Here is a 55,479-nt window from a genome sequence, read left to right as displayed (position 1 = left end):
TGAGCTAATCGCCCGATCCTGTCCGAAGCCGCCTTCGGGTAAGCCGCAAAGACGAACGTCATTCTAACATCAATCCGCCGAAATTCCACAATCAGCGTGCAGGCACTCCGAAAACCTTTGAGTTGTCCGGTATATTCCGTGTGACTACCGCACCTGCACCGATCACGCAATCCGATCCGACATGGATGCCTGGCAGTAGAACCGCGCCTGCACCAACGAGGGTCCTCGTCCCCACAGTAGAGGCGCCGCTCAAAAGAACGCCGGGAGCTATATGCGTATGGGCACCAACACTGACATCGTGAGCTACGACGCACCCTACGTTCAAGATGACGTTCACTCCAACCCGCGCCTGAGCGTTGACCACAACATTCTGCATGACCTGACTGCCTGCGCCAATCGCACTGTATCGACTCACACATGCCGAAGGGTGGATCAGTGTGATGAACTCGAGCTCCTTCACCCATGAGTGCCAGCAGTTCGCCCTTGCCTGAACGTCGCCGATGGCACAGACGGCCTGCTTACAGATGGACGAATCCGGGATTCGAATCACAGGCAATCCAGTTGGGATATGAGGGCCTTCGGCAAAATCGTCTTGGAAGGCTGCAATTGTATACCCAGCAGCAACCACCACATCGGCGACTTCCCTCGAATAGCCCCCTGCGCCGAATATCACAACATCCACGATGCGACTTCCCTTCGCCGTCCGATTTTGGCCTCGATACATTGCACCCAACGATTACCAACTTGCCATACATCCAGATGCCTCGGCAAGGCCGATATGGCTCTTTTGCGCTCGATGGTTCTTGTGAAGCCTTGAGGCTATACTGATTTCGCACCAACCGTCACGACCGGAAGACCTGTAGATCGATGCCCCAAGGACCTCAAGCAGCGCAAAAGTCAGCGTATTTCGGCAGGCGCATATCGCTACTGACGAAGCACGAGAAGCAGCGAGTCATCGCCCCCGTGCTCGAGGCATCGTTGGGCTGCGAGGTTCACACCGTGTCAGATTTCGACACGGATCGACTAGGCACTTTCACCCGAGAAATCGCCCGCGAAGGCACTCAGCTGGAGGTTGCCCGCAAGAAGGCGCGCATCGGGATGGAGATCGCCGACTTGCCTGTCGGTCTGGCCAGCGAGGGATCCTTCGGACCCGATCCGATGGTTGGTCTGATCCCGTGGAACATCGAGTTCGTCCTCTTTCTCGATGACGAACGCGGCCTGGAGATAGTCGGGGTCGCTCAGGGGAAGTCCAACTTCGCCCACCTCGTCATATCGCACCCGGATGAGCTGGAAGAGTTCAAGGCGCGCGTGGGCTTCCCAGCACACCAGCTAGTCGTCAGGCCCGACAGCGAGAGCGACGCTCGCATCCTCAAGGGAATCAGCACCGAACCGGAGCTTTCCAAAGCCCTTCGGTGGGCCTTCTCCTTGTCCTCGGAAGGAAAAGTCCATGTCGAGACCGATCTTCGGGCGCACACCAACCCGACGCGCATGGCCGTAATCAAATCAGCCGCCGAGGACCTTGCGACCAAGCTGGTCACCCCCTGTCCTGCGTGTGCGACGCCCGGCTACGCCGTGACTACTCGCTCTGGGCGTCTCCCCTGCGCCGATTGCGGCGGACTTACCGATGAGCCAAGTACAGAGACACGTACCTGTGCAAAATGCGCATTCGCCGAGACGACCGATCTGCCGAAGGGAAAAATGGCTGATCCCGGTCGGTGCAGACACTGTAACCCGTAGCGAGGCCTGGCTGCCACACGCTCACATCGAAGCGCGAATCGCCCCTATGAGCTGAGAAACACTCGTGGCCGGAGTAGCTGCGATATCCTCCCCGGCCCGGCGATTAATCTCGCACCCCATGGTCGCCGCGTCGACAGTGGGCAACCCGGCGGCCATGAGGGCAGCAACGATTCCGGTCAGCGTATCACCGGTTCCGCCGATAGCCTCTAGCGACGGCACTGAGGGTTCGCTGACTTGCGCGACCACACGGCCTTCTCGGCAGATATGATCTACCGCACCTTTGATGATGAGGGTTCGGGCTGAACCTCCGGACTCCCATGCACGCCCAGCCAGCTGCTTCGGATTGAAATCTTGACCGCCGAAGATGAACTTCGATGAGTAAGCAGGATGCTGTGTGTCAGGGTCAGCGAGAAACCCTATCTCCCCGACATCGGGGGTCATCAACTCGAAGCGCTGGGCTACTCCCGCCGCCTTGGCCGCATACATCCCGCCAGCATCGGCCACCAAGGTCGCCTGGGGGCGGATCTGGTCGATCTGTGAAACGGCATCGAACATCAGCGAGACCAGCGGCTTCATGTAGTGGAAGACCACGATATCGGGTTCTATCCGGGAGATGACTTCAGCGAGCATACCGAATGCCTGGATTGTGCCGTCTCCGCGGCCGATATCCGGGCACAGGAGAACATGGGGAGGCGGAGCCTGGTTGGCCTTGGCCACAATTGCAGCGGTTGCGATGAGGGCAAATGCCCCTTGCATACAGGGGTACTCCCGGTCCGCTATACGAACTCCACCACTTTCGAAGGAGGCGGAGCCAACGATAGGGCTCCCTGAGATGGCAGGATAGGTCGCAACAACAAGGGTCCTCATCATCGCTTGGCCCCGAGTAGATGGCACGCCTCAACGAATGCCGAATCCAGCATCAGGCCACAGATTGTGGCCCCGAGCTCTCGTGGCCGAGGCGCCTGATCTAGCCTCAGTCCGACCAGTTCGATGTTCAGGAATGGAATATCCGGGCAACCACCACCGCTGATGTTGACGATCAAACCATCATCCTTCTTGACGGTGAGCTTCATATTGCCGACTCTAACCATGAGCCAAGAACCGTAGTCGACTGTGGTTGCTACGTTTACGAGCCTCTCACCACCATCTGCGCTCACGGTCCATGCTCGCACCCTCACCTCGCCCGCAATGAGATGCGTTATCCCCTGAGAGATCTCCTCAGCGGGCAACTCGAGTGCAAGGTCGCATCCCACCCTGAGATCGAAGGGTGGTGCAACCATGGCCACTTTCAGCCCGTGATCGATAAGAACCGATTCGGCAGCCATGGCTTCAGCGATCTCGTCGAAAAGCAGGAGCCCGAGTGCTTGACTAGCCTCGCTTGAAGGCGCTGCACCTGTCGAAGCGGATCTCATGCCCTCGTTGCTTTTATGCTATAGCCCTCAGCCGACTCATCGACTGTCACGTCGTAGCCACTGTCTCTCAGCATGGCAACAACGTTGGCTTTAGCTGTACCTGAGTCTGCCAGCACGGTGAGATTATCGGGTCCGGAATCTAGCGCTTTCTTGGTTTCCACCAACGGCATCGGGCACGATAATCCCCTTACATCAACCTCTATCATCGCAATCATCCTCTCGCGATAGCGCCGCTACGCCTGGCCAGAAGCGCAATTGCGGCCAATATGACGACCATCACCCCGATGGCGGGCCACGCAAGCGGGGCAAGTCCCGCCGCACTCGAGGTCAACTGGGCCCAGTGGGCGAAACCTGCACCAGCCAACATGCCGACCACTGCAGTAAAGCCGTCGAAATCACCTTCAGCGCCAACTATGATCTGCCTGAAAGGGCAACCACCGAGCATCATGGCTGCGACCGAAGCAACCGTCATCGCCACAAAATTCCCGAGGATATCCATGTGGGCAACCGGCTGATTCTCAAAACCGAGTCGGAACTGCCCGAGGGCAACGTTGGCGACTGCAGCACCGATTAGTAGACCGGCAACACCGAAAAGCTGATCGTAGCGTCTGACAAGGATCGCATCGCGTATCCCGCCAATTGAGCAAAAACGTGTTCTCTGGGCCACAACGCCTATCAGAAGGCCTGCTACAAGTGCGATGGCGAGCGGAGCACGTCTCCCACCCGGCTGCGGCCTTGCGTTGCTAACCGACTCAGCGCTGGCGAGAACCTCACCGGTGGCAGCGACAACGGAACCTTCGGCTGTGACGATTGCGCCCTTAGGCCTGAGAACATTCGCGATCACACCGTCTTCCTTGACGAAGACCGCAGGCGGAGAGTCTCCGGTTGCGAATGCGCCCTGAGTGGTCTGGGTGGTAAAGGTTGGTCGTGAATCGAATGCGGCTAGGCCGGCAAAGACCAGAAGGATTATCGCAAGTGCGGGAAGTGCCCAACCGAGAACCCCCGAGACTTTCTTGGATCTACCCAACGAGTACCCCCGCTTGAGGATCATGATTCCAACAACAACCCCAGCAACGATCCCAAGGATTCCCCAAATGGCGTTCAGGTCACCACCGGCGAGACGCAACCATGCACGAACAGTGCATCCCAGAAAGATAAGTGCGGAAACCATGAAGATGAAGCCCAAAACGAACCGAAGTAGAGTTCCGCTTCCTCCGCGCGGACGGAATTCCCGTGTCAATGCCGCTGCCGCAACTGCACCTAAGATGATGCCAATGATCTCAGGGCGAATGTAGGCGGTTCCAGCTTGCCCAGTGGCTACACCGGCGAAGAATCCGGTGATATCACGAAGAAAGCATGCAACACATACACCCATGTTCCCCGGATTACCCTGACTGACCAACCACGATGCGACAACGCCGATGAATATGCCCGCTCCGCCCACAAACCAAGCAGTTACCCCAATCCCTGCCTTCCGTCTCATACCCGCCTCCAGATCTGATTCGCTATGCTATTTGTGGTCATTATACATCATATAATTTCGAGTAGAACAACTGTCTTTTTCCTTTCAGAATTCGCAATCCGCTGCAAACAATGTCACAATCGCGTGGCAATAATTCGCAGCACAGTGTGCATCTGAAAGAGGAGCCATGGATCTCATAACCATCATATTGTTCATTATCGGACTGGTCCTTCTCGTCGTTGGCGCAGAGCTATTGGTCCGTGGAGCTGCAAAGCTTGCGTCCCGGCTGGGCATTTCTGCACTAGTCGTTGGATTGACCGTCGTGGCGTTTGGAACCAGCTCCCCCGAGCTTGCGGTCAGTATTCAGGCGGGTCTCGCCGGTCAAGCTGACATAGCCCTCGGAAACGTCGTCGGCAGCAACATATTCAACGTCCTGTTCATTCTGGGTGTTGCCGCACTGATCGTGCCCCTGACCATCTCGCATCAGATTGTCAGACTGGAAATTCCGATCATGATGGCAGTCTCTATGTTGCTATTAGTAGTGGCTTTTGATGGCAAAGTGAGTGTGTTCGATGGGCTAATTCTATTCGCCGGAGTGGTTGCGTACACCGTTTTCGCGATCAAGAGCAGCCCTGCAGACACGCCAGCGACTGAGGAGCAGTACGAGAATGAGTATGGAGTCAAACCGGGGCAGCGATTGAGCATTCTAGACAAGCTTGCGGTCCAGCTTGCCCTCATCGTTGGAGGGCTTACGCTTCTGGTCGTTGGCTCTAATTGGCTTGTCGATGGAGCAGTCGCCTTCGCTCAGCTCCTGGGTGTCAGTGAGCTTGTGATCGGATTGACCATCGTGGCAGCTGGAACCTCACTTCCGGAGGTTGCAACTTCAGTTATCGCTGCCATCCGGAAGGAACGAGACATTGCCGTTGGTAATGTGATCGGGAGCTGCATCTTCAACATCCTGTGCATTCTTGGTCTTGCTTCCTTGGTAACGCCGGGTGGCTTGTCGGTATCCCCTCAGATTCTGGCATTCGACATCCCACTGATGGTGGCAGTATCAATCGCATGTCTGCCGTTGTTCGCATTCAGCCATCAGATCACAAGAGCGAACGGCGCACTCTTCCTAGCTGCATATGTGTCGTATGTCGCCTACCAGATTCTTATGGCCACAAGCCATCCATCACTGCCAGTCTTCGTGCAAACGATGCAGGGCATTATCCTTCCGATTGCCGTCGCGGCCCTTATAGCCATTATGGTAGTCGGCAAGAACCATCCGGCCGGAAGAGGAAATGGCAGTACTGCCTAGGAATTGCTGGCGGCCCTCAAGTCTAACTGAGGGTCAGCGTAGTAAGGCGCGTACCTGTTCGACCATTCCCAGCCCAAGAGATTGGTCAACAAAGTACATCGCCACGACAAGGACGGCAAAGAGCAGAACCACAGCGAGAACCACTGAAAGCAGTTGTCCGAGAATCCTAGCGTACCGCTGGGCCGTTCCCTCGGCCGGTATACCAGCAGCGGATGTATACCGAGCCGGAGCTCCGACATCCACAGTGGTTCTGGCACCGGAGTCAGGCTGCCTGCTAGCCTTTCGGCCACGATCAGTCGGGACGTCCTGATAGTATCCGGCATAGCTGTACGGTCCATAGTGTCCACCATAGTAGCCGTATCCGCCACCCTGCTCCCCTTGCTGAAGACCCCAGACCACAGAGCCAAGAATCCGCGCGCCTACCATCTCCAATAGCTCGCGGCCTTTGGTTGCAGTTTCACGGGTCGAAGAGCCCGCTTTAGTCACCATCAGAACACCGTCTACCCATCGGGCGACTGCACTGGGGTCTGCTACGGCAAGCAGTGGCGGGGCATCCAATATCACCCAATCAGCCCACTCCTCCAGGCTCTCGATGAGCTCCTTCATCTTGTTGGATCCAAGGAGTTCACTGGGATTAGGAGGCATCTTTCCGCTTGTCATAACTAGAAGTCTCTCGTCACCCGGACGCTGCAAGGCGGCCTTCATGGTCTGCGAGCCGCGGAGCACGTCGGACAGGCCGATTATGTTTTGAATGCCAAAGAACGTCTCTGTGGTTGGCCTTCGAAAGTCGCAGCTAACTAGAACAACCCGTTTGCCTGCCTGCGCCAACGAGGCTGCAAGATTGGCTGCGACTGTGGACTTGCCTTCAGCTGGTGCAGCACTGGTGATCAGTAGAGTCTTGATGTTGTGCGGTGGCTTGTCGGTATCCCCTCAGATTCTGGCATTCGACATCCCACTGATGGTGGCAGTATCAATCGCATGTCTGCCGTTGTTCGCATTCAGCCATCAGATCACAAGAGCGAACGGCGCACTCTTCCTAGCTGCATATGTGTCGTATGTCGCCTACCAGATTCTTATGGCCACAAGCCATCCATCACTGCCAGTCTTCGTGCAAACGATGCAGGGCATTATCCTTCCGATTGCCGTCGCGGCCCTTATAGCCATTATGGTAGTCGGCAAGAACCATCCGGCCGGAAGAGGAAATGGCAGTACTGCCTAGGAATTGCTGGCGGCCCTCAAGTCTAACTGAGGGTCAGCGTAGTAAGGCGCGTACCTGTTCGACCATTCCCAGCCCAAGAGATTGGTCAACAAAGTACATCGCCACGACAAGGACGGCAAAGAGCAGAACCACAGCGAGAACCACTGAAAGCAGTTGTCCGAGAATCCTAGCGTACCGCTGGGCCGTTCCCTCGGCCGGTATACCAGCAGCGGATGTATACCGAGCCGGAGCTCCGACATCCACAGTGGTTCTGGCACCGGAGTCAGGCTGCCTGCTAGCCTTTCGGCCACGATCAGTCGGGACGTCCTGATAGTATCCGGCATAGCTGTACGGTCCATAGTGTCCACCATAGTAGCCGTATCCGCCACCCTGCTCCCCTTGCTGAAGACCCCAGACCACAGAGCCAAGAATCCGCGCGCCTACCATCTCCAATAGCTCGCGGCCTTTGGTTGCAGTTTCACGGGTCGAAGAGCCCGCTTTAGTCACCATCAGAACACCGTCTACCCATCGGGCGACTGCACTGGGGTCTGCTACGGCAAGCAGTGGCGGGGCATCCAATATCACCCAATCAGCCCACTCCTCCAGGCTCTCGATGAGCTCCTTCATCTTGTTGGATCCAAGGAGTTCACTGGGATTAGGAGGCATCTTTCCGCTTGTCATAACTAGAAGTCTCTCGTCACCCGGACGCTGCAAGGCGGCCTTCATGGTCTGCGAGCCGCGGAGCACGTCGGACAGGCCGATTATGTTTTGAATGCCAAAGAACGTCTCTGTGGTTGGCCTTCGAAAGTCGCAGCTAACTAGAACAACCCGTTTGCCTGCCTGCGCCAACGAGGCTGCAAGATTGGCTGCGACTGTGGACTTGCCTTCAGCTGGTGCAGCACTGGTGATCAGTAGAGTCTTGATGTTGTGCTCAAAGTTGATGAAGTCCAACGAGTTTCTGAGGACGCGATATGCCTCGGCAGCAGGTGATCCGGGGTTCTCAATAATCGTGAGTTTCCGCTTTTCGTCTTTTTCCAACTTCTCGAGAGGTATCAGCCCAAGGACAGGTGCACCAAGAGCTCCCTCGACTTCCTCTGTCGACTTGAGTGTGTTATCCAGATACTCATTGAGAAGCGCCAACCCAATCCCAAGGACCAGACCAAGAGACAATCCAAGCAACGCATTGCGAAGCGGGTTCGGTGAAACGGGCTGAGGATTGTATACCGCCTCACTAACAATACGGGCAGCACCTGTTTCAAGTTGCTCCTGGATGAGGAGAGTCTCTCGCTTCTCCGCAAGTGTAGTGTAGGCACCGATAGCTATCTGAAGTTCGGCGGCCAATTCTTCTTGTCTGCCCTCAGCCTGGATTCGCCTGCCGAGGGTGAGTATCCTGTCCTCAGCCTCGGTGAGTCGAGCATCGACCTCGTCAGCAGCTGCAGCGATACTCTCCCGCCTGTGATCACGGGACCAGACAACGAACTCATCGGCGAGCCTATTGGCTATGTCGGCAGCCATCCGAGGATCCGTGTACCTTACGCTGACCTGAATGATGTTGGTCTGACCGACGGTAGAAACTGTCACGTTCTGAGCAAGGGCATCAGCCGTCATACCAAGACTCAGGGCCCGAATCGTATTCTCCAGCAGGGGTCTCATCTGAAGTAGTTGGACCTGTGTCTGCATCCCTCGCTCTGGTTGCCCCGTGAACTCGGTAATGGCTGTGCCCAGAAGAGCTGCTCCCGCATCTCTGTCGGTAATGAGAACCCGTGTTTCCCCTACGAATTGAGGGGCCTGAATAAAGCTGACCGCCAAGGCGGTAACCAGTGCAATTATAGCAACCCGCACAATCACGGACCTGCGGGATTTTATGATCTTTAGGTAGTCCCTAAGTTCCACTGATTGATTACTTCAGCTCGAACCGAGTGATGAACCAGTACTTCCGTCCACTGTCATCCTTCGAGACAAGAACGAAGCGAGCAGGCTTGCGGTCAAGAGAGCCGCCGAGTAGCGTAACGTGGACTGTCGCTGTGCCCGATCCTCGCGTGACGCCGTCTACTCGTGCAGTTGTGAACCCCCCTTGAAGCAGACCCCTATTGATGAGGTCCTGGTTTGCAGCAGTTTCTTGCTGTTGAGAAATGGTACGGACGACGCCAGAATCGATGGTCCGCGGGCGCGGTGTCGATTCAGCACCCCCGGCTGCAGCAATGCTGAGAAAATACCACAGTCCGTCGGTGCGGCCAAGAACCATCGTGCCTGACAATGAGCCGCCAGCACGGTATCTGACTGTAACAGGGACGGTAGCCCTGTTTGGACCGATTGCTGCAGATCCGAGAGCGAGTGCTGTGATATCACCGTTCACCAGTCGATTGATTTGAGACTGAGACTGTAGTTGTTCTCTGTACATAGCCGCTTGGGCGGTGCTGATTGGGAATACGACGGCAGCTTCGGCATCCCGATCTGCGGGAGGAGCGGCTGGTGCAGATGGGGGTGCCGGAGTGGGATCAGGCGTCGGGGTGGGATCCATGGACACCGGTGGGGTCGCTTCATCAGAAGGCGTAGGGGTGGTTTCATCCGCTGGTGGAACTGGTTCCGGTTGCGGCGCAGGGGTAACAGGCGCTTCAGCGACAGGTTGGTCGGCAATTCCGAGAATCCTTGCCACCTCAGAGACGCCACCTACCCATGTGACAGCCAGAGCCAACGCGACCACGGAGAGCAGCACTAAAGCCAGCCCGATGACCACTCCTTTTCTTGACCCTGTTCCTGACGCTCTTGACTCTTCCATCATCCGCTCCCTCAAGCCAGCATATCACCTGATGATTATCGTGCATGAAACCAAATAATGCCAGACTGTCTTCATCGCAACGGCGTAGGCGGCAACATTCCGATCAATGTATTCCAAGTTGTAACACCTATGGCACCCGTGCCGCCGACTACGAACGAGTGATTGATCGCGAAATCAAAGGACCGAAGATAGTCTCCCACCTGAGTGGAGAGGAAATTGGGCTGGGTGAGCAACAGGGGGCCGCCATGGGCGCCGGACAGGGCAGCGCTTGCCAAGGCATCGGGGAAGGTGGCCCCCGATGCGATCGATAGGTTCCGGGGCTGGGTCCAGCCGGCGGCGACTGAGTCCTCGGCGATAATCAATGATGTCTCGAATCGATTTATCCCTGCAGCACGACTCATCGATCCGCCAGCTGCGAACAAGGCCGCGTCGGCCGCGCTAGCGCTGACCGCACCTACCCCACCTGCAACGTAGACATCCATCCTTCCGCCAACGGGTCTTAGAGACCTGATCGCCTCAGCGCTGGCTGGGTGAAGTGCTGCGCGTGGAGTGAGGATAATCGGAGTTCTGGTGAGAAATGCCGGGCCAGACAGCGACAGGGCATCAGGGAAGGTCTCACCCGATGCAAGGAATATCGTTCGCGGCCTCACGCCGGTAACCTGGCGGACCTTGTGTGCTACCTCGGCTGCGGTGGCATAGCGATTAGCGCCATGAATGCGCTCTATGACGAGTTGTGGAAATCTTGCTCGAAGGGCTGTGACGACTGCGGGAGATACCGGGCCACTACCCCCGATAATGTATACCTTTGTTACTCTGAGACGGGCAAGTTCGTTGGCGGTGGCAACCGGCAAAATCGACGGCTCTGTCAGTAGAACTGGTGCGTTCAGTGCGCCGGCCAACGATGCAGCCGCCAAGCCATCGGGAAAATCCCTACCAGAAGTCAACAAAGCGGTGCGGGAGCCCGCGGGATATGCGCGCCTCGAAAGCTCGGCGGCAGTCGCAAACCTGTCAGCACCCGCAACTCGTGTGGCCGACGGTGGTGCCGGTACTGGGTCGATATCGACAGTGATGTCCGCTCGACCATATCCATTGAAGCGCAATACCTCAAGATGCCAAACTTGTGAAGTCCCGGCGGGAGTATCAAGGATGATGCTCTCGTTGGAAGTTGGTCCATTGCTGAATTCTTGGGGTACGACGGTGAGAGGCCGAAGACTCGTAGTGCCAGGAGCGTAGAGATAGAGATCGAAATCGCTATCCGAGGGTCCTGCTAGACCAATCTCGACCCTCCTGTTCGCAGGCAATGTGATTCTGAATACCTTGTTGGCTCCCCATACGTTGGGGATGTCGGTCGAAATCGTACTGGGGGCTGGTAGGGGGAGAGCAGAGGGAATGTCGACCCTAGCATTGGCGGTCGCCGGAAGCAGATTCCATTTCAGCCGATAGTCTCCCGCACCAGCGAATGCATTCACTTCGATGAAGTATGTTCCTCCCAAGCCTGAGGGGATGTCATACGCGATCTTTTTGGGATATCCACCCTCCGTGGCGTGGGCGACTGCGATCGCATCGGGAAGCATGGTCAGACCTGGAGAGTAAAGATAAAGGTCGAACACAGCGTTGCTACCTGGACCGGGCGTCAGTTCAAGTTCGAGGCGTTGACCTGGCGTAACTTCAATCCTATAGAGATCGAATCCACCAGCAACCAGAGTGCCGCTTGCGGGAGATGGTGGCAGGGGGGTCGCAGCGGTAGAGTCCAGCGCCAGACCCGAAACATTGGGTGCCAGGGTTGCAGTGTGCTCAGTTTGACCGAGCCCTTTGAGTAGTACCGGATTCACTGTGGTGGGTGATGGCGTGTATGCGTGGAGTGGTGTGGTGGAAATGAGTAGAGCGGAAATAGCGACAATAAGTAACCTTGACTTGTGAATTCTCATATTTGACTCCCGTGGCCCCTTGATTCCGTTAATAGGAACTATACCACAAAACAAACTCCATCTAACGATATGCCTCCAGTTTGGCGAGCCAACGCTGATACTCATCTGGACTAAGATCAGTATCTACTTCGCTATGGGGTATACCGACGATGCCTAGTGTCCTTGCGACTTCCCTCCCCAGCCCCTCAATAATTGGAACCCTGTCTGCAGCCTCAAGATACTCCACACCTTTGAGCATGGCAGTGATTTGCTGAGCGTCCAGAGGCATAGGGCCTTGCGGGAATGTGAACATCTGCTCGCCATCGAACACATCGATCTGGGTCGTGAGGTGAACTGTCAGTTTCCCTTCGGCGGTCAGCGCCCCTAGGTCCTGAGAATCAAGCACTACATGCGCAGGGTGGGGCGAGTCCGACGAAATACTCTCGGCTAGCCCGGCCGGTCCCTCGAACGGATAGACATCCCGCAAGAGATTGAGTCCTGTACCCGGGATGGTCACGGTGGACATGGGGTCTAGGCTCTGAATCTCCATGGTTCCGCTCTGGAATTGATGGCGATCTATGGTTCTTGGGAGAACAATATCGTCCTCTCCGGGCAAGGCCAGGATCAGCAAAACATCCGATTCTGCGGGCTCATTGGCGATTCGTCCGCCGAGGATGGTGACGGCTACCCCAGCACCAACAATCAGGACTACAGCGATCGTCGCCCCCATGTGAAGCCAGTTGGTCTTTTTTGAAGGACCTCGCACCATCTACACCTGTTCCAATGGTGGGCCCGGCAGGATTCGAACCTGCAACCAAGGGATTATGAGTCCCCTGCTCCACCATTGAGCTACGGGCCCGTGTGTTGGTCATTACCGGTGTTCAAGCCTGGACATTATACCAGCACTCCAAAGGGTATTCCGAGTGAACTCACAAGCTCTGAACAGTGGGTTCGCTGTCGACATCACCCATGAGAGATTTTCACTTTGGTGGTTGATACGCCGCGGATGGTTACCGTATAATCCACATTCGTTCGATTGGTATTCCTCGGTAGCTCAATGGTAGAGCATCCGGCTGTTAACCGGAGGGTTGTAGGTTCGAATCCTACCCGGGGAGCCACACCATCGGACTTCATCGCTCATGTCGAGAGCAACATCGTACCGACGTTTACTCCAAGTAGTCCTTGAGTTTGTTCGATCTACTCGGATGCCGGAGCTTGCACAAGGTCTTCGACTCAATCTGTCTGATTCGTTCCCTAGTGACGCTGAACTCGCGACCAACCTCTTCAAGGGTGCGCGGGTGTCCGTCGAGCAAGCCGAAGCGCAGTTCGATGACTTTGCGCTCGCGCTCCGATAGTCCATCGAGTACTCGTGAAAGCTGCTCCTGTAGCATCGTAAAACTTGCAGCGTCAGGGGGAACAACAGCCTCTCTGTCCTCGACGAAGTCGCCGAGCTGACTGTCCTGCTCCTCTCCAATAGGCGTCTCGAGGGAAACCGGCTCCTGGCTGATCTTCAATATCTCACGGACGCGCTCGGGCGGCATATCCATCTGAAGGCCGATCTCCTCAGGGGTGGGTTCGCGCTCAAGCTCTTGCAGGAGACCTCTCTGTACACGGATCAACTTGTTGATGGTTTCGACCATGTGTACGGGAATCCGAATAGTCCGAGCCTGATCAGCGATCGCCCGAGTGATGGCCTGACGAATCCACCAAGTGGCATATGTGGAGAACTTGAATCCCTTCGTATAGTCGAATTTCTCTACAGCACGGATAAGTCCAAGGTTTCCTTCTTGAATTAGGTCGAGGAAGAGCATTCCGCGCCCGACATATCTCTTTGCGATTGAGACAACCAATCTTAGGTTGGCCTCAACAAGCTGCTGTTTAGCATTGATCCCAACCTGCTCAATTCGACGAAGGCGCCTAAGTTCTGCCCGGTTGAGTTGTGTACCTGACTCTTCGGCGGCATCGAGATTGGCCGTAGCCTCGAGGCCAGCCTCGATCTTCATTGCAAGATCAATCTCCTGAGCGGCAGTGAGCAGCGGAACCTTGCCGATCTCTTTCAAGTACATCCTGACGGGATCACCAGTCACAGGAGGTAGTGGCGCGTTGTCCGAACGCCGCTTAGCCTTGCCCTTACCAGCCTTTGTCGGCTTCAGAACAGGGATGCTGATGTGTTCTTTTTCTTCTAGGGTGAGATCATCGTCCCCCGAGTCATGGTCATGAATCAGTGAGCCATCCGGGACAACATCAGGTGAATCTTCTCCGACATCGATTCCGAGAGCCATGAAGTGGGCATAGACCTGGTCTTGCTGTTCGGGGCTAAGGTCCAAGTCCGCCAGCCTATCGATTATCAAATCTGGCTCAAGGCTACCCTTCGCCTTTCCTGCTTTGGCGAGAGCCGCCACCTCAGGACGAGATAGCAAGTCATTATCTGGTGAGTCCTCTTTCTTTGCGCGAGTGCGCTTAACCGACTTCTTGGGCTCCGCAGTTAGAGGTGCAGCAGTGTCGGTGAAACTCCCTTTGGCTTTGCGGGACTTCTTTGATTCGGTCACTCTGGCCTCATTCTTTCCGGTCGGATTCCAGATACTCTTCTGTGCGCAATCTCTCGTATTCCTTCTGCAACGCAGTGATCTCTACGAACAAATCGTCAATTAGCTGTCTGTGCTTTAGCGAATCCAAGGTTCGCATCTTTGCCTGCATCTCAATAATTTGACGTTCGAGATCGAATTCCTTGAGTCGTGTCAAAAGCTGCTCATGGGCGCTCACAGGATTCTCATGAATTTCGGACATCACAATCGCTTCCGCGGCGAACGCCGTGAGCATCGGATCTACGGCGGATAACCGAGGGGCAAGGTCTTGGGCGCTCTCATCTCCAGAATCCAAGATTATATCAATTAATGCCGCTGCCCGCGAGTCGATGAGTCGAATAGTCCCCAAAGAATCTCGAGTGCACTCGCGAAGCTCTGGGTGACGGATAAGAAGTCCGACCAACTCTTGCTCCGCCAGTGTCTGAACACTAGGGGGACCAGACTCTATGGGTGAAGAATGTGATGCCTCATCTGCGGTATGCGAAGGGGCAGTATATGCGGGCTTTGCCCTACTGACCGCGCTATCTATAGTGACATACTTGGTCTGCAGTCTATCTGCAACATAGTTCATGTAATCCTGAGCAAGCAAAGAGCCCTTGATGGTGGCAAGCACCGAGGCGACCTCCGAGAGCGCAGCAGACCTTCCCGCAGGTGTAGTGGTGTCGTTGGACGCAAGGCGTCGATCGATGACGAACTGAATCAAGGGAGGGGCCTCAGCTAGAAGGGCGCGCATGGCCTCGGGACCCGCGGCGGAGACATAATCTGCGGGATCCTTTCCCTCAGGGACAGTTGCAACGCCGAATTGAACCGGTTGGCGTCCATCCTGGGGAGCCGTCGTCAAATGAATGAACTCCATCGCTTTTTCGGCGGCTCGAAGACCGGCTTCGTCTGCGTCAAATAGAAACACGATTTTGCTGGCGAATCGGGAAATCAGTTTGATGTGTGGCTGAGTCAGTGCGGTCCCCAAAGTACCGACCACATTGGTCAGCCCCGCGATGTGCATCGCTATCACATCGGTATAACCCTCCACAATGATGGCTGTGTCCTCTTGCACCATTGGGCTCTTGGCCTTCTCTATGCCGTACAGATGTCGTGATTTGTGGAAAGCCACTGTCTCCCCGGTGTTGACGTACTTTGGATGGTCGTCGCCCAAGGACCTAGCACCGAAAGCAACCACTTTTCCAGCCAAGTCCCTGATCGGGAAGATCACCCTCTGCCAGAAACGGTCTCTTACAGAGCCAGCCTCTGATCGAACAGCAAGGTTAGCTAGGATGAGTTCATCATGGGTGAACCCTTGAGCTCGCAAGTGGTCTCGCAATGAAGTACGCCCTGCCGCCCAACCGATCTGAAAGCACTTGGCGATTTCTATGCCGAACCCGCGGCCAGCAAGGTACTTCCGGGCGGCAGCTGCATCAGAGTCTGCAGAAGTGAGCAGTGTTTGATGGTAGAAGGTTGCGGCTGCAGCATTGGCGGCTAGAATCCGACCGCGAGGACCTTTGGCGAATCCAGCGTCGGTCTCTGTCAGAGTGATGTTGGCTCTGTCGGCAAGGAACCTGACGGCTTCAGGAAACTCCAGAGTGTCTCTTCTGATAACGAATCCAAAGACGTCTCCCCCGGCACCGCAGCCAAAACAGTGCCACAGTCCCGTAGTTTGATCCACTTTGAACGAAGGGGTTTTCTCGGAGTGGAATGGGCAATTTCCCCAGTGGAGTCGGCCTTTGCGCTTCAAAACGACAGATTCAGAGATCAGGCTCACCACATCGGTGGCATCCCGGACCGTCGCAATGTCTTCGTCGGATATGCGACCCATTGGGTCATCTCCTTTGCTGGCGGGCCGGGGCACATCTCGCGACAAAGTGCCGCGACAAACGTGGGGACCCAACACAATCTAGGGCTCCCGGCTGCTGGATGCAACCGGGAGCCACTAGAAATCGTTCAACGTACGCCGAGTGCCTGGACTAGACTACTGCAGGATGCCGCCACCCATGGAGATGAAAAGCGGCACGAATACCAAACTGACGATTGCCATGAGCTTGATGAGGATGTTCATAGAGGGTCCACTGGTGTCCTTGAAGGGATCACCGACGGTATCTCCAACCACGGCGGCTTTGTGAGCCTCAGAGCCCTTGCCACCATGCTGACCGCCCTCGATGTACTTCTTGGCATTGTCCCAAGCACCTCCGGCGTTAGCCATGAAGATAGCGAGGAGGAAGCCGGTGACCAGCGAACCGGCCAGCAATCCGGTCAGCATGTCGACGCTTAATGCGCCGACAACAAGCGGTGCAGCAACTGCGATGACACCGGGTACAACCATCTCGCGCAGGGATGCCTTGGTCGAAATGTCTACGCAAGCTGCGTAGTCCGGACGACCGGTTCCCTCCATGATGCCGGGGATCTCACGGAACTGACGGCGAACTTCAGCAATCATCGAGAACGCCGCACGTCCAACAGCACCCATGGTCAGCGCACCGAAGAGGAACGGCAGCATACCGCCGATGAACAGTCCTACGATGACGAAGGGGTTGTCGAGTCCCATGTTCAGCTCAATGCCTGCAGCGGCGAGCTGGGTGCGGAAAGCAACGAACAAAGCAAGCGCCGTGAGTCCCGCCGATCCGATCGCGAAGCCCTTCGCGATAGCGGCAGTGGTGTTGCCCACGCTGTCCAGACCGTCCGTGATCTTGCGGATGGGAGCACCCATCTTGGCCATTTCGGCGATTCCACCGGCGTTGTCAGCGACAGGGCCGTAGGCGTCGACGCCGACAGTGATTGCGATGATCGAAAGCATTCCCAGGGCTGCGAGACCGATACCGTAGATTCCGCCGCCAACAACTACTCCAGCAACCTCGGCGCCGGGGTATGCAGCGTTTCCAGCGACGAATGAGATCAGGATGGCTGCCGAGACGACCAGGATCGGTGCGACAGTCGACATCATGCCCGTACCGATACCCGAGATGATGTTGGTGGCGGTCCCTGTCTCAGATGCCTTTGCGATAGCCTTAGTGGGAGCGAAATGATCGGAGCAGAAGTACTCGGTGATCTTGCCGATGGCGATTCCAGCTACCAAGCCAGCGAGAACCGCACCGAAGAACCAGAAACGGGCAGGGTCAGAGCCCTCACGGGTGGACCAGTGCCAGAACAGGTAACCCATGACTCCGATCTGGAGGGTCGCCGCTACGTATGTGCCCATATTGAGGGCACTGTGGAGGTTCGCACCTTCCTTCACTCTCACTGCGAAGAGTCCAATCACCGAAGTGACGATACCGAAAGCAGCGATGAGGATCGGCGCAAGCGCACCGTACATGAAGTCGATAGAGGTGAAACCGTACGTGATTCCCCATAGCGATATCGCAAGAACGACCGGGGCGATGATCGAACCAACGAACGACTCGAACAGGTCAGCACCCATGCCTGCAACATCTCCGACGTTGTCTCCGACGTTGTCAGCGATGACAGCGGGGTTGCGTGGATCATCTTCGGGGATTCCAGCTTCAACCTTGCCTACCAGGTCAGCACCGACGTCAGCGGCCTTCGTGTAAATTCCGCCACCGACACGTGCAAAGAGCGCGATTGAGCTTGCGCCCATTGCGAATCCATTGACTACCTCAGGCTGAGGCTCTGAGCCGCCGAGGATCAAGAAGAGGATCCAGAGACTGACACCACCGAGGCCGAAGGACGCCACTGTCAGACCCATGGTCAAGCCAGAGCGGAACGCAACCTGCAACGCCTTGTGGACGCCTACGGTAGCCGCCTGGGCGGTTCTGCAGTTAGCACGAGTCGCCACGTACATGCCGATGTATCCGGCGGCGGCTGACAGAAAGGCTCCTGTGAGGAATGCTAGGGCCGTAAGGGGTGGCATCGCGGGCACGATAACGATGATGATGGCCACGATGACGGCGAAGATCGCGAGAACCCGGTACTCCCGTAGAAGGAAGGCAAGGGCACCCTCTTGTGTCGCCTTGGAGATCTCCTGCATCTTCTCGTTACCTGGATCCTGCTTGAGCACCCATGATGCGAGAAACAGGGCGACCGCAATGCCGAAAAGTGCGGCACCGGGCGCTAGCCAACCAATCCATGCTTCCATTTAGATGGATCTCCTTCCCCAACAACGACGTGGATTACATTGGGAGTGATTCTATTGGAACATCAACGGTTGGGCAACACCGTTCGGACCGACCCGATCTAAAACATCCAGCTTCGCGGCATGAAGATCGTTTCAAACTGCCGCAAGGCGAAGCGATCGGTCATACCTGAGACATAATCGACTACAGCCTGAGGGAGATCCTCCGGATTCACTGGACGATGTTCGGCAGGTAGCGCCTCTGGGTTCTGCATGTAGTGCCCAAAGAGCGATTTAACGATGCCGTGGGCCTTCGGTTCCTCGACCTTGGCAACGCTGGAGAAGTACACGTTGTCGAACAGCCAATGCCTCAGCTCGAGCATCGCTTCCCAGACTAGCGGCGTCATGGTGATTTCCGAGGCACCGTCACTTGCATCCATCAGGGCATTCACCAGGGTAGTGATCCGAGTGTCGTGTCTATGGCCGAGCACTTCAGTCAGGTGAGCCGGCAGATCACTTTCATCGATCACATTGCCTCGGATAGCATCGTCGATATCGTGGTTGATGTAAGCGATTCGATCCGCGATAGCCACTATCTGCCCTTCCATGGTGGATGCTTTGAGGGAACCGCTATGGTTGGCGATCCCGTCTCGGACCTCCCAGGTCAGATTGAGTCCCTTGCCGCCGAACTCAAGGTGCTCTACTACGCGCAGCGACTGGAAATTGTGCCTGAAGCTCCGTGGTGCGCCGGGAAATTCTGGACCGAGGGCGTGCAGGCACTCGGTCAGGGCATCCTCGCCGATGTGCCCGAACGGCGTGTGCCCCAGATCGTGGGCAAGAGCAACCGCCTCTGCGAGGTCCTCGTTCAAGCGTAAAGCGCGGGCAATGGAGCGGGATATCTGCGCAACCTCGAGTGTGTGGGTTAAGCGAGTGCGATAGTGGTCCCCCTCGGGCGAGAGGAAGACCTGCGTCTTGTGCGAGAGTCTCCTGAATGCTTTGCAGTGAAGGATCCTATCGCGGTCGCGCTGGAACTCGGTTCTATACAGATCCGGTGAAGCCTCTACTGCGCGACCCTTCGTCTCGGAGGATAAAGTGGCATGAACCTGCAAGCGCAGGCGTTCTTCGGACTCGTACTGTTCTCTTGTGATCAAGCTCATCGGCCGAAGCCTACCTCACTACTATCGCAACCGAGAGGAACACAACGGCTCCCCAGACCCACGGATATCGCCAACCCATCCTTCGCGCCAACCATACGCCGAGAGATGCAGGGAACACTGCCAGCAATGCGAGCAGGGCAAAGTGCGGCGCGCCTTCGGCGACCAATGCCACCATCTCGCTCAAACGGACCCCGTAACCTGCGGAGTATATGGCCGCTGCGGAGCGGTAAAGCGCCGCGACCGTCACTCCAAGCGCAGCCGCGACGGCGACATCAGTCAAGAACTTGCGGTGCGTGCGCGAATGCACCTGAATCAGGGGTGAACCTGGCTCTTGGAATAGCTTGGTCCTACTCATTCTGGCTCCGCACCCACTCGTTATTCGGCTGCCAAAAGGCAGTCTCTGTGCCCTACTGATTATCAGTTGTCAGAAGAACGCGCTTTATCGGAAAGCCGTGCCTGAGCAGCGGCTAGGCGAGCCAATGGAATGCGATACGGAGAGCATGACACATAGTCCAATCCGAGGCCATAGAAGACGTGGACGCTCTTCGGGTCACCGCCATGCTCACCGCATACGCCGATCTTGATCTGGGGATTGACGGCCCGGCCTCCCTCACAGCCCATCTCGACCAGGCGTGCTACGCCCTCGTCGACAGTCTCGAACGGGTTGGTCGGAAGAACCTTGCGATCGAGGTACTTGGGCAGGAACTTCGATTCGATGTCATCACGCGAGAATCCGAAAGCTGTTTGCGTCAGATCATTGGTGCCGAAGGAGAAGAAGTCGGCATGTTTGCCGATCTCCTGAGACATCACAGCAGCGCGGGGTAGCTCGATCATGGTGCCGATCGGGATGTCGACAGCTACTCCGAACTCAGCGCTCACCTTATCGATCACCGCGACGGTCTCCTGGCGAAGGATTGACAGCTCTGCCTCGAGAGATACCAGCGGTATCATGATCTCAGGGCGCGGATCCTTGCCTGCAGCTTTGAGCTGGCAAGCAGCCGCTGTGATAGCCCTGACCTGCATCGCGTAGAGTTCGGGGAACATGATGCCAAGCCGGCATCCGCGAAGCCCGAGCATCGGATTCATCTCCGACATAGAATCGATCTGGGCAAGCAGCCTACGCATCTCGGCGATCTCACTCTGGGGTGCACCCTTGTTCTCGGCGCGCACGATTTCGACTTCGAGCTCCCTAGGCGAGTCAAGGAACTCGTGCAGCGGAGGATCCAGCAGGCGAACTGTGACAGGCAATCCGTCCATCGCATCGAAGATGCCGAGGAAATCCTCGACCTGCGCCGCAAGGAGATCCGAAAGCGCCTCTTCGCGCACAGCACGACTGTCGGCGAGTATGAAACGCTGCAGGATGCTCTTGCGCTCGCCGAGAAACATGTGCTCGGTACGGCACAAACCGATACCGGCGGCGCCGAATTCGCGTCCAAGCGCAGCGTCTTCGGGCATGTCTGCATTTGCGCGGACGCCTGTGACTCGGAACTCATCGGCCCATGAGAGGACCGTGTGAAAATCACCGCTGACCTCAGGCTCAACCAAAGGCACAGCTCCGAGCACGACGATGCCAGTGGTGCCATCGAGCGAGATGATATCCCCCTTCTTGAGCACGACATCGGACTCGAAGACCTCGGCGATCCCACGCTCGGCATCTATCCGCAGACCCTCGGCACCGCAAACGCAAGGTTTGCCCATGCCGCGGGCGACCACAGCTGCGTGCGAGGTCTTTCCGCCATGTGAAGTCAGGATTCCCTGCGCAGCGATCATGCCGTGCAGGTCATCAGGGGTGGTCTCCCACCGGACGAGGATGACCTTCTTGCCCTCGTTGGCGGCTTCTACAGCGTCATCTGCCGAGAAGACAACCTCGCCGACTGCCGCTCCGGGCGAGGCGTTGAGGCCCTTCACAAGTGCGTCGTACTCGACACCCTGGTCGAACTGAGGGTGAAGGAGTTGGTCGAGTTGCGCCGGATCGATACGCAAGATCGCCTCTTCTTTGGAGATCAATCCCTCCTCGACCATGTCGACGGCGATCTTGAGGGCCGCGCGTGCCGTACGCTTGCCGACGCGGGTCTGGAGCATCCACAGCTTGCCCTGCTCGATGGTGAATTCAATGTCACACATGTCGCGATAGTGCTTCTCAAGGGTGTCGAAGACATCCCACAGCTGCTTGCCGGCCTCAGGCAACTCCAGTGGAAGGTTGGCCAGAGGGTCGGTCACCCGGATACCCGCAACAACATCCTCGCCTTGCGCGTTGATGAGGAAGTCACCGTAGTACTCGTTGGTGCCATCGGCCGGGTTACGCGTGAAAGCCACTCCCGTGGCACTGGTCTGCCCCTTGTTGCCGAAGACCATCGCTTGCACGTTGACTGCGGTTCCAAGGTCATCACTGATGCGCTCCATGCGTCGATAATCGATGGCCCGACGGTTGTTCCAGCTCTTGAAGACAGCCTCGATAGCAAGGTGCAGCTGGACGTCCACATCCTGCGGGAATACGACCTTCCCGTTGATGGCAAGCGCAGGGAACTCAGCGGCGCTGACGTGTTCGCTGACGACCTCTTTGAAGCTTGCGACAAGCTCAGCCATGTCACCGGCGGTAAGTTCGGCATCCGTCTTCACTCTGCGGTCCATCTTCATGAGGCTCATCACGTTCTCGAACAGGTCGCCTTCAACATCGAGGACCACCTTGGAGAACATCTGGATGAACCTGCGATAGCTGTCCATGACGAACCTGTGGTCGCCGGTCTGCTCCAGGAGGCCTTGTACCGAGATGTCGGTGAGTCCGAGGTTGAGCACGGTATCCATCATTCCGGGCATCGAGAACGGCGAGCCGCTACGAACCGAGACCAGCAGCGGATCCTTCGCATCACCAAGGCGCTTGCCCATCTTGCGTTCGAGGTCAGCAAGGAATGCGGCGATCTCGTCAGACAGGCCCGCAGGGAATGCTGGCGGGTCAGAGGCGTAATACTCCATGCACGCTTGGCACGTGATCGTGAAACCCGGTGGAACAGGCAGTCCCATATTGGACATCTCGGCAAGGTTCGCACCCTTTCCACCGAGGATGGCCTTCATCTCCCTGTTGCCCTCGGTGTTCTCGCCACCGAATGCGTAAACCCGCTTGACGTCAGACAACTCGATTTCCTCTCTCGATACAATCCAGCCTGGCGTGTAAAGCATAATAGCGCATCGTCGGCAGAATCCAACCGGCGCTCGAATCTAATCCGAGACGGTCAGGCCGCCCTGGACATACCGCACTATCTCTTGCGCCGCTTCTTCAATAGCCCGATTGTCGGTCCTGATGATGATGCACCCCAGTTGGCGCATAAGCGCCCTACCCTCTTCGAGCTCTTGGATGATCTCCTCGCGGTCGGTGTACCGGGGCACCCAAGTGCCGAGGTCAGACATCCGCTCAGTCCTGATATCAACGAGGATGTCCGGGTCCGTGACTAAGCCGAAGACGCGTCTCGGGTCGAGCTGAAAGACCTGATGTGGCGGGTCGATACCGGGAGCCAGAGGCACGTTTGCCACTCGCCAGCCTTTGAAGGCCAGGTACATGGCTAGCGGCGTCTTGCTAGTGCGCGAGACTCCCAGCAGCACGATGTCGGCCTCGGGCAAGCCTTCGGGGTTTCGGCCATCATCATGACGCACCGCAAACTCCATCGCTTCTATGCGCGCGAAGTACTGAGCGTCTGTCCGGTGAACAGCGCCGGCTTCGCCAGTGGCCGTGATACCCGTCACTCGCGTAAGCAGGTCCATCGACGGACCGAGAAGATCCACCCCGTTGACACCTTGAGCACACAGAAGCTCCATCTGGGTTCGAAGCGACGACTCGACCAGCGTGTACAGGAAGATGCAATGTCTGCCGCAGTGAGTCCTAACTAAAGCGGTGAGCTCTTCGGGGGTCTCGACTTTGGGCAGGCGCTCGATCCGAAATCTTCCGGACTCGAATTGCGCCATCGCTGCACGGGCTACCATCTCCCCTGTCTCGCCTAGCGAGTCTGAGAGGACGTGGACTGAGATGGGTTCATGCGACATCGAGGTCATCCGCTCAATTTGGAGAAGTCGGCGAAGCGCGCGAACAGGGCGACGAATCGGTTTAGCAGTCTTAGGCGATTGTTCCTGAGAGTTTCATCCTCGTCCATGACCATGACAGCATCGAAGAACTCATCGATGGGCTGTCTCAGAGAGGCAAGTGTATCGAGGAGAGCTGGATAATCCCTGGAGGCGAAGGTGCGATCGACAGCGGTCTCGGCGTCGGTCAGAGCCTCTGCGAGGCGTATTTCTGCAGGGCCCATCAGGCTGACGTCGGGCGAAAGGCCCAACTGGGGCGCAGAGAGGTTGAGTGCGCGTGTGTACGCGGTCGAGAGGTCGCCGAAGACCTGCGGATGGAGAGCGCGAGCCTGGGTGAGCGCCTCACAGCGCGCAGCGGCATCAAGGGGTTCAGCGGCAGTGCGGGCCAAGACGGCTGCAACAGTGTCATGTGCGTGTCCGCGGTCACGCAAGATGTTGCCCAGGCGGACTTCGAAGAAGTCCAGGACGCTTTGGGAGGTCGGACCTTCCGAGATATCCGGGAACATCTCGCTATAGCAGTCGATAGCTACCGCGATCGCAGCGGCCAGGTTGAACCGCAAGCCGCCTTCGAGCAGCATGGAGAGCACACCGATCGCCGAGCGCCTGAGCGCATAAGGATCGGCGGATCCGGTTGGCGCCTGGTCGATGGCGAAGATGCCGACGATCGTGTCAAGCTTGTCGGCAGCCGAAACGAGCATCCCTGGCAGGGTCGATGGCACAACGTCGCCAGCGAATCTCGGGCGGTAGTGCTCCCGGACCGCAAGCGCGACGGGTTCGCCCAACCCGCGGGCGGCAACGTAGTGGTAACCCATGTGTCCCTGCAGCTCAGGGAACTCGATCACGACCTGACTCACAAGGTCGACCTTGGAGTACTTGGCAGCCACAAGGGCTGTCGAGGTCTCCTCGGCAGTGGATTGGTGCAGTGCGGCGAGTTTGTCGACCAGGGCTTCGATGCGGGCGACTTTCGCACCGGACGTGCCGAGGTGTTCGTGGAAGACCGTGGCTCGCAGTTTGTCGGCCCACGTGTCGAGTGAGGCGGCCATGTCTTCGCGGTAGAAGAAGGCGGCATCGGCAAGGCGGGCACGGATGACACGCTCGTGGCCAGCGACGATCTCCTGCTGCCTGGCCGCATCCCCGTTGTGGACGATGACGAACCTGTTGACGAGGTTGCCGGCCGAGTCTTCGACCGGGAAGTAGCGCTGGTGCTTGGTCATCGCTGTCTGGATGACTTCGCGGGGCACTACCAGGAACTCGGTGTCGAAGGTTCCTACCGCGACGGTCGGCCACTCGACCAGGTTGATGACTTCGGCGAGTGTCTTCTCGGGGATGACGGTTCGCAGCCCTTCGGCGGTCTCGAAAGGCGCGATCCCATCGGCGATGAGCCGGGCGCGTTCCTCGGCGTCGAAAACGAACATGCCCGTCTCTGCCACGCGGGGGTAGTCATCGGCAGAGGGGATGTCGATCTCGCGCTGCGGTGCGAGGAAGCGATGTCCCTGTGTAGTGCGCCCAGAGGACACGCCGCCGAACTCCAAAGGAATCACCTGATCGCCGAGAAGGGCGACGATCCACCGCACCGGGCGGATGAAGCGGGTCTCACCTCGGCCCCAGCGCTGGGCCTTGGGCCAGCTCAGGCCGCCGATGAGCGATGTCAGCAGCTCTGGCAGGACCTCGGTGGCGGGTCGGCCGATCTCTTCGATCGATGCCCAAGCGTACTCGCCTCCGGCCTCGCTTCGGCGAACGAGGGTGGACACGTCGATCTTCTTTGAGGCTGCGAATCCAATCGCGGCCTTCGTGGGCGCGCCCGATTCGTCCCAGGCGGCTTTGGCGGCCGGTCCTCGGACTTCGAGCACGTGGTCTTCTTGGCTTGCGGCCAGGTCGCGGACGATGAGCGTGAGCCTGCGGGGGGCCCCGAAGGTCTCTACGGAGCCGTACGCGAGTCTATGCGCCGAGAGGGACTCTTCGGCGGTCTGCTTGAGTTGGAGGACGGCGTCTGCGAGCGGTTTGGCGGGGACTTCCTCAACGCCGATCTCAAGGAGTAGGGTGTGGTTCATGGCCGACCGCCCTCCTCCCCATCGAGTTGCTTAGGTTCGGGCGGCTCTTCGGCTCCGCGAACCTGCTCTACATAGAGGGCACAGCAGGCTTTGGCGAGGTTGCGAACGCGCGCGATGAAAGCCACGCGCTCAGTGACTGCGATCGCTCCCCTTGCATCGAGCAAGTTGAACGCGTGCGAGCACTTGAGTACGTAGTCGTATGCGGGAAGCGGGACCTTCGCCTCCACGAGTCTTTTGCACTCCGCCTCATACATGTCGAAGAGGCGATAGAGCATGTCGGTGTCGGCGAGCTCGAAGTTGTGCTTGGAGTACTGTCGCTCGTTCTCGAGGAAAACATCCCCGTAAGTGACGGGAGTCCCGTCGGGGCTGATGCACCACGTGATGTCGTAGACGCTGTCCACGCCCTGGATGTACATCGCCAGGCGTTCCAGTCCGTAGGTGATTTCCGCCGGCACTGGGCGGCAGTCGAACCCACCTACCTGCTGGAAATAGGTGAACTGTGTGACCTCCATGCCGTTGAGCCAGACCTCCCACCCCAGACCCCAAGCACCAAGCGTAGGACTCTCCCAATCATCCTCGACGAGCCTGACGTCGTGCATGGCCGGTTCGATCCCGATCGCGCGCAGGGAATCGAAGTACTGATCCAGTACGTCGTCGGGGGAAGGCATCAGGATGACCTGATACTGATAGTAGTGCTGCAAACGGTTGGGGTTCTCGCCGTATCTGCCGTCGGCCGGACGCCTAGAGGGCTGGACGTAGGCGACACGCCAATCCTTGGGGTCGAGCGTTCTGAGCGTGGTTGCTGGATGGAAGGTTCCGGCACCGACTTCACTGTCGTACGGCTGCACTACAACGCAGCCGCGCTTAGCCCAATAATCCGACAGCGCGAGAATGATCTCTTGAAAGGTCATTTGTGGCATATACCGCTACTCCTAGAATGCGTCCGTGGGTCTTGAATAGTAGTCCAGCGCCTTGATGCGCGCAGGGACATGATACTTCACGAATGCCTGCATGAGCTTGAACGATTCGGCGACATGCCGAGGATCGAGCTCGGCCGTGTCACTTGCGATCTGCTGCATCGTCATGCCGAAAAGGCGGTCGAGAAGCAATCGCGCCTCGAGCGAGATGGCGGCGGTGTCGTGGAACCGGGGCTTGCACGCCCGGCAGAGCATCCCCCCCTCGGCGAGCGAGAACCGCTGATCTGCGGCGTGGAGGGTATCGCACGCGCATCCGGCGCATGAACCGAGCACGGGTCGATGCCCATGCATCGCCATCGCCTTGACAAGGAAGCCAACGAGTAGTGCCTCGAGTCTCTCGGCAGGTGCGTGCTCGATGGCGGCGAGGCTTGCGAGCCCCAATCCGTAGAGCCTCGGTTCGCCGAGGCCCTCAACCGACAGCTTGTCGAGCACATCAACCACGACCGCCGCAGCCGTGCTCCGGTCGTAATCGCTGCGTATCCCGCGATGAACCTCGACCGTCTCGGCTTCGACGATCGTGTCGAGCGACCGCCCCGAGTAGAGCAACATGTCGACCAGGCAAAACGGCTCCAAGCGCCCGCCGACCTTCGATCCGGGCTTGCGCATCCCCTTGCCCACCGCGCGGACGTTCTTGCCTTCCGAGGAAAGCAGGGCCACGATGGCGTCGGTCTCCCCGAGTTTGGTCTTGCGCAGAACTAGCGCTCTGAGCGGGTACCTCGGCATTGAAACCCCTAGCTCCAGCGGGCCTGAGCAGAGCTGATGATCTCGATACCGGCCGATGTGCCGATCCGAGTCGCGCCTGCCTCGATCAGCTCAAGGGCCGCATCGAGGTCGCGGATGCCTCCGGAGGCTTTGATGCCGATCTCGGGGCCGATGGCCACCCTGATCGTCTCGATGTCGGCGACGCTGGCCCCCCGGGGACCGAATCCGGTCGACGTCTTGACGAAGTGCGCTCCGGCGAGGACCGCGATCTCGCTTGCGCGGGCTATCTGCTCGGAGCCCAGATAGCCGGTCTCGAGGATGACCTTCAGGGTCGCGGTCGAGTCCGAGGCCTCGACGACGGCGGTCGCCACGGCCGCCAGGTCCTTGCGGACGTAATCGTGGTCGCCGTCGATCATCGCGGCGATATTCATCACCACATCGACCTCTTGGGCTCCGAGCCCCACGAGATGCCGGGCTTGTGCTGCCTTGTCGGCAGTGTCTTCGAAGCCGAAGGGAAAGCCGCACACCGTGCAGGTGCGAGTCGGCGACCCGGCAAGTCGCTGTTCGGTCCGCTCCGTCAGGAACGGCGGCACGCACAGGGCTGCAAACCCAACACTTGCGCTCTCTTCAATCCACCGGAGCGCATCTGTCACCGGCGCAGCGGGCTTCAGCCACGTTTGATCGATCATCGCGGCCAGCGTAAGCGGGGCAATCATCAGTCGCCTCCGTCGCCGTACCCAAGCCGACGGATCTGGATGGGATCCCGTCGCCAGTTCGGTTTCACTTTGACTCTCAGGTCCAGGTAGACCTTCTCGGCGAGCAGACGTTCGAGATCGAGCCGGGCATCGATGCCCATCTTCTTGATGGTCTCGCCGCCTTTGCCGATCAAGATCCCCTTCTGCGAGTCGCGTTCGACGTAGATGATGGCCGCGATCTTGGCCACGGATCGCTCTGTCGCAGGCAAGTATTCCTCGACAACGACACCGATCGCATGCGGGACCTCGTCGAAGGTCGCGCGGATGATCTTCTCTCGGATGAACTCGGCGATCGTGGTCTCGATGGACTGATCCGACTCCATATCCGGCGGGAAGTACCTGGGGCCTTCGGGAAGCGCCCTGATGACGACCTCGAGGAAAGCCTCCAGATTGAAGCCCTCCACTGCCGAGACAACCAGAACCTCATCGAAAGAGAGGAATTTACGTGCCGAGGCGATCTGCCTCTCAACTGTGGCCTGATCGACGAGGTCTGCCTTGGTGACCAGCAGGATGCGGTGAGGTTCAGTGGATGCGGCGATATGCCGTGCTATCCACTCGTCTCCCCTGCCTACAGGCTGGGAGCCATCGACGACGAAGCACACGACATCGGCGTCGGAGACTGCGCGCAGGGCCGTCTTGTTGAGCTCACCGCCCAGTGCGTCCATGGGTTTGTGGATGCCAGGGGTGTCGACTATGACCACCTGGGCATCGGGCCTGTCTATTATTGCCCGCAGGCGAGTGCGGGTCGTCTGCGGGCGATCCGATACGATTGAGACCTTCTTGCCGACAAGTGCGTTCAGCAGTGTCGACTTCCCAGTGTTGGGGCGCCCGACCAAAACGACGAAACCGCTCTTGAAGGCGTCAGGGGTTTTAGGATTGGGCACTATCGATCGTCCTGGTCGAGGTATCCGCGTACGAAGGGCTCAGGGAGTAGCTCTTCCAGAGACATGACGATGACCTCGTCGCTCCGACCGCCCATGATTATGCGCATCTCAGGGTTGAACTCCGCCAACGCCTGACGGCAAGCACCGCATGGCACCGTCGGCGACTCTGAATCGCCCACAACCGCAAGAGCGTCGATCTCCTGACACCCGGCAGTGATGGCCGCCGACAACGCCGCCCTCTCGGCGCATAGCGATGAGCCGAAAGCCGCATTCTCGACCGCCACGCCCTGGAAGACCTCTCCGTTGGCGAAGACTGCGGCCCCCACTCGGAAGTCCGAATACGGCACCCACGCCTTGGGTTGGACTTCACGGGCGAATGCGAGGAGCGTGAGGTCGGGTGATGTCGGATTTCGCATGGTTCATCCCTCCAGGTCTGATTTCTTTGCGGGTTCTACGACGAGTTGTCGGATTCGCGCACCCTGCAGTTCGGCGACACGGAACGTAAGTCCCTCGATAAGCACCTCATCGCCGATCTCCGGTATCCTGCCAGCAGCTTCGATCACCACACCTCCAACGGTGTCGGAGTCGGACTCGATCGCGGTGCCGAGCATCTCGTTGAGGTCGTCTACGGGCAAGCGACCATCGACGATGTGCCGCCCATCGGGAAGTGATTCGACCAGCGGCTGCTCAGAATCGAATTCGTCTTGGATCTCGCCTACGATCTCCTCAAGCAAGTCCTCGATGGTGACGAGCCCCGCGGTGCCACCGTATTCGTCGGCGACTATGGCGATATGGGTGCGATCACGCATCTCCACCAGCAGTTGTTGGACCGGCTTGGTCTCCGGCACGAAGTAAGGCTTGCGCACCAGTGTGAGGGGGCTGACCTCAGCGTCTTGCAGGATCGCTGGTAAAAGATCCTTCGCGTACAGAACGCCTCGGATGTCATCGAGGGTCTCGTGATAGACGGGCAGTCGCGAGATGCCGTGACTCTGGATGACCTCGACCGCCTGCCTCGCCGTGGCTGTATCCGGCAGACACGTCATGTCCGTCCGAGGAACCATGACCTCGCGAACCACCTTCTCGGCGAAATCGCTCACGGCCTCCAAAAGGGCCTCCTCGGCGACTTCGAGTTGGGACTGCGGCTCGTCGGTGCCAAGTACGCGCGAGTCGGTCTCGGCCTGCCAAGCATGCTTGGAGAGCTTGTCGCCGATCACCAGTGCGATGAGCCGACTCCATGGCCACTCCAGCGCCACGACTATCGGCCCGCCGAGGAGGACAACGCGGGATGACATTCCGGCGAACCTGAGCGCCACACCTTCGGGGTTCTGGACCGCGATCGTCCTGGGAAGCGTTTGGGCGATGGAGAACACGAAAGCCGCCGAGAAGACACCGCCAACCAGCAAAGCGAGGGTCAACGGGAGTCCCTGAGCACGTGTGACCCACAGGGCGACCGCGGCCGCCACGCCCACGTAGGCGGCGCCAGAGAATAGCGCTGCCGTGGCGCGCAACTTGTGCGGCGAGGCGGTCAGATCGAGTAGTGCCGAGGCTCCCGGACGATCGGATTCGGCTAGTCGAGCGATCCTGCTGCTCGAAAGCAGTGAGCTAGCGGCTTCTTCGGCGGCCAGAAGTGCGGCCACCAAGCTGAGTACGAGTGCCAAACCTGATGCAATCATCGATTCCACTACCGGAAACTACCTCCCCTTTTCTAAAGCCAGAATACCTGAAACAACAACGTTGTGACGAGAAATGCGAGCGCGGCACCGAGGGCGGTCTGTGCTATCGAGTGGTATCCGGCTTCGATGCGGCTCTGTGCAACGAGCGCTACGAGGAAGAAGGCGATAAGTGTGATGCTTCCCGACAGTGTCATGTAGCCGATCGATGTGGCGGCTGCAGTAGCAAGGGCAGTGTGTCCACTCGGCCAACCGCCGCGAAGGAAGCTTCCTTCCTTCCGAAGGGCTTTGATAACGATGACCAGGAGGCCCGTTGCCGTCAATGCGATGAGCGTAACGTGCACGGGAGATTGTCTGACAAGATGCACGTTTGCGTCGAGGAGCATGGACACGCGATCGAAGAAGACAAGGTAAGCGATGGCCAGAGCATTAAGGCTCGTGACCAGAACCGCACCCGCTGCGATGTCCTTCGAAACCTTCGCCATCGGATCGAAGCCTTCCGTCGCCACGTCCACTGCGGCTTCGATAGCTGTGTTGAGTAGCTCCGTCGTGACCACAAGGGTCACAGCGAAGAGAAGCGCAACGAGCTCCCAGCGAGCGACGTCGAGAATGAGTGCCGCAGCGAACACCAATCCGGCGGCGGCGGCGTGAAGCCGCATGTTGCGCTGAGTCCGCAAGGAGTACACGATGCCTGCGATCGCGTAGTTGAAACTCCATAGAAGAGAACCGCTTCTCACCTGGGTATCTACCAGTCCTGAAGTCTGGAGTAGGACGACAACAGCTCACTTTCGCGGCTTTGCATGACCTGTGCCGCAGCGTCATCCTCGTGATCATAGCCGAGAAGGTGCAAGATGCCGTGGATCGTAAGTACGTTGAGTTCATGTTCGATCGTATGACCAAGTTCGCGCGCGTTCACTTCGGCTACCTGCGGTGCGATGAGCACGTCTCCAAGAGTGACGGGCTCGTCGCCAGCGACCGGACATGGATCGTCGCACCCGAAGGCGAGTACATCCGTAGGTGCCGCAATCCCACGATAGCGCTCATTGAGTGCGGACATCTCGTCGACGTCGATCAAAGCCAACGACAATTCGGCCGAGTCGATGACTTCCTCTTCGACCAAGACGAAGCTGGCGAGACGCTCGAAGGCCGAAAGGTCCAGCGGCTCAGGTTCGCGATGGCTCGATACTCTTATCTGCATGCTCTAACCTCACTGCTCTGGGCTCGTAGTATTCGTTCCTTGAATGATAAGCGGACGACAACATCTTCGAATAGACCTGCACGACCGCCTCGATGTCAGCCAAGGTGAGCTGGGAGTCGATAAGCTGACCGTCGGCCATCTTGACCTCGATGACCCGCCGAACAGCTGCCTCGATCCTTGCCGAGGTCGGTTTCTTGACAGTCTTAGCGACGGCTTCGGCGCAGTCAGCCAGCATCACGAGTGCGGCCTCGCGGGATCGCGGGAGGTGACCATCGTAGCGGAAGTCAGCCTCGAGGACGGGAGCGTCTCCTTCGGTGGCCTTGTTGTAGAAGTAGGTGACAAGAGAGGTCCCATGATGCTGTTGGATGATGTCGATGACTTCATAAGGCAGACGATGGGCACGGGCCAACTCGACGCCTTCCCTGACGTGCGCAGTAATGATCAGCGCCGAGAGAGAGGGCAATCTTGACTCATGAGGATTCAATCCCGATGTTTGGTTCTCCACGAAGAAGTCGGGGCGTTTGATCTTGCCGACATCATGATAGTAGGCTCCAGCCCGAGCCAGCAAAGGGCGCGCACCGATCTTTTGGGCAGCCGTCTCGGCAAGATTACCCGTCATCATCGAGTGCGAGTAAGTGCCGGGCGCCTTCAAGGCAAGCTCACGAAGGAGAGGATGGGCTGGGTCCGTCATTTCCATTAGGCTCACATCCGTGGTGATACCGAATGCCTTCTCAAGGAACGGCCTCGACCCATAACCCAGCACCACCGTCAGGACTCCACCGATTATGCCGTGACCGGCCGAGATGATTCCTGCTGTGAGAGGCGCTCCTGTGGAGAGCGCCTGTAGAAGCGCCGCCCCGAGTCCGGCGGCAGACAACATACCTGCAGACTTGAACAGTGCGTGACGCTGCGTCATCAGCGAAGCGGCACCGACGCCAAAAAGGCTCCATACAAGAATGCCGACCAATGCTGTACCTTCGGCGATGCCGATCAGGGCTGCCAAACAAACGCTTGCAACGCACATCAAAAGACCGGAGCGCGCAGATACCAGGAGTGTGGCAAGCATCGCAGCGACCGGGATTGGAAGGATGAAGACAGCGATCTCGGGGAACCACAAAGTAATGGCCTGCATGATTGTAACGGTAGAGAGAACTAGCAACGCAAGCAAGAGCAGTATCCTGGGGGAGCGGTAGTTTTTGGGCTCATGCCAACGCAGCACAAGGCCAGAGCCGACAACAAGTAGGCCGAAGATGGCTATATCGGAGAGCATCCGATTGATCGATCGTTCACCGGCAAGAAGCGAGACCCTTCCAGCCGGGTCCAACTGAAGGGCTAGTGGAATCGAAGCTAGGAGGATCACAGCGACCCCGATAGCGGTGCGAGACCACTTCGAGTTCGAGATGACACCATCTTCCGACAGCGCACTGTAGAGTCTTTCAGCCAGGCTAGCCATCCGAGCTTCCTGCTAATGCCTCTTCATAGGCGTGATATGCAGTGACGATTCTCTGAACCAGCCTGTGCCTGATCACATCGTCAGCTTCCAAGGTGACGAACTCAACATCGGTCACACCTTCAAGGATTTTCCGTACCTGCCTCAATCCGGAAACCCCTTTAGGTAGATCGACCTGGGTTATGTCGCCGGTGATCACCATCTTAGAGCCGAAGCCCAAGCGGGTAAGCACCATCTTCATCTGTTCTGGGCTGGTGTTCTGTGCCTCGTCTAGGATGATGAAGCTGTCGTTCAGGGTCCGTCCGCGCATGAATGCCAGCGGTGCTACCTCGATTATCCCGCGATCCATGAGCTGCTGAAACTTCTCGGAGTCCATCATGTCGAACAGTGCGTCGTATAGCGGACGCAGATAGGGGTCGACCTTCTCGAACAGCGTGCCCGGCAAGAACCCTAGTGACTCCCCTGCCTCGACTGCCGGCCGGGTCAGGATGATCCTCCCGACCTCCCTGCGACGCAGGGCATCGACGGCCATTGCCATAGCAAGATACGTCTTGCCGGTGCCGGCGGGTCCGATGCCGAATGTGACAGTGTTCGACCGGATCGCGTCGACGTAGATCTTCTGACCGGCGGTCTTGGGGCGTATCGGACGACCCTTGTGGGTCAAGATCACGTCCGAAAGAACAGCCGATGGGCTGCACCGACCGGCTTGCGTCATGTGGATGATGCGCTCAACTACATCGGTGTCCAGTCGTTCGCCACGTTCGGCGAGGGCGATCATCTCGGTGAGTAGCGTCGAGATTGCTTGTCCCTCAGAGGCGGCACCTTTTATGCTCACATGGTTGCCGCGAACAAGGATGTCTGAGTCGAAGCTCTTCTCCATCAGTTTGAGCAGTTTATCGCCCTCGCCAAGAATGTCGGCCATATGAATCTCTGGGGGTATGACTATCGATATCTGGGTGGACTCTGCCACAGGTGAACCTTCTACAGTATTGGGCAATTCGACTTCTTCCTCGCAAACAAACAGCGGAGACGATCCAGCGTTGCGGTGTAAGTGTTCGGTGTCAGGCTTGTCGCCCTTTTCGATTCTACCACGCAGGGCGGACAACTAACCCTTGCAGACAATCTTTCCCCTCAGCGAGTCTTCGATAACGCCAGTGAGCGAGATGTCCACAATCCCACCCGGAGTAAGCACTGCCGGGGAGCTGAAAATCACCTTCGAATGACAAGGGGTGGTTCCCTCGTAGCACCCATCTTCACGTTGTCTCTCAATACAGACCCGCTCAGTCCGACCGATCTTAGCCGCCAGGAAAGACGAGCGCATCCGCGCATCAAGTTCCCTCGCCCCGCGCGCGCGGCGGGCGGCTAGCGAAGGGTCAACCCGATCCGGCAATGTTGCGGCTCGTGTGTCCTTCCTCGGCGAGTAGCGAAAAACGTGCATTCCCGAGAAACCCATCTCCTCGCAAAACGCGATCGATTGCTCCCAGTCATCGTCGGTCTCACCCGGAAAGCCGCACATCAGGTCGGTGGTCACCGAAAGGCCGTCAATCGCCGCGCGGGCCGCATCGATCCGCTCGCGGTACTGCTCGGCGGTGTACCTCCGCCCCATCGCCTGCAGTGTGCGAGTGCAACCCGACTGCAGGGGCACGTGCAGGTGCGAGCAGATCGAGGGCGTGTTGGCCATGACCTGCAGCAATCGCGGCGTGATATCGAGCGGCTCGATGCTCGACAGCGCCACCCGGCCAACACCGGTACCTGCGATGGCGGCAAGCAGGTCGGGCAGGTCGACTTGGTCGTCCCGATATCGGCCGATGTTGATGCCGGTGACGACGATCTCGGGTGTCCCGGCCGCAACGGCTCGGGTCGCGGCACTCATGACCCGCGCAAGCGGAACGGATCTGGCGCTGCCCCTAGCGAGTGGAACGATGCAGTAGGCACATCCCGCATCGCAACCGTCTTGGACCTTGATCGGCACGCGGACTCGGCTTGAGGAAGAGATCGAAGGAGAACCGGCTCGGCTTGCAGGGAGCAAATCCAAGATGCGATCGCGCACCGCGTCCTTGTCGGCAAGTACCTCTACCTTTGATCCGAAGGCCACGGCCTGAGCAGCATCCATGCGCGCCAAGCAACCGGTAACGAGCACTTTTCGGCAGTTCGCGGACTCGACCGCGCGTCTTATGTACTTGCGGACTTTCCGGTCAGCCTCGGCAGTGACGGTGCAGGTGTCGATGACGATGATCTCCGCGGCGGCTTCAGGTGTGAGCATGGCGCCCGCCTCTAGCAGGGCCTCCGAGAGAGTGCGGGACTCAGCTTGATTGACCTTGCAGCCCAGCGTCTTGATGAACACCCCGCCGAAGTGTCGGTTCGTGTCACTCACCAACGATCTCGATCTCTGCCGAAGTCTCATCGCCGGGTCGCAGGCCGTAAAGGTGGTATGCGATGATCGCCGAAGCAACGATTCCGGCGGTCTCGGTACGCAGTATGTTGGGTCCCAGTGTCACGGGAGTTGCCCCTGTAGCGAGAAGTCGCTCGAGCTCCCGGTCGGCAAATCCGCCCTCGGGGCCGACTACGATTGCCACCGAGTCGCAGCCGGCGTCTCCTGACAGCGCAGCGTCGACTCTGGTGACGAGGCCGTCTTCGAGCGCCAGCAGGACGGTGTCATACTCCGCGAGCATGGGGATGGCTTCGGCGAGATCGACGGGATCGATCACAGTCGGTACCGAATCGCGTCTGGATTGCTTGGCGGCGGCCAGGGCCACTCTTCGCAGTCGCTCCCCGCGAGCAGCGCGTTTGGGAGCGGACAGATCAACGACCGACCGCTCGAAGATCACCGGCACGACCGTGTCAACTCCGATCTCGGTCGCCTTGGCGACGACAAGATCGAGCTTGTCGCCCTTGGGCATCCCTTGGAAGAGTGCGATCCGGGGACCTTGTCGCGGCTCGGCGATCGAAGTCACCGTACCGGAAAGGACCGCCGAAGGTGCCGATTCGAGTGTCACCGTGAGCACCCGACCGCTCGGCTCGACGACTTCGACCACCGCACCGGCCGAAAGGCGCCGGACACGGTGTGCGTGATGGGCGCTAGCCGGGTCGAGCGGGGCCTCTACTCGATCGCCAGTAGCGCGAGCCGAGGACTCCACCTCCACGAACAGACGCAGTACGCCCATCGTCAGCCGGTGATCCACTTGTGGAGCTTTTGGAGCGTGGACCGCCGGTCAGGATCGCCGAGTGTCTCGCCCAGCTCTGCGAGCAGCTCCTTCTGGCGCTTGCTCAACTTGCGGGGAACCTCAACGGCAATGTGCACGATGAGGTCTCCTCGGCCGGAGCCACGCAGTCGAGGCATACCTTTGCCGCGAACCCGGATGTTGTCCCCGTGCTGGGCGCCTGCGGCTATCGCGACCTCCACCTCGGAGTCGATGCCCTTGACCGGCAAGTCCGAGCCAAGGGCCGCCTGGGATATCGACAGCGAGACCCTGCAGTGCAGGTCGTCTCCCTGACGATGCAAGAACTCGTGAGGCGCGATCCGCACGTTGACGAGCAGGTCGCCGGAGGCGGCTCCACGGATGCCGGCTTCGCCTCGACCACGCATCCTTATCTGCATGCCTTCGTCGATACCGGCCGGTATGTCGATATCCACGTGGTCGCGGTCGGGGACCCGGCCCTGCCCGGCGCACTCCTCGCAGGCATTCGCGATCACGTCACCGCTGCCAGCGCAGGTGGCACACGGGGTCGACGTAGTCATCGTGCCCAGGAACGTCTGACGATAGCTCTGCCTCTGACCGGTTCCATTGCAGTCGGCGCAACTCTGCACCCCGCTGCCGTCAGCACTTCCCGAGGCGGAGCACTCATCGCACTCGACCATGCGGTTCAAAACGACCTGTTTGACCGCCCCAGCGGCCGCCTCCTCCAAGGTGATGTCGAGAGTCACAGCGATGTCCCGGCCTTCGGTCCTGCTGCGTCTCGACCCGGCCGCACCTCCGAAGAATGCGCTGAAGAGGTCCTCCATTCCGAACCCGCCGAAGATGTCTCCTAGATCCGGACCGCCCGCCATCCGCGGGTCGACAGTCCCATACTGGTCGTACATCGCCTTCTTCTGTGGGTCCGAAAGGACGTCGTAAGCCTCATTGACCTCCTTGAAGCGCTCCTCAGCGTCTGGTTCAGTGCACACATCGGGATGCGTTTCGCGTGCTTTGCGGCGGAAAGCCTTCTTTATTTCGGTTTCGCACGCATCGCGCGACACACCCAGACACTCGTAGTAGTCCTTCGTTCCCGTCTTCACCTGTGCTGAATTCCTCTCATCGATTCCACTTGACGCGCACTTTCGCGGGCCGCTGCCTTCATCCGAGCTTGGTCGTCAGATCGTTGGCCGCCACCCGGACCGCTGCGATCGAACGTTGATAGTCCATTCGTTTGGGGCCGATGACACCGACGACTCCATCGACCCGCGAAGCGCCATAGGTGGTCATGACCATGCTCATCACGTCGAGCTCCCGACGCGTATTCTCGTTCCCGATCCGCACTACGATGCCGCGATCACTCATGACCTCAGCGAGCGTATCAAGCATGGCGATTCCGTCCTCGAGCAAGCCAAGCAGCGGTCTGAGGCGGGCACTTTCGGCGAAATCAGGTAGCGATGCCAGCTCCCCGATGCCTACGTGATGCACCCTGTCGCGCTCGCTCTCCTCGACGACGGCAAGCACCTCCTCGAAGATCCTCCTGGTCAGGCCACCATCGAGACTCTCTGGGACAGCAAGGCGGGTCGTTGCTCTGGCCTCATCGAGGGTGTTTCCGGCAAGCGAATCACTCGCCCACTGTTGCACGCCGGACAGGTCGGCCGGACTCACATCCTCTGACGTGATGATGTGGCGGCTTACCACCTTGCCTGACTCGAAGATCAGCAGCAACAAGAGTCGTCGCGCATCCATCAGCACGACATCGACCTTGTGGATCCGCGAGATCTGGATCGGCGACGCAAGCACGACCGCGACGTAGTGCGTCAGATTCGCAAGAGCCGCCGAAGTGGTGGCAATCAACTCCTCGGCGGGCACACCACACTTGCTGGACGGCCGAGAATCATCTCCGTCATGCGGTGCAGGCGTTTCCGCGACGCCGCACTCGACCTCGAGGATTCCGTCAACGAACTGCCGATAGCCGGAGTCGGTGGGTACTCTGCCAGCGCTGATGTGCGGTTGGTGAACGAACCCGCCCTCCTCAAGAGCGGCCAACTCGTTTCTTACAGTCGCCGAACTGCAGCACAGGCCATGTCGGTCAACCAAGTGCTTGGAACCGACTGGCTGACCAGTTGATATGTACTCTTGCACCAGGGCTTTGAGCACCTGGTGGCGTCTACCAGAAAGCATCCTCACTCCATTACTTGCGTGATTGGCACTCCATTATAGCGAGTGCCAGCGATCGGCCAACAGCAATCTTGGGACCACTACGCCCGAGTCGCACTCCGCCGCCCTCACAATAACGATCGCACCGCACTCAACTCGCGTTCCACACCCGTGAGAACACCTCATTGCCGAGAAGCCAGCCGCGGCGTGTGGTACGCACCCGCGGGCCATCCTCGGCATCGAAGGACTCCAGAAGCCCCACTGACTTGAGCTCGTCAAGCACCGAAGCCAGCCCCGCACGCGCAAAGCAGTCGGCCGCAACCCCTTCAGTCAACCGAAGGCCCATCATCAGGTCCTCACGAGCGGCCTCTTGCTGGTCCAGCGACTCGATTTCCGGCAGCTCCCCATGCAGCCATGCCTCTACCGAAGCTGCCTGGCAATATCTGACCCGCGCAATCTCGCCGCCGGCTTCGGCGCCGAGCATACCGGTGTGCAAGGCAGTCGGTGAATCGAGCATCCCGCAGGCGGAGGGCCCCAACCCCAGGTACTGGCGGGCTTGCCAGTACGCAAGGTTGTGCACCGACTCTCGACCCGGAAATGCGTAGTTTGCAACCTCGTAGCGGCCCAATCCGCATGCGGCAAGGTATTCCTCCGCGATCAGCATTTGATTCGCTGCAGAATCAGGGTCGCAGGCGTCGTGGCCTTCTCCCCCGACCAGTGAGCGTCCTGCCTCCAGGGTCAGTGGATAGACCGAGATATGGCCGGCCCCGCTGCCCACGGCTCGCTCAAGCGAGTGAGCCCATCCATCGTCTGTGAGTCCCGGCACCCCGCAAATCAGGTCGAGCGAGAGCTCGAGGCCGCATTGCTCGATCGCAGCAGCCATCTGTAGGGCGGTTTCGGCACGGTGAATCCTGCCCAAGCGGCGCAAGGTTGCCGGATCGAACGATTGCACCCCTAGGCTGATCCTCGTGACTCCTACCGATGCCATATCCGCGATGAATGCGGTTTCCAGCGAATCCGGATTGGCCTCGACGGTGATCTCGGCGTCTTCGGCAAGCGGCAGCACCTCACGGGCCCGCCGAACCAGCTCGGGGAGCCGCTCAGCCAGCAGTGTAGGCGTCCCGCCACCGAAGTAGATGCTTTGCACCTGACCAGGCAAGCCAGCAGAACCCCAAAGGGCGAGATCGAGCTCGAGTCTTGCGCCTACAGCATCGAGCAGATCCTCATCGGCTCTAGCTACGGAGAAAAAGTCGCAATAACTGCACTTGGAGCGGCAGAACGGGACGTGCACATAAACATGAGGCGGCAGCTCGGGGCCACTCACTCATCCACCTTGAGTATGGCCATGAATGCTTCCTGGGGAACTTCAACGTTGCCGACGTGCTTCATCCGCTTCTTGCCCTTCTTCTGCTTCTCCAGCAGCTTGCGTTTCCGAGTGATGTCACCACCGTAGCACTTAGCCAAGACATCCTTGCGTTTGGCGCGGACCGTTTCGCGGGCTAATATCCGTCCTCCGATTGCAGCTTGGATGGGAACCTCAAACATCTGCCGAGGAATGATGTCGAGCAACTTCTCGGTGAGAACCTTGCCTCGGGCATAAGCCTTGTCCTTGTGGACTATGAACGAGAGTGCATCCACGACCTTGCCAGCCAAAAGGATATCGAGCTTCACCAGCGCACCCGGGGCGTACCCCGAAACCTCGTAGTCAAGCGAGGCGTAGCCTTTGGTTCGGCTCTTGAGCTGGTCGAAGAAGTCCATGATCAACTCCGAGAGCGGCATCTCGTAGTGCATGTCCACGGTGGTCTTGGACAGGTACTGCATGTCCTTGAAGGTCGCGCGGCGACTTTCGGCGAGCTCCATCACCGCCCCGACGTATTCCGGCGGGACGATGACCTGGACCTTGAGATATGGCTCCTCGATCGACTCGATCGCACCCGGCTCCGGCATGTCCTGGGGTGAGTGGATCTCAAGTGTCTTGCCCGCAGTCGTCGTTACCCGATAGGCAACGCTTGGGGCTGTCGCCAACAAATCGAGGTCGAACTCGCGCTCAAGACGCTCTTTGACGACCTCCATATGAAGCAGCCCGAGGAACCCTACACGAAAGCCGAAGCCCAAAGCGTGACTGTTCTCCGGCTCGAAAACTAGAGCAGGATCGTTGAGCTGCAGCTTCTCAAGAGCATCGCGAAGGCTGGGATACTGGTCTCCGTCTATCGGGAAAAGCCCGGTATACACCATGGGTTTGACCTCGCGATAGCCAGGCAGGGGGTCAGTCGCTCCGTGCTTAGCCAGAGTGATCGTGTCGCCGACCTTGACCTGGGAGGGATCCTTCAGTCCCGTGACGATGTAACCCACCTCACCAGGGCTCAGAACAGCAACTGGCATATTGGCGGGACGCCGCACACCGACCTCTTCGACCTCAGTGACTGCTCCGGTCGCCATGTAACGCACCTTCATGTTCCTACGGATCTCACCGTCGACGATCCTTACCAATGCCACGACCCCTCTGTAGGTGTCGAAGTAAGAGTCGAAGATCAGGGCTTTGAGTGGTGCCTCCCTGTTTCCCCGAGGCGGAGGTATGCGCTGGACAACGGCTTCTAATGCATCAACGATGCCCTCGCCGGTTTTTCCGCTCGTCAGGACAGCCTCGTCTGCCGGAATCGCCAGTCCTTCTTCGATCTCGTAGCGAACACGCTCCGGGTCGGCAGCAGGAAGATCGATCTTATTGATGACGGGGATTATCTCCAGCTCAGCGCTCATGGCCATGAGCGCATTGGCCACTGTCTGTGCCTCGACGCCCTGAGCAGCATCAACGACCAGAAGCACTCCCTCGCACGCTTGCAGCGAACGTGAGACCTCATAGGTGAAATCCACATGCCCTGGCGTGTCGATAAGGTTGAGTTGGTACGTGTGACCATCCTTGGCATCGTAGGTGACGCGTACAGCCTGGGCTTTGATGGTGATTCCACGCTCGCGCTCAATGTCCATCGAGTCGAGCACTTGTTCGACCATATCCCGGTCAGCCACGGTATGGGTAAACTCGAGCACTCGATCGGCAAGCGTCGATTTGCCGTGGTCGATGTGCGCGATGATAGAGAAGTTTCGGATATACTGTGGATTGCTCATAAGGCACGATTCTAACAGGGCAGGCTGCAAGCGGCGCAACCAATTTCGGGACATGCGTCACTCTTTACTCGTATGACGCCTAGAATCCGGTCGACTGTTGTGATAACATCGCCAGGTTCGTCCGCATCATCGTACCTGTAGGGCGAACCGAAAACGATAATTACCGAAGGGATCTTTCAAGTGGCAAACATCAAGAGTCAGAAGAAGCGGATAATAACCAGCGAGAAGGCCAGACTTCGCAACAAGGCCGTCAAGTCAGAGGTCAAGACTGCGATTAAGAAGGTTGACGCTGCGATCGCTGCAAAAGACATGGACACGGCTAAGACTGCCGCCAGCCAGGCAGCTAGATTGCTGGATCGTGCCGCAAGCAAGGGCGTAATCCACAAGAACCAGGCTGCCAACCGCAAGTCTGGAATCTCCAAGAGAGTGAACGGCGGCGAGTAGAACTCCGTCGCTACCCTATGGCGATCAGCGGCTTTGCGGACAGACTTCGCAGATCCAGCGCTCGTAAGCGAGCCGGGCATCCCGGCTCGTTTTCATTTCCAGCTCAGTTGACGCAAGCAACCTGAGGGCAGACACTAGCTCCTCGGAGGTATACTTTCCGGCTTGCGTAATTAATCGCTTGGCCTGCCAAGCCTGCAGCCCCCCGCCAATCGCTCGCGCCACACCCTCGGGGCCACGCGCTCCGTCAACACGATCAATGACTGCCTTCACAGAGATCAGCGTCCGGATATGTCGCGAGGTCATCGCATGGACTCCGTGTATCGACTCTCCTGATCCTAGCAATCTAGCAAGGAGCGAAAGTGCTCCCCTTACATTCCGATCACCGATGGCTTCTAGGAGTTCGAAGATCGAGGGTGGGGCTGTCTGCGTGACTACCTGCTCGACATCTTTGCGCGAGAGAGTAATCCGATCGCCTGTATAGGCGATGACCTTCCCGATTTCCGTATCGATGTGACGCAGGTCGTAACCAACGGCACTGACAAAGAGTTCCGCGGCTTCGATCCCCATCTTCTTGCCACGTTCCGCAAACATCTCTACCACGAATTGTGGGAACCTCTGCTTGGAGGGCGGCTTATACTCAGCAACACCACCCAGGGCGTCAACGGCCTTGTAAACCCGAAGATTCTTCGCAATCTTCTTGAACACCAGGACCAGAGTGGACATGGCGTTGGGGTTCTTCGCGTAATCCGCCAGGCTACCTAGCTCTGCGGTAGACAATTTGTCGGCTCTGCGTACGATGACCAAACGCCGTTCTGCCATGAACGGCAGAATATTCGCAGAGCTCAGTATCGTGTCTACGGAGGCGTCTTCCCCGTCGAGGATATCGATGTCGAATTCAGACCCCCCTGAATCGGAGATCCGTTTTACCAATCGGTCGAGCGCGCGCTGCAACAACAGTTCCTGCTCGCCATAGATGAGATAAACGGGCTTGAGCTCATTGACCTTCGAGGGCATGAATCATTACTCCTGACTTCACACTGTTGCGATGTTTGGCGAAACTATTCTCGCACAGTGCCTACTTACCTTGTATTCCTGCCTTGCCGGTATTGAGACAGAATGTCACATCTCCATCGCGATCGGTCCTCGAAATCCTGACACCGGCCTCGCGCAACAGACTCAGAGTCGACGCGGTAGGATGCCCGAACCTATTGTCGGACCCGACGCTGATCACTGCAAGCGATGGCTGCAAGAACTCCACCACTTCATCGGATAGCGCCTCGTCGCTTCCATGATGTGGAACCTTCACCACACAAACTGGCTCCAACGCTCCTTCCGCCAGAAGCGTGCCCAGCGGGCCAGACTCGGCATCACCGGTAAGCAGCAGGGACCGATTTCCCCCGGCGAAACGAATTATCACACTCGAGTCATTGACCTCCTCTCCTCGCCACTCCGCTGGTGGCCACAGAACGTCGCCCACCAGTGCACCAACCCGCAAGGTCTGCCCGCTCGATACCTCCTCCACCTGTGCGCGCAACCTGTTCGCTATACCAGGCAGCCACTCAAAGTCGGCCTTATCGGCAGTACTAGGAACCAATATGCGCTCGACGCCAACCACGCCAACTAGTCCCTCGAGGCCACCGTAGTGGTCTAAGTGGTCATGCGTGATGATAGCCGCATCTAGTGTGCGCACTCCGTGTCTGGCAACTGCCTTTCTGAGGACTTTGGGGCACTCGCCAGCATCAATCAATACGCTGCTGTCACCGCAAACAAGAAGGATGGCATCTCCTTGTCCGACATCCAGAAAGATCGCCCGCGAAGCCGACGGGCTCACGGGCGCTGTCACCCACATCACAGCCCCCGCCAGCAAGGCAGTAATCGCCAAACGGGCGACACGACCGTCCTTGGGCTTCGGCCACCAACACCAAACGATTACTGAGATGAGTCCCAGCCCCGACCCGATTGCCGCGGCCGACCCGTGTAAAGCGATCGCAGCATACGGCAAGGCTGCTAGCCATGCGGCCATATCTACTGAAATAGACATCGGGACAGTGGCAGCCTGAAGTATGAAGGTCCCTGTCGGGGAGTGGACCAAGTAGAGAGCGCCGCCAACAAGGCCCAGACCAAGGCTAGCGGTGACCAAAGGAAGTGCAAGAACATTAGCGATGGGACCGATCAGTGAGAGCATGTTGAAGACTGGAACGATGACGGGGACTGTCGTGACTTGCGCAACGACGGATGACGCCAAGCCCGATGTTATCCACTCTGGAAGTCTTGGAGCCGCCGCCCTGGCCCATTCGGCCGCCAAAGTGCCGAAGATGATCAGTCCAGCGACTGCGACCACAGACAGTGTCAATCCAATCGAAAACGCCCATGAGGGACGGAACAACAATAGTCCGATCACCCCGAGTGACAGTGCACTCAAAGAATCACCCCGTCGGCCAACGAGGGGTGCCATCCCAGAGATGACGCTCATGACGAAATATCTCACGGCTGAAGACTGTGCACCACTTAGCCCTACGTATGCCGCACAAACAACAAGAACTACCAGCGCTGCAGATCTCCTCGGAACCCCGACCGCACGCATCCCCAGGCTCATCAAGTACGCGACAATGACGAGATGTCCGCCTGACACTGCAATGAGATGCGAGAGTCCAGTGGTCCGGAAGTTCTCCTCGGCTATCGAACCACGCAGTCGGGTCTGATCGCCGAGGAGCATCCCCTGAAGCAGCATCGCACCATCACCCGGGATCCGATTGATACCGTCGTAGAGGCGCTGCCGTGTCGATGCCATCGACCCGACCAAGGTCGAGGCATAGGGGCCCATCTCGACCCAATAGACGCGCAGCCTGCCTGCTTCGCCCCGACGATGGGCCTTGCGAGCCCACTCATCGCGAGATGAAGCACTCTGAAAGCTGCCCCGAACCTCAACACGCTGACCGGCCCTCGGAACTGTAGCGTCGCTAGGCCAACTCACCGCCACTTTGGAGCCTTTGAGGTTCCCGTCTTCGAGCGACATGCGAACCGTGACCCGGCCCTCGTTAGAGGTCGGATCCTCCGAAACGACCCCGCTGATTTCGATAGCACCTCGCTCCTTGAGGTTCTCTCGAGCCTGATCTACATCACCCCAGTACAATCCCCCGGATACCAGTCCTGCGGTCAACCCGATGACAGCCAGACCGACTCCCCATTGTCGCCGACCGCCGAGCAACACAGACACCAGGATCGCTGCAACAATCGCAACGCAGGCTATCCACCACACCTCTTCTCGGATCACGCTGGCGCCATTCCAGGCGAAGTGTTCGGCCAAAACCACACCGAACCACTGACACCCCGCCCCCCACGCCAGCACCGGTATGGACGGTCTGACTGCTCCGCCGGTCGCATCCTCTTGCTCGATGTCGAGCGGTAGGGTCACTGAGTCACCTAACGGAGATCATCTCTTTGAGCGAATCAAATCGTTTCTGTCCGATTCCCGAGACCCGCATCAAGTCCTCAGGACTACCGAATGGCCCATTGGCCTCACGATCAGCGACTATCCTCTCCGAGATCGACGGACCGATCCCTGGTAGCGATTGCAGTTCCTCGGCTGTCGCACTGTTCAAGTCGATCACCGCGGGGTCAGAAGAGCCGACGGTTGCACGCCCGCCACTCCCCTGTTGCATTGTGGATGCCTGATCATGGGTCGGAACGAATATCTGCTCCCCGTCGGTCAAAAGACGGGCAAGGTTGATAGCGTCAGTGGAAGCGTTGCCCAAAGGCCCGCCAGCGAGAGATATCGCGTCTTGAACCCTACTTCCAGGGGGACATTCCACAACGCCTGGACGCAAAACAGCACCCGCAACGTGTACAACAAGCGTTGCTTCTACAGCAGCAGACACCGTCTCAGTTGCAGATCCTGGCGAGTTCTCTGGCCGAGCGATATCGGTCACAGGCGCATCTATCGAGAACTCTTGATCGCTGGCCAGTCCCCCTGGCCACCAGCGAAAGAGAGCAAAAACAATCCCGCAGATGAAGATTGCCGCTCCGACATACACGATGTAGCGATTCACATGCGCCAACCCGGCACGTGCGAGCAGTTCGTCGAGGCTTCCTCGGCGAGTAGGATGGTTCACTTACAAGCCCCCTCAGGCGTCACAGGCAGAAGCCTTTGCAGCCGAGGGGAGGCTGAAAATCGGTCAGTCGATCATCGCATTATCGGCGATGCATCCGATTAGACCATGACCATCGAACCAGAACCTTACCTGTGTCTGAACCGAATCCAACCGCAAGACTGAAGGACGCTACCCGCCAGCCATCACTATGCTGACAAGCTTGCGCGGCACCACGACTACCTTCTTGATGACTGCACCCGCGGTCTGGTCTGAAACCGACGACAAGGCGAGCTCCTTGACGGTTTCCTCAGAGGCATCTGCAGACACGCTGATCCTAGCTCTGACCTTGCCGTTCACCTGAACTGCCATTTCGACCGTGTCCGCAACGACCGCGGCTGGATCGAACTCGGGCCACGGCTCGAGGTGAATCGAACCCGTACCGCCGAGGAGCTCCTGCCACATCTCTTCGGCGATGTGCGGAGCATACGAAGCTAGCAGCTTCACGAGCACCTTCGCGACTTCGAGTTGCAATCCGGTGTTACGAGTGTCACCTTCAGACGCGTTGCGGTACTGATACGCCGCATTGGTGAGCTCCATCATCGCAGCGATCGAGGTGTTCAGGGAGAAGCGAGCAACATCATCGGTCACCTTCTGGATGACCCTGTGGATTTCTCGGTACAGCACTGCCTGCGCCTCGCCTGTCACCGTTAGTTGCGACCCGCTGTCGGCGTATTCGGCCGAAATCGCCTCTACCAGACGCCAGACCCTGGCAAGCCAACGATAGATGCCCTCCAGACCCTCGTTGGACCACTCGAGGTCCTTGTCCGGCGGCGCCATGAAGAGAATGTAGAGGCGAAGCGTATCAGCGCCGTAACGGGCGATAATCTCCTCGGGGGCTACTACGTTGCCTCGGGATTTGGACATCGTCTCGCCGTCCTTCTTGACCATCCCCTGAGTCAGAAGGTTGGTGAAGGGCTCGGAGGCCTCGATCAGCCCCATGTCGCGGAAAACCTTGGTGAAGAAGCGCGAATAGAGTAGGTGCAGGATGGCGTGCTCGATCCCACCGATATACTGGTTGACCGGCATCCAGTGAGAAGCCTTCGCACGGTCCCATATCTCGTCTTCGTTGCGAGCATCGCAGTACCTCAGGTAGTACCACGAAGAGCACGTGAACGTGTCCATCGTGTCGGTCTCCCGCCGAGCAGGACCGTCGCACTCCGGGCAAGTGGTCAGGTAGAACTCAGGATGATCCGCAAGCGTCTCGCCCTTGGTGATGTCGACATCAGGCGGCAGGATTACCGGCAGATCCTTCTCGGGAACCGGAACCAGGCCGCACACCGGGCAGTGGATCGCCGGGATAGGGTTGCCCCAGTAGCGCTGCCTAGAGATCAGCCAATCCCTCAGACGGAAGTTGATAGCCCCCTGGCCCTTGCCGTTGGCCTCCAGCCACTCGATGACTTTGCGGACCCCTTCACCGTCCTTCCCGGTAGGGGTACCAGTGAAGTCGTGTGACTGCACCATCACGCCAGACCCATCGTAGGCCGAGTCCCAATCAACATCTTCGACCACCCGCTGGGTTTCGCTCTTCAGGCGCTCGTAAAGCGGATCTTCCACCGAGAGAACCACCGGCGGAATCGGCAGCCCGTAGGTCCGGGCGAACTCGAAATCCCGCTGATCACCACAGGGCACGGCCATCACAGCACCAGTTCCGTAGTCCATGAGGACATAGTCGGCGATCCAGACGGGCACTCTCTCGCCGTTTACGGGATTGATGACGTATCGTCCGGTGAAAGCGCCAAGCTTGGGCCTCTCGGTCATGGAGCGTTCGACTGCGCTTTGGCGAGCTGCTGCCCTTTGAACCTCGACTACAGCCGACTCGAACTCGGTGCCGACGACCATCTGGTGCACCAGTGGATGCTCAGGAGCTAGCAGGAAGAATGTACAACCAAAAAGAGTGTCAGGGCGTGTGGTGAACACCGAGACCGTCTCCCCAGACGGGCTCCCAGTCGCGTCGCACCACTCGAAGTCGACAAGAGCGCCTTGGGAACGCCCGATCCAATTGGCTTGCATCGCCTTGACGCGCTCGGGCCAGCCGGTCAGCGTCTCCAGATCATCGAGCAGCTCCTGCGCGTACTCGGTGATCTTGAGGTACCACTGCTCCAAGTCGCGCTTGACCACGACGGTCTTGCAGCGCCAGCACTCGCCATCGCCCAATACCTGCTCGTTGGCGAGAACGGTCGCACAGTCCGGGCACCAGTTCACAGGTGACATCTTGCGTTCCACAAGCCCGCGGTGCCAAAACTGCAGGAATATCCACTGCCCCCACCGGTAGTAGCTCTGGTCGCACGTCACCACACTGCGGTCCCAGTCGTACGCGAAGCCCATCGCCTCGAAGCTGGCTTTCTGCTTCTCGATGTTCGCATAGGTCCAGGTAGCGGGGTGTGTGTTGCCTTTGATGGCGGCATTCTCGGCAGGTAGTCCGAAGGCATCCCAACCCATCGGGTGCAACACATCGTACCCGCGCATCTTCAGCTGCCGGGCGACGACGTCGCCTATCGTGTAATTGCGAACGTGTCCCATGTGAATGTCGCCGCTGGGATACGGGAACATCTCGAGTACATAGTACTTGGGCTTGCCAGGTTGCTCGATGACCTTGTACAGATCATCCCGCTTCCACGCCTGTTGCCACTTGGGCTCTATGGAACTCGGGTCGTAATCGCGATTCACAGACACTCCTCCAGCCAGCTTATGGTAGTCATCTTGGGATTCTAGCGGAGCAGAACGCGATTAGGAATCGCTTCTCAAAGCCCGCGACCCGGTACGGTGAGCCACTCGCCCACCCCACGGTAGAGCGTGCGCGCAATCGAATCCGCCCACGCAGGATCCGCGAACATCACAGCGTCCTCGGCCACAGCCAGTGACCCAAGAGTGATCCGCATCGCCGGAGCACTCACCGCCGTCGTCACAGGGTCGCCAGGAATCTCGCCTTGGACGTTAGCTTTGCCGTCCTCTGTGAACGCGATTCCGACTCCCCGCGCCAAGGCAATTGCTGAGTCGTAGGTGCCCGGCGCGGAGACCCGATTGACCGCACGGATGTGGACGCCGGGCTCCTCGGCGCGGGTAGTCAAGTCCAGGCCTATGATGGCGGATATAGTGCCGGTCACAACTGCCGAGCGAACCGGCGGCGAGGCGCACTGCGGTCCCAGTCGTACGCGAAGCCCATCGCCTCGAAGCTGGCTTTCTGCTTCTCGATGTTCGCATAGGTCCAGGTAGCGGGGTGTGTGTTGCCTTTGATGGCGGCATTCTCGGCAGGTAGTCCGAAGGCATCCCAACCCATCGGGTGCAACACATCGTACCCGCGCATCTTCAGCTGCCGGGCGACGACGTCGCCTATCGTGTAATTGCGAACGTGTCCCATGTGAATGTCGCCGCTGGGATACGGGAACATCTCGAGTACATAGTACTTGGGCTTGCCAGGTTGCTCGATGACCTTGTACAGATCATCCCGCTTCCACGCCTGTTGCCACTTGGGCTCTATGGAACTCGGGTCGTAATCGCGATTCACAGACACTCCTCCAGCCAGCTTATGGTAGTCATCTTGGGATTCTAGCGGAGCAGAACGCGATTAGGAATCGCTTCTCAAAGCCCGCGACCCGGTACGGTGAGCCACTCGCCCACCCCACGGTAGAGCGTGCGCGCAATCGAATCCGCCCACGCAGGATCCGCGAACATCACAGCGTCCTCGGCCACAGCCAGTGACCCAAGAGTGATCCGCATCGCCGGAGCACTCACCGCCGTCGTCACAGGGTCGCCAGGAATCTCGCCTTGGACGTTAGCTTTGCCGTCCTCTGTGAACGCGATTCCGACTCCCCGCGCCAAGGCAATTGCTGAGTCGTAGGTGCCCGGCGCGGAGACCCGATTGACCGCACGGATGTGGACGCCGGGCTCCTCGGCGCGGGTAGTCAAGTCCAGGCCTATGATGGCGGATATAGTGCCGGTCACAACTGCCGAGCGAACCGGCGGCGAGGCGTCCTGCATCACCATCGAGCGTGTGATGATGACCCTGGCTCCTGCTGCCTCTAGCAGTGAGCCGACCCTTCGGGCGACCTCGAGGGTGGGGTCGGTAACGGCAGCTGTCGGGGAGGCGGCTGCCGAGGCGGGCAGCGGGACCTGGATCGGCGCAGGATCTATGGCGATCACATGTCCAGTCAGATCGAGCGGCAACAAGGCTGAGACGTCCTCTGGTGCAGCAGCAATCTGCACACGAACGAAGTCACCCGTTCGCACGGTTGCTCCAGGCGAGGGAATGGTCGACAAGACCGTGTCCATCGGTGCGTCGGATGGAACTTGCTCCTCGATTATCGTCAGGCCACGTCCCTCAAGTTGTGCCCTCGCCACTGGCAAGGAAAACCCGAAAACATCGGGCATCGTGAACTCCTCGATCCCAGCCGAAAGGCGTAAGGTAACCGCAGTACCTGGGGTGACGGAGACTCCTGCAGTCGGTTCTTGTGACAATACAGTGCCGACTGGCGCGGGGTCGAACACCTGCTCCCCCACCACTGCCTGCAGTTCAAGTAGTGCGAGTCGGGCCTCAGCTTCTCCTTCGGAGACGCCTACAACGTCTGGAACGACAACCCTCTCCAGCTGAGTCGAAACCACGACAGCTGCCACAGTGACGATCGCTATGACAGCCAAAATACCTACAGCGATGTAAACCTGCTTTGGGATCAATGGGGGCCTTACCGGCCGATCCCGCTCGATCATGTGGACTGCCTTTCGGTGTGTAGTGGAGCAATCGGTCAGAGGCAATATTACCACCACAGCCGAGATGGGGCTCGCTGTTCGTGCCGATGACTCCGGAAGTCTGTTTCGTGACTAATGGGAGTTAATGGGTATAATTTCATTAAGTATCGTTATCGATGGAGGAGGTGCAGGGTATTGTGAGCGACGAAGTCAAAGCCAAGAAACCGATTCCCCTCGCAATTGCTTTGATTGTAGGCGCATTGATGCTGGCGCTCGGCTTAGTTGGCTGCGCCCAAGAAGAACCGGCGGTCGAGGAGCCGGCGGTTGAGCTCTCACAGGCAGCATCAGAGTATTGGCAGGATCGCTTCCCAGCCCAGGTAGCGAGTTACCTACGGACCACAGAGATGACCGAAACCGCACACGCCGGATCCGTCCCGTACCAGAAGCTTGACGAGTACCCCTTCATGCGGGCCATGTACCATGGATTCGGATTCTGGTTCGATTTCCGTGAATCGCGTGGTCACCTGTTCGCCGTCGAAGACACTATGATCAGCGGGCGCCCCAAGTTCGGCGGTGTATGTTGGGCCTGTAAATCTGCCGATTATCCAGCATTGGTGGCTGAATATGGTGAGACAGAATTGAACACCATGCTCTGGAGCGAGGCAGCCGACAAGACCACGCATCCCGTCGCATGCATCGATTGTCATGATGCGGAAAGTCCCGACTTTGAGCTGACACTTACCCGCCCCTGGCTGGAGGAGGCCATCGTCGCCCAGGGCAAGACCCTCGAAGACTTCGATATGCGCTCATTGGTGTGCGCCCAGTGCCACTCTGAGTACTACTTCGAGGCCCCCGGGGTTGAGAACCGCATAGTGTTCCCATGGAGTGTCGGGTTCACCGCTGAGGACGCTCTCGCACATGTCGATGCCGAAGGGTTCTCAGACTGGACTCACCCCCGCACCGGTGCCGGAGTGCTCAAGGCACAGCACCCGGAGTTCGAGTTCTACCAGGACAGTATCCATGAGCAGCTTGGCCTTCAGTGCGCTGATTGTCATATGCCCAAGGCGCGGGATGCTGAGAACAACGAGTACACTTCCCACTGGCTGACAAGCCCCCTCTTGACCGTTGAGCCCTCCTGTCTAGGGGAATGCCACGCCGATGGCGATGCGATAATCACTAGAACTGAGGACCTTCAGTCAGAGATCAGGACTGAGGCCAACGCGATCGGTACTGATCTGGAGACTGCGATCAACGCTCTGCGCGACGCTAGGCGCAATCCCGAAGCCGACCAAGCTTTGATTCGCCAAGCGCAAGCGCAGCACCGTCGCGCACAGACCCTGCTTGATTGGATTCTGGTGGAGAACAGCACTGGCTTCCACGACGGTGCTGAGGCCAGGGAAACACTGGCCGGTGCACGTAAGGCCACAGATGAGATGGCCCGCTTGACCCAGGCGTCACTGCAATAGCCACTAAATAGCGTTGCCCTGTTTGAGGACAGGATCCGTCTGCCGCCGGTGCAGGAAGTGCGCCGGCGGCAGACTTCTTGCAATATGTGGCTACCCGGGTATATCCTTATGCGCCATTCGGAGTCAGTATCAGCTATTCGAGCACCTGAGGAGCTAATGATCTATGCCTACTTACGACTTTCGCTGCACGAGCTGTGGCAAGACAGTTGAGATTACGCTCCCAGTCGGGTCTACCCATGACGATCCGTGTTCTCTATGTGATGCTCCCATGAAGAGGGTCTTCACCCCGGTAGGCGTTGTTTTCAAGGGCTCGGGTTTCCACAACACTGACTACAAGAGCAAGCCAAAAGATAAGCCTGCCGTCGCTAGCTGCGATTCGGCAGGCTCGAAAAGTGCCTGCAGTACCTGTCCTGCAAAGTCCGACTAAAGCCGCTAGTCCATTCGGACCCAGAAATGCTCTCCCCCGGTCCGGTAGACGGTCTCGATGAACCTCACCGTGCCGGTCTTGCCGTCCATCGCGATCGAGTGGGTGCGCGACCCTGCGCCGAAGTACTTGACGCCCCGAAGCATCTCGCCGTCGGTGACTCCCGTAGCGATGAACGCTGCCTCGTCGGTGGCTACAAGGCAGTCCATGTCCAAGATCCCGTCGATGTTGCACACCGCCATCTTTTCAGCGCGTTCACGCTCCTCTTGGCTGCGGAATGCGAACCGTCCCATGAAGTTGCCGCCTATGCAGCGCATCGCTGCGGCCGCCAGAACGCCCTCAGGAGCTGCGCCAATCCCTAGGTAGAGATGGATTCCTGTTCCCTGAATAGCGGTAGCGACAGCACCGAACACGTCGCCATCGGAGATCAGCCGGATCCTGGCACCAGCTTGACGGACCTCTGCGATGAGGTCGATGTGGCGGTCCCTGTCCAGTATGCACACCACGATATCCTCTACGGGGCGCTTCAAAGCCTTAGCGACAGCCTGAACGTTCTCAGTCGGTGTGGCGTCAATGTGTACGGCATCCGCTGCCATCGGTCCGACTGCAAGCTTGTTCATATAGGTGTCAGGAGCATGGAGTAGAGACCCTTCGGGGCCGAAAGCAAGCACCGCAAGCGAGTTTGGCTGCCCAAAGGCTGTCAGGTTGGTCCCTTCTAGCGGGTCAACTGCGATATCGATGCGCTCTCCGCCCGCTCCGACCTCCTCGCCGATGAAGAGCATTGGCGCTTCATCACGCTCACCTTCGCCGATAACGATGCGCCCTGATATGTCCAATCCGTTGAATGCGCCGCGCATGGCCTCCACGGCGGCACCATCGGCGGCATGTTTGTCGCCCTTCCCCATCCAACGCCCGGCTGCAAGTGCTGCAGCCTCTGTGACTTCCAGCATCTCCACTATCCGTGTGCTACGCATCGAACCTCCTTATAGAGCCGACCCGCCGAACTTACCTTCGGCGGAGCAAAGCGGCGAAATGACCGTCGAAACCTTCGATCTCGGGAATCGTCTGGAACATCCCTCCACGCATGATCGTATCGCCGAATAAACCCGCAGAGCTGGTCGCCAGGTCCACGACCTCGAAGCCCTCCCCTGCCGAAGAACCCAAAAACCCATCAACGACACCGGTGTTCTCCTCAGGGATCACCGTGCATGTCGAGTACACCACGAAACCGCCGGAGCGGACAAGTCCCGCGCCGCTGGCGAGCAGCTTGGCTCCCAGAGCAGCCATCTCGGCGATTTGGGCGGGTTCCAGTCGCCACCTCTTGTCAGGGTGACGCCTCAGGGTTCCGGTTCCTGTGCACGGTGCGTCGACCAGGACGATGTCTGCGCTGGCCGAGCCTCCCACCGCGGCAGATAGAGCCGCAGGATCGGATGCATCCGCACACGCCGTGGTGACGCGCGGGACGCCCAGCAGCCGCATGCGTTCGGCGATCACGTCGGTCTTGAAGCCATGGATGTCCGTGGCAACGACCTCGATCGAGAATCCCGACCGGGCCGCCGAGAAGTGCATGAGCGCACTCTTGCCGCCCCGGCCAGCTGCGATGTCGATCACGCGCATACGATCGGCAAGCGGCATCATCGCGACCACCGCCTGTGCGGCGGCGTCTGCCACGATGGCGAGTCCTTCGGCGAGTACGCCTGAGCGCAAGACAGCCGAAGCCGAGCCGCAACGTATGCAACCCGCAGGCCCGAAAGACTCAGGGGAAGCCCCCGCCTCCTGGAGTCGCGCAAAGAGGGCCGCCTCGTCGCCCTTGAAGGGATTGTGCGCCAGGTATAGTGGGGCCGGTGCCGTGTGCGCACGCATCATCTGGGAGGCTGCATCCCAACCCAGGTCCTCGGTCAAACGCGTGGCCAGCCAGTATGGGAAGCCGGTCAGTCGGGCGAGCGCTTCGGGGTCGGCATCGGCATCGCCGAAAGGGAACTCGGGCGCCTCCTCGGCGATTCGGCGCAGGACGGCGTTGGCAAGCCCTTTTGCGCGGGGTGCGATCGCTCCGACCATCTCGACTCCCTGGTCGACGGCGACATGCGCAGGTGTGCGTAGGCACAACAACTCGTAGGTCGAGAGCCGCAGCGCATCGAGCACCTTGGGTTCGACGCCGGATGGGCGCTTCAGGTGTTTCGCGAGAACCTCATCGAGGACACCGCCCATCTCGACGGTGCCGTAAGCCAGCCGAGTGGCCAGTGCGGCGTCGCGCTCATCGAGGCGTGAGTCTTCAAGCTCTGCCGAGAGGACCTCGTGTGCCCAAGAGCCACCTCGGCGGACTCGGGCGATGACCCTAAGGGCGACTCGACGAGCCCTAGCCACACTCATGGGATAGGCTCCCACCGCGTGTCATCCGCGAGGCGCAATCCGCAAGCGAAAGCCTTTCCGCACACGGGGGCCTTGCCAGCGGAACACACGAACTCGAGCAGCAGGCCGCCGTCGGCGAACCCGGCCACCA

The 55,479-nt window shown here is 58.7% G+C and carries 46 protein-coding genes, 2 tRNA genes and 2 pseudogenes; 6 read left to right on the top strand and 44 right to left on the bottom strand.

Annotated features, from left to right (window positions below):
• Positions 1 to 91 precede the first annotated feature (91 nt).
• The gene (locus tag M1617_06340) at positions 92 to 682 is read right to left on the bottom strand and encodes an acetyltransferase (GenBank protein MCL5887889.1); all 591 of its coding nucleotides are present in this window, start codon (positions 680 to 682) and stop codon (positions 92 to 94) included.
• A 185-nt stretch (positions 683 to 867) separates the two neighbouring features.
• Here M1617_06340 and M1617_06335 point away from each other — a divergent pair, with 185 nt between their 5' ends.
• Positions 868 to 1,737, top strand: coding sequence for a hypothetical protein (locus M1617_06335; protein ID MCL5887888.1), 870 nt, complete (start codon positions 868 to 870; stop codon positions 1,735 to 1,737).
• Positions 1,738 to 1,758: 21 nt separating this feature from the next.
• Here M1617_06335 and M1617_06330 read toward each other — a convergent pair whose 3' ends face one another.
• From M1617_06330 to M1617_06315, 4 genes are all read right to left on the bottom strand, one after another.
• Positions 1,759 to 2,493 carry a hypothetical protein gene (locus tag M1617_06330; GenBank protein MCL5887887.1) on the bottom strand — a complete coding sequence of 245 codons (735 nt, stop codon included), beginning with the start codon at positions 2,491 to 2,493 and terminating at the stop codon, positions 1,759 to 1,761.
• 110 nt (positions 2,494 to 2,603) lie between these two features.
• On the bottom strand, positions 2,604 to 3,149 hold the full coding sequence (locus M1617_06325; protein MCL5887886.1) for a DUF3343 domain-containing protein: 546 nt from the start codon (positions 3,147 to 3,149) through the stop codon (positions 2,604 to 2,606).
• Complete coding sequence (locus tag M1617_06320; protein ID MCL5887885.1) at positions 3,146 to 3,355, bottom strand: sulfurtransferase TusA family protein; 210 nt, start codon at positions 3,353 to 3,355, stop codon at positions 3,146 to 3,148. The genes M1617_06325 and M1617_06320 overlap by 4 nt, the downstream gene beginning before the upstream one ends.
• A gap of 5 nt (positions 3,356 to 3,360) precedes the next feature.
• Positions 3,361 to 4,632 (bottom strand): YedE-related selenium metabolism membrane protein, encoded by a 1,272-nt coding sequence (locus M1617_06315; GenBank protein ID MCL5887884.1) that lies wholly within the window; start codon positions 4,630 to 4,632, stop codon positions 3,361 to 3,363.
• A 166-nt stretch (positions 4,633 to 4,798) separates the two neighbouring features.
• Between M1617_06315 and M1617_06310 the strand changes: the two genes are divergently transcribed.
• Positions 4,799 to 5,914: a calcium/sodium antiporter gene (locus M1617_06310; protein ID MCL5887883.1), complete on the top strand. Its 1,116-nt coding sequence runs from the start codon at positions 4,799 to 4,801 to the stop codon at positions 5,912 to 5,914.
• 33 nt (positions 5,915 to 5,947) lie between these two features.
• Here the strand turns inward: M1617_06310 and M1617_06305 are convergent, their stop codons facing one another.
• The gene (locus M1617_06305; protein MCL5887882.1) at positions 5,948 to 6,802 is read right to left on the bottom strand and encodes a CpsD/CapB family tyrosine-protein kinase; all 855 of its coding nucleotides are present in this window, start codon (positions 6,800 to 6,802) and stop codon (positions 5,948 to 5,950) included.
• Here M1617_06305 and M1617_06300 point away from each other — a divergent pair.
• A complete protein-coding gene (locus tag M1617_06300; GenBank protein MCL5887881.1) occupies positions 6,798 to 7,133 on the top strand; it encodes a hypothetical protein in 336 nt (111 codons plus the stop codon). The two genes, M1617_06305 and M1617_06300, sit on opposite strands and share 5 nt — an antisense overlap.
• Before the next feature lie 33 nt (positions 7,134 to 7,166).
• Here the strand turns inward: M1617_06300 and M1617_06295 are convergent, their stop codons facing one another.
• The 5 genes and pseudogenes from M1617_06295 to M1617_06275 all read right to left on the bottom strand — a co-directional run bounded on the left by M1617_06295 (position 7,167) and on the right by M1617_06275 (position 12,657).
• On the bottom strand, positions 7,167 to 8,765 hold the full coding sequence (locus tag M1617_06295) for a polysaccharide biosynthesis tyrosine autokinase (GenBank protein ID MCL5887880.1): 1,599 nt from the start codon (positions 8,763 to 8,765) through the stop codon (positions 7,167 to 7,169).
• Between the two features lie 814 nt (positions 8,766 to 9,579).
• A pseudogene (locus M1617_06290) lies at positions 9,580 to 9,684 on the bottom strand (LytR family transcriptional regulator).
• Between the two features lie 278 nt (positions 9,685 to 9,962).
• A complete protein-coding gene (locus M1617_06285; GenBank protein ID MCL5887879.1) occupies positions 9,963 to 11,819 on the bottom strand; it encodes a cell wall-binding repeat-containing protein in 1,857 nt (618 codons plus the stop codon).
• Positions 11,820 to 11,880: 61 nt separating this feature from the next.
• Positions 11,881 to 12,564: a hypothetical protein gene (locus tag M1617_06280; protein ID MCL5887878.1), complete on the bottom strand. Its 684-nt coding sequence runs from the start codon at positions 12,562 to 12,564 to the stop codon at positions 11,881 to 11,883.
• Between the two features lie 18 nt (positions 12,565 to 12,582).
• A tRNA-Ile gene (locus M1617_06275) sits at positions 12,583 to 12,657 on the bottom strand.
• A gap of 184 nt (positions 12,658 to 12,841) precedes the next feature.
• Between M1617_06275 and M1617_06270 the strand changes: the two genes are divergently transcribed.
• Positions 12,842 to 12,916 (top strand) — tRNA-Asn (locus tag M1617_06270).
• A gap of 48 nt (positions 12,917 to 12,964) precedes the next feature.
• Here the strand turns inward: M1617_06270 and rpoD are convergent.
• The 24 genes from rpoD to lepA all read right to left on the bottom strand — a co-directional run bounded on the left by rpoD (position 12,965) and on the right by lepA (position 41,811).
• Entirely contained in the window at positions 12,965 to 14,347 is a 1,383-nt protein-coding gene (rpoD, locus tag M1617_06265; GenBank protein ID MCL5887877.1) for an RNA polymerase sigma factor RpoD, read from the bottom strand.
• Between the two features lie 7 nt (positions 14,348 to 14,354).
• Positions 14,355 to 16,193 (bottom strand): DNA primase, encoded by a 1,839-nt coding sequence (dnaG, locus tag M1617_06260; GenBank protein ID MCL5887876.1) that lies wholly within the window; start codon positions 16,191 to 16,193, stop codon positions 14,355 to 14,357.
• A 153-nt stretch (positions 16,194 to 16,346) separates the two neighbouring features.
• Positions 16,347 to 18,464 carry a sodium-translocating pyrophosphatase gene (locus tag M1617_06255; GenBank protein MCL5887875.1) on the bottom strand — a complete coding sequence of 706 codons (2,118 nt, stop codon included), beginning with the start codon at positions 18,462 to 18,464 and terminating at the stop codon, positions 16,347 to 16,349.
• A gap of 98 nt (positions 18,465 to 18,562) precedes the next feature.
• Positions 18,563 to 19,597, bottom strand: a complete 1,035-nt coding sequence (locus tag M1617_06250; protein MCL5887874.1) for a deoxyguanosinetriphosphate triphosphohydrolase — start codon at positions 19,595 to 19,597, stop codon at positions 18,563 to 18,565.
• A 10-nt stretch (positions 19,598 to 19,607) separates the two neighbouring features.
• Positions 19,608 to 19,952 (bottom strand): hypothetical protein, encoded by a 345-nt coding sequence (locus M1617_06245; protein MCL5887873.1) that lies wholly within the window; start codon positions 19,950 to 19,952, stop codon positions 19,608 to 19,610.
• A 62-nt stretch (positions 19,953 to 20,014) separates the two neighbouring features.
• A complete protein-coding gene (ppdK, locus tag M1617_06240; GenBank protein MCL5887872.1) occupies positions 20,015 to 22,669 on the bottom strand; it encodes a pyruvate, phosphate dikinase in 2,655 nt (884 codons plus the stop codon).
• 144 nt (positions 22,670 to 22,813) lie between these two features.
• Positions 22,814 to 23,632: a kinase/pyrophosphorylase gene (locus tag M1617_06235; GenBank protein MCL5887871.1), complete on the bottom strand. Its 819-nt coding sequence runs from the start codon at positions 23,630 to 23,632 to the stop codon at positions 22,814 to 22,816.
• A 5-nt stretch (positions 23,633 to 23,637) separates the two neighbouring features.
• Positions 23,638 to 25,719, bottom strand: coding sequence for a glycine--tRNA ligase subunit beta (gene glyS, locus M1617_06230; GenBank protein MCL5887870.1), 2,082 nt, complete (start codon positions 25,717 to 25,719; stop codon positions 23,638 to 23,640).
• Positions 25,716 to 26,630: a glycine--tRNA ligase subunit alpha gene (locus tag M1617_06225; GenBank protein MCL5887869.1), complete on the bottom strand. Its 915-nt coding sequence runs from the start codon at positions 26,628 to 26,630 to the stop codon at positions 25,716 to 25,718. Before M1617_06225 ends, glyS begins: the two co-directional genes overlap by 4 nt.
• Before the next feature lie 21 nt (positions 26,631 to 26,651).
• Positions 26,652 to 27,419: a DNA repair protein RecO gene (gene recO / locus M1617_06220; protein ID MCL5887868.1), complete on the bottom strand. Its 768-nt coding sequence runs from the start codon at positions 27,417 to 27,419 to the stop codon at positions 26,652 to 26,654.
• A gap of 8 nt (positions 27,420 to 27,427) precedes the next feature.
• Positions 27,428 to 28,114 (bottom strand): deoxyribose-phosphate aldolase, encoded by a 687-nt coding sequence (gene deoC / locus M1617_06215; GenBank protein MCL5887867.1) that lies wholly within the window; start codon positions 28,112 to 28,114, stop codon positions 27,428 to 27,430.
• Positions 28,114 to 29,037 carry a GTPase Era gene (gene era / locus M1617_06210; protein MCL5887866.1) on the bottom strand — a complete coding sequence of 308 codons (924 nt, stop codon included), beginning with the start codon at positions 29,035 to 29,037 and terminating at the stop codon, positions 28,114 to 28,116. Before era ends, deoC begins: the two co-directional genes overlap by 1 nt.
• A complete protein-coding gene (cdd, locus tag M1617_06205) occupies positions 29,037 to 29,453 on the bottom strand; it encodes a cytidine deaminase (protein MCL5887865.1) in 417 nt (138 codons plus the stop codon). Before cdd ends, era begins: the two co-directional genes overlap by 1 nt.
• Positions 29,454 to 29,456: 3 nt before the next feature.
• Positions 29,457 to 30,710, bottom strand: a complete 1,254-nt coding sequence (locus tag M1617_06200) for a hemolysin family protein (protein MCL5887864.1) — start codon at positions 30,708 to 30,710, stop codon at positions 29,457 to 29,459.
• A gap of 32 nt (positions 30,711 to 30,742) precedes the next feature.
• Entirely contained in the window at positions 30,743 to 31,444 is a 702-nt protein-coding gene (locus tag M1617_06195) for a diacylglycerol kinase (protein MCL5887863.1), read from the bottom strand.
• 8 nt (positions 31,445 to 31,452) lie between these two features.
• Positions 31,453 to 31,905: an rRNA maturation RNase YbeY gene (ybeY, locus tag M1617_06190; protein ID MCL5887862.1), complete on the bottom strand. Its 453-nt coding sequence runs from the start codon at positions 31,903 to 31,905 to the stop codon at positions 31,453 to 31,455.
• Positions 31,871 to 33,358: an HDIG domain-containing protein gene (locus M1617_06185; GenBank protein MCL5887861.1), complete on the bottom strand. Its 1,488-nt coding sequence runs from the start codon at positions 33,356 to 33,358 to the stop codon at positions 31,871 to 31,873. The genes ybeY and M1617_06185 overlap by 35 nt, the downstream gene beginning before the upstream one ends.
• Positions 33,351 to 34,325, bottom strand: coding sequence for a PhoH family protein (locus M1617_06180; protein MCL5887860.1), 975 nt, complete (start codon positions 34,323 to 34,325; stop codon positions 33,351 to 33,353). Before M1617_06180 ends, M1617_06185 begins: the two co-directional genes overlap by 8 nt.
• Before the next feature lie 135 nt (positions 34,326 to 34,460).
• Positions 34,461 to 35,729 carry a MiaB/RimO family radical SAM methylthiotransferase gene (locus M1617_06175; protein ID MCL5887859.1) on the bottom strand — a complete coding sequence of 423 codons (1,269 nt, stop codon included), beginning with the start codon at positions 35,727 to 35,729 and terminating at the stop codon, positions 34,461 to 34,463.
• Positions 35,722 to 36,519 (bottom strand): 16S rRNA (uracil(1498)-N(3))-methyltransferase, encoded by a 798-nt coding sequence (locus M1617_06170; GenBank protein ID MCL5887858.1) that lies wholly within the window; start codon positions 36,517 to 36,519, stop codon positions 35,722 to 35,724. Before M1617_06170 ends, M1617_06175 begins: the two co-directional genes overlap by 8 nt.
• A 2-nt stretch (positions 36,520 to 36,521) precedes the next feature.
• Positions 36,522 to 37,631, bottom strand: a complete 1,110-nt coding sequence (gene dnaJ, locus M1617_06165; GenBank protein MCL5887857.1) for a molecular chaperone DnaJ — start codon at positions 37,629 to 37,631, stop codon at positions 36,522 to 36,524.
• Positions 37,632 to 37,689: 58 nt separating this feature from the next.
• Positions 37,690 to 38,712 carry a heat-inducible transcriptional repressor HrcA gene (gene hrcA / locus M1617_06160; GenBank protein ID MCL5887856.1) on the bottom strand — a complete coding sequence of 341 codons (1,023 nt, stop codon included), beginning with the start codon at positions 38,710 to 38,712 and terminating at the stop codon, positions 37,690 to 37,692.
• A gap of 127 nt (positions 38,713 to 38,839) precedes the next feature.
• Entirely contained in the window at positions 38,840 to 40,012 is a 1,173-nt protein-coding gene (hemW, locus tag M1617_06155) for a radical SAM family heme chaperone HemW (GenBank protein ID MCL5887855.1), read from the bottom strand.
• A complete protein-coding gene (gene lepA / locus M1617_06150) occupies positions 40,009 to 41,811 on the bottom strand; it encodes a translation elongation factor 4 (GenBank protein ID MCL5887854.1) in 1,803 nt (600 codons plus the stop codon). Before lepA ends, hemW begins: the two co-directional genes overlap by 4 nt.
• 180 nt (positions 41,812 to 41,991) lie before the next feature.
• Between lepA and rpsT the strand changes: the two genes are divergently transcribed.
• Positions 41,992 to 42,255 (top strand): 30S ribosomal protein S20, encoded by a 264-nt coding sequence (rpsT, locus tag M1617_06145; protein MCL5887853.1) that lies wholly within the window; start codon positions 41,992 to 41,994, stop codon positions 42,253 to 42,255.
• Positions 42,256 to 42,279: 24 nt separating this feature from the next.
• On the opposite strand, the gene holA is transcribed toward rpsT, so the two are convergent.
• From holA to M1617_06110, 7 genes and pseudogenes are all read right to left on the bottom strand, one after another.
• Positions 42,280 to 43,269 (bottom strand): DNA polymerase III subunit delta, encoded by a 990-nt coding sequence (gene holA / locus M1617_06140; protein ID MCL5887852.1) that lies wholly within the window; start codon positions 43,267 to 43,269, stop codon positions 42,280 to 42,282.
• A 61-nt stretch (positions 43,270 to 43,330) separates the two neighbouring features.
• Positions 43,331 to 45,670, bottom strand: a complete 2,340-nt coding sequence (locus tag M1617_06135; protein MCL5887851.1) for a DNA internalization-related competence protein ComEC/Rec2 — start codon at positions 45,668 to 45,670, stop codon at positions 43,331 to 43,333.
• A gap of 4 nt (positions 45,671 to 45,674) precedes the next feature.
• Entirely contained in the window at positions 45,675 to 46,367 is a 693-nt protein-coding gene (locus tag M1617_06130) for a helix-hairpin-helix domain-containing protein (GenBank protein MCL5887850.1), read from the bottom strand.
• 168 nt (positions 46,368 to 46,535) lie between these two features.
• Positions 46,536 to 49,073, bottom strand: coding sequence for a leucine--tRNA ligase (leuS, locus tag M1617_06125; protein MCL5887849.1), 2,538 nt, complete (start codon positions 49,071 to 49,073; stop codon positions 46,536 to 46,538).
• 74 nt (positions 49,074 to 49,147) lie between these two features.
• Positions 49,148 to 49,510, bottom strand: coding sequence for a hypothetical protein (locus M1617_06120; protein MCL5887848.1), 363 nt, complete (start codon positions 49,508 to 49,510; stop codon positions 49,148 to 49,150).
• A 32-nt stretch (positions 49,511 to 49,542) separates the two neighbouring features.
• Positions 49,543 to 49,911, bottom strand: a pseudogene (locus tag M1617_06115) (class I tRNA ligase family protein).
• A 74-nt stretch (positions 49,912 to 49,985) separates the two neighbouring features.
• Positions 49,986 to 51,110, bottom strand: coding sequence for a PASTA domain-containing protein (locus M1617_06110; protein ID MCL5887847.1), 1,125 nt, complete (start codon positions 51,108 to 51,110; stop codon positions 49,986 to 49,988).
• 176 nt (positions 51,111 to 51,286) lie between these two features.
• Between M1617_06110 and M1617_06105 the strand changes: the two genes are divergently transcribed.
• Complete coding sequence (locus M1617_06105; protein MCL5887846.1) at positions 51,287 to 52,555, top strand: ammonia-forming cytochrome c nitrite reductase subunit c552; 1,269 nt, start codon at positions 51,287 to 51,289, stop codon at positions 52,553 to 52,555.
• A 432-nt stretch (positions 52,556 to 52,987) separates the two neighbouring features.
• Here M1617_06105 and glpX read toward each other — a convergent pair whose 3' ends face one another.
• Both glpX and M1617_06095 read right to left on the bottom strand, forming a co-directional pair.
• Positions 52,988 to 53,953: a class II fructose-bisphosphatase gene (gene glpX, locus M1617_06100; protein ID MCL5887845.1), complete on the bottom strand. Its 966-nt coding sequence runs from the start codon at positions 53,951 to 53,953 to the stop codon at positions 52,988 to 52,990.
• 31 nt (positions 53,954 to 53,984) lie between these two features.
• Entirely contained in the window at positions 53,985 to 55,349 is a 1,365-nt protein-coding gene (locus M1617_06095) for an antitermination protein NusB (protein ID MCL5887844.1), read from the bottom strand.
• Positions 55,350 to 55,479 lie beyond the last annotated feature (130 nt).

The organism is Actinomycetota bacterium, from assembly GCA_023488435.1.
Taxonomy (GTDB): domain Bacteria; phylum Actinomycetota; class Coriobacteriia; order Anaerosomatales; family UBA912; genus UBA912.
This window is presented reverse-complemented; position numbering and strand designations above follow the sequence as displayed.

Coding starts and splice junctions, on each gene's coding strand:
- glpX (MCL5887845.1), bottom strand. CDS start 53,953: ATGCGTAGCACACGGATAGTGGAGATGCTGGAAGTCACAGAGGCTGCA.
- M1617_06200 (MCL5887864.1), bottom strand. CDS start 30,710: ATGATTGCATCAGGTTTGGCACTCGTACTCAGCTTGGTGGCCGCACTT.
- M1617_06310 (MCL5887883.1), top strand. CDS start 4,799: ATGGATCTCATAACCATCATATTGTTCATTATCGGACTGGTCCTTCTC.
- cdd (MCL5887865.1), bottom strand. CDS start 29,453: ATGCGAAATCCGACATCACCCGACCTCACGCTCCTCGCATTCGCCCGT.
- glyS (MCL5887870.1), bottom strand. CDS start 25,719: ATGAACCACACCCTACTCCTTGAGATCGGCGTTGAGGAAGTCCCCGCC.
- M1617_06255 (MCL5887875.1), bottom strand. CDS start 18,464: ATGGAAGCATGGATTGGTTGGCTAGCGCCCGGTGCCGCACTTTTCGGC.
- M1617_06320 (MCL5887885.1), bottom strand. CDS start 3,355: ATGATAGAGGTTGATGTAAGGGGATTATCGTGCCCGATGCCGTTGGTG.
- M1617_06250 (MCL5887874.1), bottom strand. CDS start 19,597: ATGAGCTTGATCACAAGAGAACAGTACGAGTCCGAAGAACGCCTGCGC.
- ppdK (MCL5887872.1), bottom strand. CDS start 22,669: ATGAAGGCCATCCTCGGTGGAAAGGGTGCGAACCTTGCCGAGATGTCC.
- M1617_06285 (MCL5887879.1), bottom strand. CDS start 11,819: ATGAGAATTCACAAGTCAAGGTTACTTATTGTCGCTATTTCCGCTCTA.
- hrcA (MCL5887856.1), bottom strand. CDS start 38,712: ATGCTTTCTGGTAGACGCCACCAGGTGCTCAAAGCCCTGGTGCAAGAG.
- deoC (MCL5887867.1), bottom strand. CDS start 28,114: ATGATTGCCCCGCTTACGCTGGCCGCGATGATCGATCAAACGTGGCTG.
- dnaG (MCL5887876.1), bottom strand. CDS start 16,193: ATGGGTCGCATATCCGACGAAGACATTGCGACGGTCCGGGATGCCACC.
- M1617_06325 (MCL5887886.1), bottom strand. CDS start 3,149: ATGAGATCCGCTTCGACAGGTGCAGCGCCTTCAAGCGAGGCTAGTCAA.
- M1617_06110 (MCL5887847.1), bottom strand. CDS start 51,110: ATGATCGAGCGGGATCGGCCGGTAAGGCCCCCATTGATCCCAAAGCAG.
- recO (MCL5887868.1), bottom strand. CDS start 27,419: ATGCCGAGGTACCCGCTCAGAGCGCTAGTTCTGCGCAAGACCAAACTC.
- M1617_06330 (MCL5887887.1), bottom strand. CDS start 2,493: ATGCAAGGGGCATTTGCCCTCATCGCAACCGCTGCAATTGTGGCCAAG.
- M1617_06245 (MCL5887873.1), bottom strand. CDS start 19,952: ATGAGTAGGACCAAGCTATTCCAAGAGCCAGGTTCACCCCTGATTCAG.
- M1617_06095 (MCL5887844.1), bottom strand. CDS start 55,349: ATGAGTGTGGCTAGGGCTCGTCGAGTCGCCCTTAGGGTCATCGCCCGA.
- M1617_06225 (MCL5887869.1), bottom strand. CDS start 26,630: ATGACCTTTCAAGAGATCATTCTCGCGCTGTCGGATTATTGGGCTAAG.
- M1617_06170 (MCL5887858.1), bottom strand. CDS start 36,519: ATGGGCGTACTGCGTCTGTTCGTGGAGGTGGAGTCCTCGGCTCGCGCT.
- M1617_06335 (MCL5887888.1), top strand. CDS start 868: ATGCCCCAAGGACCTCAAGCAGCGCAAAAGTCAGCGTATTTCGGCAGG.
- ybeY (MCL5887862.1), bottom strand. CDS start 31,905: ATGCAGATAAGAGTATCGAGCCATCGCGAACCTGAGCCGCTGGACCTT.
- M1617_06185 (MCL5887861.1), bottom strand. CDS start 33,358: ATGGCTAGCCTGGCTGAAAGACTCTACAGTGCGCTGTCGGAAGATGGT.
- holA (MCL5887852.1), bottom strand. CDS start 43,269: ATGCCCTCGAAGGTCAATGAGCTCAAGCCCGTTTATCTCATCTATGGC.
- M1617_06235 (MCL5887871.1), bottom strand. CDS start 23,632: ATGTCGCATGAACCCATCTCAGTCCACGTCCTCTCAGACTCGCTAGGC.
- M1617_06315 (MCL5887884.1), bottom strand. CDS start 4,632: ATGAGACGGAAGGCAGGGATTGGGGTAACTGCTTGGTTTGTGGGCGGA.
- lepA (MCL5887854.1), bottom strand. CDS start 41,811: ATGAGCAATCCACAGTATATCCGAAACTTCTCTATCATCGCGCACATC.
- M1617_06295 (MCL5887880.1), bottom strand. CDS start 8,765: ATGAGACCCCTGCTGGAGAATACGATTCGGGCCCTGAGTCTTGGTATG.